This window comes from Flavobacterium sp. FG19 (assembly GCF_057809475.1).
Map to the genome: position 1 here is coordinate 1 of NZ_JBMDKA010000016.1, position 57,671 is coordinate 57,671.

Consider the following 57,671-nt stretch of genomic DNA (forward strand, 5'->3'; position numbering starts at 1 on the left):
CCAAATTTACATTTTATAGATATTTGTAAATTGACTTGGCAAACATAGGAGAAGCGAAATATTTATAGAAATCGTATTATTATCGATAGTAAAGCTCCAGTGGAGCGACATTTCTTTTACAATGACTATATGTTTCGCTCCGCTGGAGCTCTTTTGACCAGGGAAATTGAATTTCTATAAATCTTAAGCTCCGCTGGAACTTGATAAAACGAACTTTTTCGGACAGTCTCTTTGGTACTAAGCCAAAAGTTTTTATGAAAATGATTGCCCTAGCCCCGATGGTCCCGAAGCTTCGGGAGGAATCCTTTTGCTTTTTTCTTTAAAAAGCAAAAGATTGAAACGAATAGCGGGATTAGCTCCTAAAAAAACAGGCATAAAAAAACTCGTTTCAAGTGTGATGAAACGAGTTTTTTATAACAAATCGATAAATGATTATCTTCTTTTATCTTTAATCTTAGCTTTTTTACCAGTAAGTTGTCTGAAGTAGAAAATTCTAGCTCTTCTAACTGCACCTTTTTTGTTCACTTCGATTTTTTGTAAAGCTGGTAAGTTTACCGGGAAGATACGCTCTACTCCAATAGCTCCAGACATTTTACGAATCGTGAAAGTTTCTGTTGTTCCAGAACCTCTTCTTTGGATAACAACTCCTTTGAAGAACTGAGTTCTTGTTTTTTCACCCTCTTTAATTTCGTAGAAAACAGTGATGGTGTCTCCAGCTCCGAAATCAGGGAAATCTTTTTTAGCAACGAATTCGTTTTGAACGAACTTTAATAAATCTGCCATGATAATTTTTATGATTTATAGTTTACTCAGAACAACATTCACGTATCTCGCCAGAGGTTGGTCTAATTCGGGTGCAAATTTAGTTAAAAATTTCAATAAACAAAATCCAAATTTAAATTTTTTAAACTGTTGATAAATTGGGTGTTAGTGGGCAGTCTCAGTGTTCAGTCTCAGTAGTCAGACTCAGTATTTAGTGACAGTGTTCAGACTTATTGTTCTGAAAACTGCGACTGCGACTGAAAACTATTTATCATCAAGCAGGTCCGGGCGTCTGTTTTTAGTATGTTCGTACGCCATATCTTCACGCCATTTTTCAATTTTGGCAAAATGTCCGCTGGTTAAAACCTCAGGAACTTTCCATCCTTTATAATCGGCAGGTCTTGTGTAGATAGGTCCGGAAAGTAAGTTGTCCTGAAAACTATCTGTTAAGGCTGAGGTTTCATCACTTAAAACCCCCGGAATTAAACGAATTAAAGCATCAGATAAAACCAAAGCGCCTAATTCTCCTCCCGAAAGGACATAGTCGCCTATAGAAATTTCTTTAGTGATAAAATGATCCCTTACACGCTGATCAACTCCTTTATAATGTCCGCATAAAATGATTATGTTTTCATACATCGACATTTTGTTGGCCATTTTCTGGTTTAAAGTTTCACCATCAGGAGACATATAAATGATTTCGTCGTATTCGCGCTGACTCTTTAAGTGTGTTATACAATCGTCAATAGGCTGGACCATCATTACCATTCCGGCACCTCCGCCAAACTGATAATCATCTACACTCTTTTGTTTGTTGGTCGTATAATCACGTAAATTATGGAAATGTACTTCCACTAAGCCTTTGTCAATAGCACGTTTCATAATAGAAGCTTCAAACGGGCTTCTTAATAATTCGGGCAAAATCGTTATAATGTCAATTCGCATTTTTTCTTCACTAGTTTGCGGCAAAGATACAAAGTAAAAAATGAAGAATATCATGTATAGTACCTATGAGATAAAAAAGTAAAGAGTGATCATACTGTATTATCTGTATTTTATTCCTGAGAGAATATTTTACGGATCCTAATTTTAAATTACTACTCTTCAAAATGTAATTCTTTCTTTTTTATATATTTGAATTGATCAATAAAATAGCACCTGATTTTATGATCAAAATAATGTTGTGAATTTTAAAGGCCTATGAAAAAAATAATCATCCTTCTGTTGATCGTATTTTGTTCCTGTAACAAAACCAAAGAAAACCCGGTAAAAGCTCAAATTGAAGCGCCTTATTTCAGGGACATCAAACGGAATGATGTTAAATTAGGTAAACCTGCGTATGGGGACTGGCGGTTTTCTCATAAAGAAAACGGACAGACTTTTGAACAGTATGATGCTTCTAAGCATATTGTTCCGGCAGCAGATGCCAACATTATTTACATTAGGCCGATAGGTAATTTTAATGTTTTACAGAAAAAGCAGATTGAACTGACGAAGGAGTATCTGCAATTGTTTTTTCAGCTGAAAACAGAGACTTTAGAACCAATTTCGAATGATATAGTACCCAAAACGGCAAGAAGAATGTTTTATGAAGGTCATGAACAGTTATTAGCAGGTTACCTTTTAGATAGTGTTTTAAAAAAGGAAAAACCATTGAACAGGATTGCTTTAATGGGACTTTCTGAAATGGATTTATATCCTAAACCGGAATGGAATTTTGTTTTTGGACTGGCTTCCTACAGAGAAAAAGTAGGAGTAAGTTCGATGTACAGGTTTCAGGAAGAGGGACTGACCGCAGAGAATTTTAATTTGTGTTTAACGAGATTGCTCAAAACAAGCTCTCATGAGATTGGGCATATGTTTGGGATGCAGCATTGTATTAATGCAGATTGTGTGATGAACGGAACCAACAGCCTGTCTGAAACCGACAGAAGCACCATACGTTTGTGTTCGGTATGCCAGAGAAAACTAAATTCCTGTATTAAATACGATAATGAAAAGAGATTAACGGAACTGGAAGCATTTTTTAAAAGAAATAACCTGATGGAGGAATCTGATTTAATGAAACGGGATCTTTCGGCTATTTAGAAAGAAAGGGAGTACTCAGTGTTTTGACCAATATAGTTTGTCTTCATCTTTATAATCTGATGAAAAAACGGCTGTAATTATTTTGTATTAACATTTAAAACGATAAAGAATGAAAAAGTTAACAATTGCAGCAGCATTGATTTTTTTGCTGACTGCGTGTAATAACCAAAATCAATCAGTAAAAATGGATACAGAAAAAAATGAAAAACTGGTAAAACAATACTTTGAGTATTTTAACAGCCACAACTGGAAAAAAATGGCTGAAATGTATACAGAAACAGCAGATTTTAAAGATCCTTCCCTGGGGCTGGGAATTGTAAAACAATCACGTGAGCAGATTGAAGCTAAATACAAAGAGCTGAATACTGTTTTTCCTGATGTGCACGATGAAATCATTCAGATTTACCCTTCTGGCGAAAAACATATTATAGTAGAGTTTGTTTCTACGGGAACAGCTCCGGATAATTCAAAGTTTAACTTACCTATCTGCACTATTTTTACTATTGAGAACGGATTAATAACTAAAGATTTTACTTATTTTGATAACTTTGAAGAAGAAGAAAATCAAAATAAATAATCCGTGTCAGCGTCAGTTCGAAAAATTTTAGCCATAACGGGCAGTACCAGAAAGAATTCCAGTAATTTTAAAATTTTAAAGTATATTTCAGAACATATAAAACCGGATTTTGAAGTGGAGATATTCGAAGATTTAGAAAATATCCCGCATTTTAATCCGGATCTGGATACCGAAACCCCGCCTGAAGCTGTCGTTAGTTTCAGAAATAAAACAGCAGCGGCAGACGGGGTAATTATCTGTACACCCGAATATGTTTTCAGTCTGCCGGGCAGTTTAAAAAATGCTCTGGAATGGTGTGTTTCGACGACTATTTTTTCGAATAAAGAAACAGGCCTGATTACCGCTTCGGCTTCCGGAGAAATGGGACACGAACAGCTTTTACTGATTATGAAAACACTTGAAGCGCAATTGAACGAAAACACACAGCTGCTGATTCAGGGTATTCGGGGAAAAGTAGATGTTGACGGAAAAATTGCAAATGAAGAAACCGTATTGGAACTTCAAAATTTTATCAGGAGTTTTGAAAACCGGTTTTTAGAGTAGATTTACATTTTAAAATTCAGGTCTTAAAATGGTTACACGAAGAAATTTTATTATGAATACAAGTCTGGCCGCAGCTGCAGTCATGGCTTTACCCTCATTAGCCTTTTCTATGAAGAAAAAAGAAACAGGATTGCAATTGTATACTTTACGGGAAGAACTTCCAAAAAATGTAAAGCAGACTTTGGAGAAAGTCGCCGCTTCAGGTTATACTAATGTCGAAACATACGGATTCTCTATCAAAGATCAGTTCTGGGGTTTGTCTCCCGCAGAACTGAAAAAGATTTTAGACGAAAACCATCTGAAAGCCGTAAGCGGTCATTATAATTTAGGAAGTTATTTATATGACGGAAATACGACAGAATTAACTGCTGCCATTGAAGCGGCCAAGATTTTAAAAAGTGAATTTTTAACGGTTCCCTGGGTTGATGAGCCTTTCAGGAAAAGTGCAGACGATTATAAGATTATAGCAAAGCGTTTGAACCAGGCGGCAGAAATGTGTGCTTCGGCAGGTTTAAAACTGGCTTATCATAATCATGATTTTGAATTTCATCAATATGAAGGACTTACGGGTTATGAGATTCTTTTAAAAGAAACAAATAAAGACCTTGTGTATTTTGAGCTGGATTTGTACTGGGTTGTTTTTTCAGGAAACGATCCGCTGAAACTGTTCAGAGAAAATCCGGGACGTTTTAAATTGTGGCATGTTAAAGATATGGACAGAGCTAATAAAGCACTCAATACTGAAGTGGGATCCGGATTAATAGATTTTAAACCGTATTTTAAAGAAGCAGAACAGGCAGGACTGGTTCATTTTTTTGTCGAACAGGAAAATAACTTCGCCGTAAATTCTTTTGAATCAATTAAGACAAGCTGTGATTTTATTGTAAAACAGCTGCTCTGAAAAGTTTAATTTTGTAAAAAAATAATAATAAAAATTATGCAGAATATCGGGACAAGCAAAGAGTTTATAAAAGGTGATGATATCGAATGGGAATTAGTGGGCGAAGGAATCAAACGCAAAATCCTGGCTTTTGATGAGCGGGTTATGCTGGTAAATGTTCATTTCGAAACAGGCGGAATTGGGGTTTTACATGAACATTATCATTCGCAGGTAACGTATATTGCCAGCGGAAAATTTGATGTTACTATAAATGGAGTTACTGAAACTTTAAAAGAAGGGGATAGTTTTTATATCCCGCCTCATGCTGTTCATGGTGTGGTATGTCTCGAAAGCGGTATGCTGACAGATGTTTTTAGTCCTGCAAGAGAAGATTTTTTGAATTATTAAAAGGTTCAAAAAATAACTATATAAGTGATTATAAGAAGATTTAAGTTTTGCTGATAGAATCTTCAGAACGTTTATCAGTCATCAGTATTGTTTAGTCTAAATCGGTAGTAAATGAACTGATATCACTTAAAGGGCTTACAAAAAACTTGAAAATTTATATATTTTTTAAAGTTTGGATAAAGATTAGAGTGGTATTTTTGCACCATGAATTTATCTAAAACAAATGTCTTGTTCATGGCAGCCTGCACTGGTCTTATAGTTGCAAATCTGTACTACTGCCAGCCCTTAATTGTATTAATAGCCAGCGAATTTAAAATTCCCGAAGCCAGCGCCGGAACGATAACATATCTGACTCAGGCGGGATATGCGATTGGCTTGTTTTTTATGGTGCCCCTGGGCGATAAAATAGAACGTAAAAAACAAATTTTAATGACCACTTTTGCTACTGTAATCGCTTTGCTTATTGCGGCTACAGCCAAAAGCTTTCTGGTTTTGCAGATTGCGTCACTTCTTATCGGGATTACTTCAATTGTACCGCAGCTTATTCTGCCGCTTGCCGCTTCATTAAGTGCACCGGAACAGCGGGGTAAAGTAGTAGGAACCATTATGAGCGGTTTACTGGTCGGAATCCTTCTTTCCAGAACCTTGAGCGGTTTTATTGGAGAAGTGTTAGGCTGGAGATCGATGTTTTTTATAGCCGCCGGAATTTGTCTTTTAATCTTTTTTGTAATTCAGAGTAAATTCCCGGTTAACAAACCTCAGTTTCAGGGAACTTACGGACAGTTAATTCAGTCCTTGTTTACTCTTATTAAAACACAGCCGGTTTTACGGGAAGCCACGGCTATCAATGTTTTTAGTTTTGCACAGTTTGGTGCTTTCTGGACGACAATGGTTTTACTGCTTTCGGGAGAACCATTTCATTTTAACAGTGCTACAATTGGTTTGTTTGGAATTGTGGGAGCTTCCGGAGCTCTGGCAGCACCATTGGTAGGGAAAATAGGCGATAAAGGGAATTCCAGAATTGCGGTAGGTTACGGCTGTTTATTGATATTGATAAGCTTTTTGGTCTTTTATTTTTCGATCGAAAGTGTGATCGGCGTGGCCATTGGAATCGTATTTATTGATATTGGTATTCAGGGCGTGCATATTTCAAACCAGACCAGAGTGTATTCACTTTTACCAGAAGCCAGAAACAGACTCAATACAGTTTTTATGTCGTTTAGCTTTTTAGGAACTGCTGCAGGATCTGCTTACGGATTATTATTATGGAAACTGGGAGGATGGCATGCGGTAACGATTGGCTGTATGGTATTGTCTTCGCTGTCATTACTGGTGTACGGTCTGACTTATAAATCATCCCGAAGAGTCGGGACTAAAAAAGAGAAAGCGCAAATTGATTAAGAAATTAATTTGTAAATTTGCGTTCAATTAAAAAATAACAACAATGGAAAACGGAATATACGCTAAATTCAACACCAGTAAAGGTGCGATTTTGGTAAAGCTTACACATGATTTAACACCTGGAACTGTAGGAAACTTTGTAGCTCTTGCAGAAGGAAATATGGAAAACAAAGTAAAACCTCAGGGACAGAAATTCTACGACGGATTAAACTTTCACAGGGTTATTGCTGATTTTATGATTCAGGGTGGATGTCCTAAAGGAACAGGAACAGGAGATCCGGGATATAAATTTGACGACGAATTTGTACCAAGTTTAAAACACGACCGTCCTGGAGTTTTATCTATGGCAAATTCAGGGCCTGGAACCAATGGTTCTCAGTTCTTTATTACACACGTTCCAACTCCGTGGTTAGACGGAAAACACAGTGTTTTTGGTCATGTTGTAGAAGGACAGGATGTTGTAGATGCTGTTGCTCAAGGTGATGCATTAGAATCTGTAGAAATTATCAGAGTAGGTGAAGAAGCTCAGAAATGGAATGCCATTGAAGCTTTTATTTCTTTAAAAGGTGCCAGAATGAAGAGAGAAGCTGCTTTAAAAGCAGAATCTGAAGCGAAAATGGAGCAGTTAGCTGCCGGTTTTGACAGAACAGAAAGCGGTTTGCGTTACAAAATGATTCAAAAAGGAGAAGGTAAAAAAGCGGAAGCCGGAAAAACAGTTTCAGTTCACTACGAAGGATCTTTAGAAAACGGAAAAGTTTTTGATTCTTCTTACCCGCGTAAAAAACCAATCGAATTTAAATTAGGAATTGGACAGGTTATTGAAGGATGGGACGAAGGTATTGCATTATTACAAGTAGGTGACAAAGCCCGTTTTGTAATCCCGTCTGATTTAGCTTACGGACCTTCTGGTGCAGGAGGGGTTATTCCACCACATGCTACTTTAATTTTTGACGTTGAATTAATGGACGTAAAATAAAAAATACAAACTAATTTAGTTTTGTTTTAAATAGCTATCCCATATGTTTCGGCATATGGGATTTTTTTATATTTACTAAAAAACAAGGCTAAATAATGAAATCAAAGATTTTAACATTCATGACCGCAGCTCTGCTTGTCGCCTGCGGTACACAAAAAACAGCAGTAGCTTCGGCTCCGGAAACAGTTGATCCTGCAAAAGACAGTAAGCCGCCTGTTACTCTGTCACTGGAGCAGGCAGAAGGTAAAACATTGTATGAAAACAACTGTGTAAAGTGTCATAAATTATACGAACCGGAAAAATTTACACAGGAAGAATGGACACCTATTTTGGTAAGAATGCAGAAAAAAGCAAAATTAGATGATGCCAACATGGCTTTAATTACAAAATATATTCATTCGCAGTTGTAAGTCCTGTATAACGAAGAGATAAAAAAAACGATTCAGTAGAACCTATTGAATCGTTTTTCTTTTTCAGTCAGATATAAAAAAACACCTTCACAGAATGAGGTGTTTAAAAAGTTAAGAATGCTGTACGGCCGTGTTGTCTACAGCTACTATTTTTAAGGTTTTAATTCCGGCCGGCAGTTCCCAGTCAACTTCGTCATTTTCTTTAAAACCAATAATGGCAACACTTAAAGGTGCCAGAATCGATATTTTAGATTGTTTTATATCTGCCGATGAAGGTAAAACAATCTGAATTTTCATTTGTTTCCCGGCTTGTACGTCTTCAATGGTTACTAAAGAATTGATTCTTACAACCGAATGATCCAGCTCGCCTTCTTTGCTGATAACGGCGCGGTCCAGTTCCTGCGAAAGCTGATTAGCTTCTTTGGTATTGGTCGAATTTTTACTCTTTAAAATTAATTCTCTTAAAAACTGATAGTCAGTTTTTGTAAATGTGGGTGTTGGTTTCATATCTGTATTGAATTTATTGTTATTAAAATTTGAATGATTTTTCTTCTTTTGTGTTTTTTTAAACGAGTTATTTCCCGGCCTGTGCTTAAAACAGGATTAGGGAATAAAAAAGTTACTTATGAAAAACAAAAAAATATCCGACCCCTTTGATTGTAAGTCAAATAAATAAAATGTTTAAGAGATGTAAATCCTCCGTCTGAAAGAAGAAAATGAAAATAGACGGAGGCCTAATTGATAAAGGCTTTACTATGCGAAATAAATACAGCAGAAAACGGCCTTTTCCTTAAAGAAAACGCCGGCACAGAAACTGTAAATATTGTTATAGTGCTCACAATGAGTAATTTTAGTTTGATTGGCAAAGATAAGCAAACTTTTTTAAAAGCTCCAAATCTTTATTTCCATTTGATGTTACAGCCAATACTCGGCTTCTGAATTTCGTTTAAGGTCCGGTTGTAAATCAGGGCATCAATAGCGTTTCTTAAATCGGTTCCGCTTAACGGAATTCCGTTTCCGGGTCTTGAATCATCCAGCTGTCCTCTGTAAAATAACCGGTTCTGATTGTCGAATAAATAAAAATCGGGTGTACAGGCAGCCTCATAAGCTTTGGCTGTTTCCTGAGTTACATCAAACAAATACGGGAAATCAATTTTATGTCGCAATGCAAATTCTGTCATCATCTCCGGTGCATCTTCGGGATATTTTACAATATCATTGCTTGAAACAGCCACTATCCCTAGTCCCTGAACACGATAATCATTGGCAATCATGACAATTTCATTAATTACATGTAGCACAAACGGACAATGATTGCACATAAAAATGACCAGAGTTCCTTTAGATCCTTTTAAATCCTCAAACGAATAGGTATTGTTTGAATTAGTATCCTTAAGATAAAATTCGGGAGCGATTGTCCCGAGTGGAACCATATTGGAAGAAGTTCGTGCCATTTTACAGAAAATTAGTTTTCAAAAATAACTTTAAAATTCTGTAAATAAAAGAGTACAGGGAAAATTATTAATTCCGGGATTTGAACAGTGTTTATAAACCGCAGATTATACTAATTAGAGGATTATTAATCCTGGTTGATCTTAATTTGAAAGCATCAGTACAATCTGCGGCTGTATTAGTTTAAGAGTTCAGGAATTCCAGCAGGTCTTCGTTTAGTTTGTCCCTTTCGGTATAAAATAAGCCATGCGGAGCGCCTTCATAAACGATATAAGTGTTATGGGCAATAGATTCGGCTGCTTTTTTGGAGGTGAGTTCGATTGGAACATTTTTATCGTCGTTTCCATGAATGATTAAGGTGGGAACTTTAATGTGATGAAGTTCTTCTCTGAAGTCGGTATTATTTAATGATTCGGCACATTGCAATGTCGCCCTTGGAGAAGCGGCAGCACATAAATTTCTGTAATATTCTAATAAAGGAATGCTTAACGGATTGTTGATAATGTTAACACCAAAGAATATTTTAATGAAATTATCCAGAAAACCAATCCTGTCTTCGTTTATTGAAGCCGCTGTAGCAAGACTTTTTTCCTTTGGTCGCCCCTGAGGGTTGTCTTCTGTTTTTAACAGAAAAGGAATGATGGAAGAAAGTAAAACGGCTTTTGAAACGCCTTTTCCTCCATATCGGCTAAAATAACGAACCACTTCGCCGCCGCCCATAGAAAAACCAACCAGTGTAACATCTTCTAATTCCAGCTGTTCGATAATTTCGCTGAGGTCATCTGTAAGCGTATCATAGTCGTATCCGTCCCAGGGCTGCGATGATTTTCCAAAACCACGACGGTCGTAGGCGATAACCCTGTAATTGTTTTTAACGAGGAATTCAAGCTGATATTCCCACATTTCGTTAGAAAGCGGCCAGCCATGAATTAAAATTACAGGTTTTCCTCTGCCGTAATCTTTCACATACAACTTTACATTTTGAGCTGTTTCAATATACTTATCCGTGTTGAACTGCTGCATATCAAAATCTAAATCTTTTAAGGAGGAACGGGAGTTTATTACACTGTTTTCCATTTTGTATATTTTTTACTAATAAGTTTCTAAAAGTGGTGTAGTAAAATTAAACGGAGTATAAAAAAACGGGTTACAGAATTAGTGCTATTCGTTACAAAATTTATAGGTTTGTAAATAAACAATTAAAAGAATGGATTTAACCTGGAATGAATTTGAAAGGACCGACATGCGGATTGGAACTATTATCGGGGTAAATGATTTTCCCGAAGCCAGAAAGCCAGCCTATCAGCTTACGATAGATTTTGGTTCTGAGATAGGTATTCGAAAATCATCGGCACAAATTACAAAACGATATCAAAAAGAAGATTTAATAAACCGTCAGATTGTTGCGGTGGTCAATTTTCCCAGAAAGCAAATTGGGAAATTTATGAGTGAATGTTTGGTTTTAGGCGCAGTAGGAGAGGAAGGAGATGTAGTTTTATTGGCTCCGGATTTTAAAATAGAAAATGGATTAAGAATTGGATAATTTGTTATAGAATAAAAGCAGGTAAAATTTTACCTGCTTTTTATTTTATAATCACCATTTATAAATTTTAATTTGAATCGCGGAAACATATTTCCCTCGACAGTGATTTCATTTAATTGACCTCTTAACTGGATATATTTCCCTTCTAATTCTGTTGCAGATTCTTTGATTCCGTTTGTAATTTGTACATACTCAAACGAAAAAATCTGAGTTCCCTGAGTATTGTTTACTCCTGTAAAAAAAGTATTAGGTTCATCATCTTTCAAATTTGTGCAATTAATGTAGCAATTGCTGTTGAATAAATGTGAAGGCATAATCATTTGTTTTGATTTAAGAAAAAGTACTTTTTTCAGAGCTTCTTTTTGGGTTAGCTTTTTTTCGTTTAAAAGACCGGCTGTTGAATAAATATACATATATCTTACAACTTCTTTCTGAATCTGCATCGAATCGACAGGTTCAGTAATGTCAAGAAGTTTTTTAGCCAAATCCTGAGATTTTTGCCAATTTTGATTTGTAAGATTCTCTAATAAAAGCGTATAATTGGTTTCAAATACATTTTCTTCATTGCTTTGGCAGAAACATAAATTTGTAATTAATAATGCGATTAAAAAGAATTTTTTCATAGAAATGTTCGAAGCTTTATTTTGAAATTATATTTTTAATCAATTTTTGTAAAATTTCCTGTCCCTCTTCCCAATATTTCAAATCAGAATCAGAATTGATGTGTCCTTGCTGGCCGATATTTACAAAATCGCTTCCCCATTGTTCAGCGAAGTACTTTTTTCTTTCGAAAGAAGCATACGGATCATTTTCACTTGCAACAACTACAGATGGAAAAGGTAATTTGTAAAGCGGCATCGGAGAGAAGTTTCTCGTACATTCCGGTGTGTGCTGCGGTGAATCAACATCTGCAGGAGCAACTAAAAAAGCTCCGATAATATTTGGGTTATTGTATTTTTCTGCCCAATGCAAAACCAATGAAACAGCCAGACTGTGTGATACTAAAATGGTTGGCTGCTCTAATTTTAAAATGTTCTCGTTTAAACGTGCGATCCATTCTTCCCGAATAGGTTCATCCCAATTGTCTTGTATAACACGAATTGAGTTTTCGAATTTTTCATGCCAAAAGGTCTGCCAGTGTTTTTCTCCGGAATCGCCGAGTCCAGGTACGATTAATAGTTGTGTTTCCATTGCCGTGGAAGTTTTGATGTTATTTCTTGGTTTGTTTTTCTTTTAAAATTCGGTTTACTTCGTTTACCAGTAAGGGAAAAGCAGGTTCTGTCATTCCGTGGCCGTAACCGTCTAATTCGTATAACTTAGTTTGTGTGTGCCCTGTGAGTTTCATCATTCGGGCCATATAGGCGTTTTCTTCATAGCGGCCTAACATCTCCAGTTCACGGTCACCTGTTATCAATAAAAGCGGCGGAGCATCGGCACGAACGTGGTATAATGGCGCAAAAGCATCAATAGTGGGTTGTTTTTCGGGAATCCCTTTTTCTCTTCTGATTTCAAAATGCGTAATACATTGTCCGCTAAACGGAATCAATCCGGCAATTCGGTTGGCATCAATTCCCTCTTTCTGCAGCCATTTTTTATCCAGTCCAATCATAGAAGCCAGATAGCCTCCGGCAGAATGCCCTGATACAAAAACAGAAGACGGGTCGCCGCCATAACTGCCTATATTGTTAAAAACCCAGCTTACTGCAGCAGCGGCATCTTCAATAGCTTTTTCGGCTTTGGCCTTTGGCGATAATCTGTAGTTGACACCAATAATGGCAAAACCTTTGTTTTTTAAGGCTTCCGGAATTTCTTTATTTCCTCCGGTTAAACCGCCGCCATGAAACCAGACGATCGTAGCAAAACCTTTGGCGTTTTTTGGGTAATAGATGTCCAAAACGCATCTTTCGTTTATATAATTGTCGGATTTGTTAACAGCAGCATTATAATACTGTATGTTAGATTTAGTTTCATATTCTGTTTTCTGGGCAGCTGCTGAAACTGTTATAAAAATAAAGCTTACTAAAAGGAGTATTTTTTTCATGTGGTTATTTTTTTAATTTGTAATTCGGGATCAAAAAATGATCGTCGACTAAAATTATAGAGTTTAGATGTATAAAAAAAGTCCAAAAATGTTAAACATATTGGACTTAAGCTTTTTTAGTAAAGTTATATCAAATTAAATATCGTCAAAATCTATATCAGTAAAACTTGATCGGTGAGTTTCGGCTTTATCAGAACCGTATTCTTTTTTGAAATCTTTTTGGTGTCTTTCAGAAATTACTTCCTCGCCTTTGTGGTTTAAAACGTACGCTGTCATTTCTTCGAGTATTTCGGCAAAAGCATTAAAATCTTCCTTGTATAAATAGATTTTGTGTTTTTTGAAGTGAAAAGAACCGTCTTCTTCAGTAAACTTTTTGCTTTCGGTAATGGTAATATAATAATCGTCAGCTTTAGTAGCTCTTACATCAAAGAAATAAGTTCTTCTTCCTGCTCGTAATACTTTAGAAAAAATCTCTTCTTTTTCTAACATGTCATTTTCTCTCATAATACGTTCTATCATTTTTGGAATTAATAGTACTCAAAAATCATAAAAAATTATCGATTACGCAACAATTAAAGTAATTCTTTTTCCGAAAGTTGTTTTAAATATAACGCTGCATAATAGCCTTCCTGATTTATTAATTGATTATGAGAGCCTTGTTGTATGATTTCACCGTCTTCAAGAATGATAATTTTGTCGGCATTTTTGGCAGAAGAAACCCGATGACTGACAATTATTGTAGTTTTATCTTTACAAAAATCAAATAAATTACTTAAAATAGTTTCTTCGGTCTCAGTGTCAACTGCAGACAAACAATCGTCAAAAAGTAAAATAGCAGGATTTTTAATAAGAGCCCTCGCAATAGATACACGCTGCTTTTGTCCGCCTGAAAGCGTAATTCCTCTTTCTCCTAAAATAGTATCGTATTGTTTGTTAAAAGCCGTTATATTGTCGTGAACCACAGCTTTTTTAGCGGCTTCGGTTACTTCTTCATCTGAAGCATTCTGATTTCCGAATTTAATATTGTTTTTAATCGTATCGGAGAATAAAAAGGCATCCTGAGGAACTATACCAATGCTGTTTCGTAAATCATTTAAGTTTAACGTGCTGATTTCATTTTTATCAATTGTTATTTTTCCATCGTTAACATCATACAAACGGGCAATAAGGGATAAAATAGTAGATTTTCCTGAACCTGTTTTTCCCAGAATCGCAAGAGTTTCTCCTTTTTTTACCGTGAATGAAACCTTTTTCAGGGCTTCAATATTAGTATCTTCATAAGTATAACTTACATTGTCAAAAGTAATTTCACCTTGTATATCTGACGGTTCAGGATTATTATTTTTAATTTCCGGTTCAATTTTCAGGAATTCGTTTAAACGTTTCTGAGAGGCTTCGGCTTCCTGAACCATAGACGAAACCCATCCCAGAGAAGCAACGGGCCATGTCAGCATATTAACATATAAAATAAATTCAGCGATCGTTCCAATATTCGGGATGGTTCCGTTAATATACATAACACCTCCAAAATAAATCACAACCAGATTACTGATTCCGATAAGGGCAATCATTAGAGGACCAAACAAGGACTGAACTTTGGCTAGTTCCAGACTTTTGCGTTTACTCTCGTCAGAAAGATCAATCATATTGTTCTGATGCTGGTTTTCTAACGAATATGCTTTTATAACCCTGATTCCCGAAAAAATTTCCTGGGTAAAACTGGATACTTTGGATAAATACTGCTGGAAAGTGGTGCTGCGTTTGTTAATTTCAGAACTCAGTTTAAAAATACAGTAAGACAAAACAGGCAGCGGCAGTATTGTATATAAGGTAAGCAGCGGCGAAACATTATACATATATAGTATAACAATCGCAAAACGGATAAAGGTATTGATCGTATACATAACGGCGGGCCCGACATACATACGTACTTTTGAAACGTCTTCGCTTATACGGTTCATTAAATCGCCCGTACGGTTCTGTTTATAGAAATTCTGAGAAAGGATTTCGTATTGTTTAAAGACCTCATTTTTTAAATCAAACTCGATATGGCGTGACATTACAATTAAAGTCTGGCGCATTAAAAAAGTCAAAAAACCTCCCACAATTGCACTTCCTACGATTAATAGAATATTGTGAATAAGGTCCTGCTGGTAAAAATTGACAATGATAGAAGATTTTCGGTCTGCTTCTGATAATTTTAAAAATTTTTCAATTATGTCAAACGAATGGCTTACCAGTTTTGGCGTAAATAAAAAGAATATTTGTGCGATTATAGTGATTAAAATTCCAAGGGAAAAACTGTATTTATATTTGATAAAATATTTGTTTAAATAGCTTAATTCTTTCATTTTTTTAAGAAATTCGATATTGAATTGATTTAAATTTATGAATTATAATTAATTAAAATTATAATAAATTGCAATTTAATCAAAACAATTATATTGTAAAATTGTTATTTTAAAGATAAAAAATTAGCACATGTGTATTTTTTGTTTATGTTTGGATTGTCTTTTTGACGAATTCGTAATTTCTAAACAAATTAAAACTAACACTATGAATGCAGCTTTCGCAACTGGAAAGGAACTTCAAAAAATGGACCCTGTTTTTGGTCAGTTATCTTTTGACGATCACGAACAAATTGTATTTTGCAATGACAAAGATACAGGTTTAAAAGCAATTATTGGTATTCATAATTCGGTTATGGGACCAGCTTTGGGCGGGACAAGAATGTGGAATTATAATACAGAATGGGAAGCCTTAAACGATGTTTTGCGTCTCTCAAGAGGTATGACTTATAAATCAGCGATTACCGGTTTGAATATTGGAGGCGGTAAAGCAGTTATTATTGGAGATGCCAAAACACAAAAAACGCCTGAATTAATGCGTAAGTTTGGTGAGTTTGTTCATTCTTTAAGCGGAAGATATATTACAGCAGAAGATGTTGGAATGGAAACTAAAGATATGGACACTGTAAGAGATGTAACGCCCTATGTTACCGGAATTTCTGAAGAAAGAGGAGGTTCAGGAAATCCTTCACCGGTTACTGCTTACGGAGTTTATTTAGGAATGAAGGCAGCTGCCAAAAGTCAGTTTGGATCTGATGTTTTAGAAGGTAAAAAAGTTTTGGTTCAGGGAATCGGGCACGTAGGAGAAACTCTGGTAGAGTACCTGACTAAAGAAGGAGCTAAAGTAACGATTACGGATATTAACGAAGAAAAGTTATATCAGACAGCAGCCAAATACAATGCAGAAATTTATACGGGTGAAGATTTGTACACTGCCGATGTTGATATTTATGCGCCATGTGCTATGGGAGCAACCATTAATGATACTACTGTTGATAAAATAAAAGCGAAAGTGATTGCCGGTGCAGCTAATAACCAATTGGCAGATGAAAATGTTCACGGTGCAAGACTGCAGGAAAGAGGCATTTTATATGCTCCTGATTTTCTTATTAATGCCGGAGGAATTATCAATGTTTATGCAGAATTAGAGCATTATGGTAAAGCTGAAATTATGGCTAAAACCGAAAACATCTACAATACTACTTTAGAAATTATTGATTACGCGGTAAAAAACGGAATCACAACACATAAAGCAGCGCTTACGATTGCTCAAAATCGTATCGATGCGAGAAAACTGGAAAAAGCTGCTGTTAAGTAGTATTCAGTCTCAGTTTACAGTCTCAGTCTCAGTTTTCAGTTTTATCTGGAGACTGAGATTTTTTTATTTGTACAACAGTTAATTAGTGAATATAAGATAATAATGAAACCGAATACTTTCACTGCGGCTTTATTGTTTATATGACAAGTGATGACAGAACAGCGTGACTGATAACTACAACTGATAACTACAACTGATAACTACAACTGATAACTACAACTGAATACTGCGACTGAATACTGAACACTGAGAACTGCGACCGAAAACTAACAACTATAACTAATTGCTAAAAAAACGGTTTTTTTATTGTTTAAATTTTAAAATACGCCTTAAAAGTTATACTTTTGCAGACTAATTTTTAAATGTTCTTACGAGGTGGTAAATAGAAGACACATACGCATTAAAGTAATGCAATCCATTTATGCAATGCACCAGAGCGGTTCTGATAATCTGGAAAAAGAAGAAAAGTTTCTTTTTTACAGTATTGATAATATTCAGGACTTATATCTTATAATGCTTTCTTCATTGATTGAAATTTGTAAAAAAGAAGCTGTTTTTCTACATCTGTCAAGCAAAAAACACCTTGCGACTCCGGCAGAACGTAACCCGAACGAGAAGTTCATCAAAAATAAAATCTTTCAGCTTCTGGCCGAAAGTAATTCCCTAAGTATTGCTTTAGAAAACCGTAAGATCAACAACTGGTCTTTAAACGACGATTATATCATTTTGCTTCTAAATGATATTAAAGCAAGTGATATCTATAAAAAATACATGAGCAATAATGTAAACACTTTTGAAGAAGACAAACAGTTTGTGGCTGATTTGTTCTCTGAGGTTATTGTTCCGAATGAAAAATTATATGAGTATCTGGAGGATGATAAATTAACCTGGGTTGATGATATTCCGGTGGTAAATACTCATATTATTAAACAGTTAAAAGCAATTAAAACAGAAGATCCGGACGAATTTAGAGTTCCTAAATTGTACAAAGATGTAGAGGATAAAGACTTTGCTAAAGATTTGTTTAGAAGAACGGTTTTAAACGAAGCGGTTTTAGCTAAAGAATACGATGATAAAACACCTAACTGGGACAGCGAAAGGATTGCCGAAATCGATACGATTATCCTGAAAATGGCAATCTGCGAATTCCTGAAATTTCCTTCAATCCCGGTAAAAGTAACTCTTAACGAATATTTAGAAATTGCAAAAGAGTATTCTACTCCAAAAAGTAGTATTTTTATCAACGGAATTTTAGATAACCTTGTAAAAGAACTGGAAGCCAGCAAAAAGATGGTGAAAGTGGGAAGAGGGTTAATGTAATTTTTTTTAATAAATTCCAATTTTTAAATTCCAAATAGAAAGTATTATATAAATCAAAAACAAATTAAATCATGGGACAATTAGGTCAATTTGCACCATTCCTTTTAATGTTTGTGGTAATCTATTTCTTTATGATCAGACCACAGCAGAAAAGAGCAAAAAACGAAAAAGAATTTGAAAGCAGCCTGAAAGTAGGCGACAAAATAGTTACTAAAAGTGGTTTCCACGGTAAAATTGCTGAATTAGCAGAAACTACCGTTGTAATTGAAACAATGTCCGGAAAGTTAAAATTAGAGCGTTCTGCTATTTCTATGGAAATGAGTGCTGCTTTGAATGCTAAAAAAGCATAATTTTTTTTTAAATTACAATATTTGAAATCCCAAATTCCAAATAGGAGTTTGGGATTTTTTTGTACTCATTTTTGTCATTTCGAACGAAGAGAGAAATCTTCGCAAGTAAAGCAGTTCTACAAAGATTTTAAATTCATTTTATAAAAACATAGCCCGTGGTTGAAACCACGGGCTGTGTTTAGAAAGATGATGCATTTTCTATTAAAAAAAAACTTTGTCAAAGTTTAAAACTTCTTCAAAAGTTTAGTTTCGTATTAGTTTGGAATTTGGAATTTTTTATATTGGAATTTCCAAATCCTAACGGTATTTGTCATTCAGTCCCACATTTGCTAAAATCATCGGAACCACTTTCTCAATTCTGGTGAGTTTGGTTTTTTCCTGTTTAGCTGATTCGATATATTCTAAAAACTCATATTGTTTGTAAGGCTTGAAATTCTCAAAAGCCTCTTTTAGAGCAGGATTTTGTTCCATTTCTTTATTAAGCAGTTCTGAAATGATGGTTTCTTTTTTGGAAGGTTTGATGACTTTTCCCTGCTTTTCGTTTTCAATCGCTTCGTGAACGTATTCTAAAATATCTTTTTCGTTTATTTCTTCTTTTGATTTAAAACGCCATTGACGCAGTGATTTTGTTACTTCTTCCTGCGCATTGATTAGTTTTTTCTTTTCGTCTTTTAAGAAAACACCATTGTAAAACCAAATGGTAAAATAATCTTTAAAACCGCCCAGACCAATGACATTTTTTTTATTGAAAACATACACAGGAGCTCCCCATTTTACAGTTTCAATTAATTCAGTTTTTTCAATAATTGATTTAAGAAGCAGAATTTCTTCTTCCCACTGATTCATTTTGTCCCAAACGTGTTTTTTGTCAGACATTGTAATGATTATTTTCTTTTTTTAGTTTTTTCAGGTACATCAAAAATTCCCGGAATTGCAGTCAGTTCAGCAATTTTTACAATTACATCCGTTGCTTTCTGAATACTTTCAGCCGGCACATATTCGTATTTTCCATGAAAATTATGTCCGCCCGCAAAAATATTTGGGCATGGTAATCCCATAAAAGACAGCTGGGATCCGTCTGTTCCGCCTCGTATTGGTTTGATAATCGGCTTTATGTTTAGTTCGCGCATTGCTTTTTCAGCAATATCGACTATATGTTTCACCGGAAGTACTTTTTCTTTCATATTGTAATACTGGTCTTTAATTTCAGCAATTACAATATCTTCTCCGAATTTCTTCGCGAATTTTTTATTGAACTTTTTAGCAATTCTGGTAATCAGTTCTTTTCGTTTTTCGAATTTTTTCTTGTTATGGTCACGGATAATTAATTCTAAAACGGTTTCTTCAATGCTTCCTTTAATATGATGAACATGAAAAAAACCTTCATAACCTCTTGTTTCCTGAGGTGTTTCTCCTTTTGGAAGTTCGTTGATAAACTCGTTTGCCAAAAGCACCGAGTTGATCATTTTTCCTTTGGCATAACCGGGATGAACACTTTTACCTTTAAAAGTAATTTTGGCTCCGGCAGCATTAAAATTTTCATATTCTAATTCGCCAATCTGGCTTCCGTCCATCGTATAAGCCCATTGAGCGCCAAATTTTTCAACATCAAAATGATGCGCCCCGCGGCCGATTTCTTCATCAGGAGTAAAACCAATCCTGATTTTTCCGTGTTTGATTTCCGGATGCTGGATCAAGTATTCCATTGCCGAAACAATTTCTGTAATTCCGGCTTTATCATCGGCACCTAATAATGTAGTACCATCTGTGGTAATAATGGTTTGTCCTTTGTATAATAACAGATCTTTAAAATAATCAGGAGAAAGAATGATGTTTTTTTCAGCATTTAAAACAATGTCTTTTCCGTCGTAATTTTCGATAATCTGAGGTTTTACATTTGCTCCGCTGAAATCCGGAGAAGTATCAAAATGGGAAATAAAACCAATTGTAGGTACCTCATGTTCAACATTAGAGGGCAGAGTTGCCATGATATAGGCTTTGTTGTCTATAGTTATGTCTGCCAAACCAATTGCTTTTAGTTCTTCGACTAATTTATTAGCAAGATTCCATTGTTTTTCTGTACTTGGGGTTGTTTGCGAATTTGGATCCGATTCAGTGTCAATTGTTACATAACTGATAAAACGATCTATGATATGTTGCATTTCTTTTTATTTTTAGCAAATATAGACATTTTTTTTAGCTGGCATATTCTGTGGATTTATCTTCAAAAAATAAAAAAAGGATTCTGTTTGGAGAATCCTTTTACTGCTGTATTTTAGAGCTAAATGCTTTTGACACATCTAAAACCGAGATGGTTGGCTGCTGATCTGATTTCGCCTTTTCCTCTGGTTCCTACCATATAGCGGGTACAGTACTGATCTGTACACAGAAAAGACCCGCCTCTGTGAACACGTTTGATTTGTGTCGGATCGTTAGGATCATAATAGGCATTTGGACCCTGAGGATTTCGGGCTGTTTTTCCGCTTTCACTTAAGGATTTATAATAATCGGTACTATACCAGTCATTTGTCCATTCCCATACATTTCCGGCTACGTCATACAAACCATAAGCATTTGGCGGATATTGTGCTACGGGAGCAATACCTTTAAAGCCATCTTCTCCGGTATCTCCGTCTTTAATAGGAAAGTGCCCCTGATAAATATTAGCCTGAAATTTTCCGTTTGGTTTTAAGACATTCCCCCAGGCATAAATTTCTCCGGTTTTGCCGCCTCTGGCTGCAAATTCCCATTCTGCTTCAGTAGGAAGTCTTTTTCCAGCCCATTTGGCGTAAGCTGCTGCATCTTCATAAGTAATATGGACAACGGGATATTTTTCTTTTCCTTTTATCGAACTTTGAGGGCCCAGCGGATGTTTCCAGTCTGTTCCGCCTACATATGACCACCACTGCAAAAAGTTATTTAAGTTAACCGCCGATGGAGTAGGTGTAAATATTACCGATCCTGTAATTAAATCCTCTTCAGCAGCCGTTGGAAATTCTTCCTTTGTAGGTTTTTGCTCTGCAACTGTTATGTAGCCTGTTGCTTTTACGAATTTTTCATATTCTTCGTTTGTCACTTCGGTAGCATCCATATAAAAACCGTCAACATAAACGCGATGAACGGGGGCGGCATCTTTTGTAACTCCTTTCAGGCTGCACAAACTTTCGTCTTCGACATTGCTTCCCATGGAGAATTCTCCTCCCGGAATCCATACCATTCCTTTTGGAGCTTTGCCTGCGGGTTTGTTTTTGTTTTCTATAGTAGGTTTAAAAGCAGATGCTTCAGAAGCGTTTGGAATTTCATAGCAATCCATAGCCGTGTCTGTTGCTTTTTCTTTTGGAGCAATTAATCTGGTTACGCCATAAGTGATTGAAATAATAGATACGGTTAATATTGCGAAAAGCCAAAAGGTTTTATTTTTCATTGTAATGATTTTTAGCAGGTAATGGTGGTTAATAGCGAGGTAAAAGTATAAAAAATAACTTTTATTAGTATAGTAATTTTATAGAATTAATAAAATTAACTTTCTTTTTCTACCTGAACAACTTCATATTTATCTTTACCGTCAATTTTTACGGGCTGATAATAGGTTTCCCCAAATTTTACATATTTGGCATCCCCTATAGTTACTTCTTCACCGCCTTCAGGTAAATTCTCAACTATAGTTCCGGCTGTTGGAGCAACAACGGTATATTTTCCGCCGTCTTTTTCATAATAAGTTCCTCCGTAATAATAATTATTGACTGTTCCGGTATTAACTGTTTCGGCTCCTCCAGGAATATTATTAACTGTACCGCCTACAGGTGCAGGAACTGCAGTATAGCCGCCACTGGTAGAGGTATACCAAACTCCCTGATCGTAATGATACTGCGTACTTTCGACGCTGACAACAATTGCCGTAACAGCCAGAGTCGCCACAAAGAATCCCCATGGATGCCATACAGGTCCCCAATAAAAAGGGACATAAGGACGAGGATAATACGGATGATAGCAGTTGTATCGGTAACCGCCATATACATAAGGCGGGCGTACATAAGGTCTTGGGCCGGGTCTGACAACTGTGTTTCGGTTATTGCGAACATGTACGCTGTTATTGACGTTAATATTCACGTTATTTCGGTTTCGGTTAACTGTGTTACCACTAATATTGGTATTTCTGTTTCCGGTTCTGTTTCTGTTTACCGTATTGGAATTTCGGTTATTATTATTTGTCACCGCCGGTCTTGCCGATTTGTTGTTAGAATTAGCAGGTCGGGTCACTTTAGTTCCGGATCCGTTAGAACCTGGTCTTGTCACGGCTGGTTTATTTGCGGCTGGTCTGGATGCTGCCGGTCTTGACTGGTGAGCGGGTCTTGCCTGTCCGCCGCCTGTCCTGTGAGCTGCGCCTCCGCCTGCACGGCGTTGTGCTAAACTGTCAATAGAAATCAAACAAAAGGATGTCGCCAGGCATATCAAGGTCACTTTTCGTATTGTTTTTTTTATATTTTTCATTTTCAGGATTTTAGGTCAGTTAAAGTTATTAAAAAAAAGACTTTCTATTTTAAAAACAGAAGCTTATTTTGTTGAATTACAGTGAAATATCCCATTGGATTCTAAAACGCCATCCTTGTTCTAACGGAAGTGTTTTATCCTGAAAACTGAAATAACTGAATTCAGAAGTCAGTTTGTTTTTATGTCCTTTGAAAAACCAGTTGAAAGCTATAGTAGTTTCATCCTGTAAGTTTTGCCGTAAACTATTGTCAGGTCTGTAAGCGGCATGTCTCGCCGCCATTTCGAGATGTTTCGGCCACCAGTGAAAAACATGATGAAAAAAATAGCCAGCCTGAACATAATAACCTTTCATTACGGTCATATCATTATTATTGTATTTATCAATAATTTCTTTGGTATGCCATTCGCTCTGCCAGGAAAAACCGCGATACATAAAAGCAGTTTCCAGATTCCATTGATTCACTCTGTACTGACCAGGCAAACCATCTTCAAAACCGTCTAAAGAACCTCCTCCGGCTTGAGAAAAACGTGTGTAAGGGCTTCTGTTGGTTATGGCAGAAAAAGCTATAATTGGTGTTGGTTTTTCATGAAATTCTAAATCACAGCCTTCAAAATCAAGAAATCTTCCGAGAAAATTCCATTGGGCTCTTCCAAAATACATAAGATTATTATCGTCATTAGACGTGCTTCCGCGTCCGGTTCCGGTTAAAGCAGCAAACCAATAATTAAAATCGGCAATACCTTTTCCTTTTAAATGACCGTAAACTTCAGCTCCTAATTGTCTGTCAACCGTAAAAGGTCTGTTGATAAGAGATCTTTCTACCATTTGCTGTTCACCACTGCTGATAAAGCGTTCCCGGGTAAATTCTGTTTTCCATTGTCCGACTTTAAAACTCAGCCAATCCCATTTTTCGATCATTAGTCTAAAATCAAGTAAATTGGATTGACTTAATTCATATTCCCAATAATATTTCAGCCAGGGTTCAAAAGCATGACCGCCAATTTTTAATCTGGCACGGTTTATTTTGAAAGTAGTTTTGGCATCCTGACTGTAATCGTCATAAGTGAGAGGATCAGTATCGTAAGGTGTAGAAAAACGAAATTGTAATCTGCTGTGCAATTGAAATAGAAATTTATCGTCTTTCGTTCGCAGTTCAAAACCTTTGTCTCCGTATCGGACAGTCATTACCTTTGAAGTGTCTTTTTCTTCTTGTGAAATTCCTTTTAAACCCATAAAAAAGATTCCGGTGCAAAGAAAGATTTTCAACGTATGTATTTTGTTTTTTTTGCTAAACATAGGCATACAGATTGTATAGTTTTATTTGATTCTAAAATCTTATTTTCCTCCGAAGTTTTTGGCTATTCCTAAACCAATTCCCCAGCTATCGTAAGCATTCCATTTAAAATCATAACTGACAGTACCAAAAATTTCCCAGTCTTTTGGCAGTTCATAGCCATATTCTACACCGGCACGGGTAAGAAAGAAATCTTCTTCTTTGGCAAATTCGCCTCCAAAACCTAATAGAAAACTCCAATGCTCATTTGGTTTATAGATTCCCATTAAAGCAGGAGCAATGGGATAACTTCGTTCTACTGTTTCTTTGTCTTCTCCGCCGGCAAGATTTTTTTCAACTTTAAATTTTTCGATAATAAAATCGGTATGAAATCCTATTGCCCAATTTTTATGAAACTGAAAAGTATAATCAAGACCCCACGCGGGAAGGCTCAAAACTTCCCGGTTCCCTTCGTCATCACGGCCTTCAAAAACATGCATATGATTTATAGAAAGTCCGATTTGATGATGCGGATGGAAGCTTTTTTCTTCACTTTCCTGAGCTGTAATCCCGGAGAAACAGCTTAAATAGAAAAAGGGCAAGAGAAGATGGGGGCTTTTTCTAAAATTGCTGGTAATTCTTGTTTTCGTTTCACTCTGCATAGCGTGTTAATTTTGAAATGAAAAAACAATAACAAGTTTTTAAATCACTCAAAATTATACAATAAAGAAAATAAAGGGTCTTTGGATAAGGCAGGAACTGGTTTCATATTATAATTTGCAACATGAAAAAGTAGTTTTTTGAACATGGTTCTAAAAAAAGAACTGTTTTTGCTTTCGTATTGTTTTAAAGAAATTTTGAAGAATCGAACAAAATTCAAATTATTTGTTTCTGGAAAAGCACACCTTTTTAAACTATAATATTTAAATTTGCATCCGAAAAAAAAACAACACACACTCATGTATAAATTGATAATTCGCCCGATACTTTTTTGGTTTGATCCTGAAGAAGTGCATTACTTTACTTTTTCATTTGTTAAATTTATTTCCAAAATCCCGGGAGTTTCATCAATTATAAGAGCGATCTACGAAGTAAAAGACAGTCGTTTAGAAAGAGAAGTTTTTGGAATTAAATTCAAAAATCCGGTTGGATTAGCCGCAGGATTTGATAAAGATGCCAAACTCTATAAAGAACTTTCTGATTTTGGTTTTGGGTTTATTGAGATTGGAACAGTAACACCGGTAGGTCAGGAAGGAAACCCTAAAAAGCGTTTATTCCGTTTAAAAGAAGATCAGGCGATTATTAACCGAATGGGGTTTAATAACGGCGGAGTTCTGGAAGCGGTAGAACGTTTAAAAAAGAATTCAGGAGTTTTGATTGGCGGAAATATTGGAAAAAACAAAGTAACGCCAAACGAAAATGCAGTAGATGATTATATTATTTGTTTTGATACATTGTTTGATCATGTAGATTATTTTGTGGTGAATGTGAGTTCTCCTAACACACCAAATTTAAGAGCGCTTCAGGATAAAGAACCTTTAACAGCTTTATTGCAGACTTTGCAGAACAGAAATGTTGAAAAGCAAAAAACAAGCACTCACAAAGTAAAACCAATTCTTTTAAAAATTGCTCCGGATCTTACCGATGAGCAGTTACTGGATATTATTGATATTGTAAAAACAACGCAGATAGCAGGTGTCATTGCGACGAATACTACTATTTCAAGAGACGGACTTCAGTCCGGAAATCAGTCTGAAACCGGAGGATTATCCGGAAGACCTCTAACTAAACGTTCTACAGAAGTAATCCGTTTTCTTTCTGAAAAAAGCAATAAAGCTTTCCCGATTATTGGAGTGGGAGGAATTCATTCTGCCGAGGATGCCATCGAAAAACTAAATGCGGGAGCAAGTCTGGTGCAATTATATACAGGTTTTATCTACGAAGGCCCGGCTTTGATAAAAGCGATCAATAAAAAAGTTTTAAGGCAGTTGTAACAAAAGCAGCTGAACGGCTAATCCGGTCAGAACAGCAATTCCGAAACTGATTAAAGTACCAATTAAAACATATTCGGTCAGTTTTCGGTCCTTGGCTTCTTTTAAATCCCCAAATCTGAAAATAGATTTGGCGGCCAGCAGAAATCCAATGGCTTCAAAATGCCCGGTTAAAATAAATCCGAAAACAAATAAGCGTTCTAAAATACCAATATAATTTCCGGCAGCTATCAGAGAATTATCCTGATGGCTGTTCTGGCTTTCTGGCGCCCATATTGAAATGATGATTTTGATAAGGATTGAAGCAGGTTTCGTGATCAGTAAAATTCCGGTAATCAGTATCCAGAAACTATTATCAAGCCAGAAGGCAGGAATGCTTTTATTTTCATACCACAATACAACACCCATTATAAGTAAGGCATGTGCGGCCTGATCAGCGATAAACCAGCTGCGTTTTGTTTTCTTTTTCTGGAAATTAAGTTTGGTTAAATCGATTATACCGTGTGTTACGGCAATGAAAACAGCATAAGGAATAAAACGTATTTCTGCGGCAAGAAGAGCAGCCAAAAGTCCATGGAGTACAATATGAACATACAGATAAATACTTTTGTACTTTTTTCTTTCTTTATCAGCGACCCATGAATTGGGCTGCCAGATAAAATCACCTAATAAATGTGCCAGAAACAGTTTTATAAATAAAATCATGGAATATGGAGTTGTTTTATTTGTGTTCTAAAATAACGATCTAAATTCATGACCAGGTCAAATTGTGCCCGCTTTTGCCTGCGGCTCACAGCAGCCTGATTAATACCTAATTTTTGTCCCAGTTCTTCCTGTGAAAGCGATGGGTTTTCTATGGCTGCTGTTACAAACCCTGCCGATTGTACCAGCCAGCTGTCCATAAAAGTCAAAGCCAGCTGAAGCATCAAATTCAGTTTTTCATCAAAAACAGGATCTGCTGTCCGCAGTGCCAGTGTTACCTTTTGCTTTTTTAAAGTTTCAAATTGTTCGCCTGAATTAATGAATGCAGTTCCATTGCTTTCAGAAATTTTTTCGGCATTATGTGTTTTACTGCCAAAACCAATACTCATTCGTGCATCAGACTTTACGGCTCTTAAACGGGCTTTAATTAAAACAGCTGCTAGTAAAGCCTCTTCCGGATTCGGGATTTCGATTTGAAATTCGTCTCCACGGTAAATCTCCCAGTCGTGCGGGGTTTTACCAAGTGTACTGAGGATTTTTTTCAAATCTTCGACCCAATGTTTTGACTCATGCTGTCTTGAACCAATAATGTCTCCTGTAATTACGCTGGTCATATCTCTCAAATATAATTAAAAAATAATCAAAATTGTATTACAAATATAAGGAATAATTTTGTGTATTACGTATTTTGGTAATAATTAAATATATTACATTTTTTGGTAATTTTTTGAGCTATTACGATTTTAGGTAATACCTATGAAAGAAGTTGTTTTAAAATATATTGTCAGGTTTTGAAATTAAACAGGTTTATTCTGCTGATCAGGTAAAAAATACAAATTGAAGAAAGACTTAATTTTTATTTCTTTAAAAAAGAAACTAACTTAGCTACTACAAAAGAGTACGCTTTGAATAAAGAGATCAAGATTATCGAATGTCCAAGGGATGCCATGCAGGGTATCAAAACTTTTATTCCCACCAAAAATAAAGTTACCTATATACAGGCTTTACTTCGTGTAGGGTTTGATACTATTGACTTTGGAAGTTTTGTGTCGCCAAAGGCTATTCCGCAGATGCAGGATACCGCTGAGGTTCTGGCACAGTTAGATTTATCGCAAACCAGCAGTAAATTACTTTCGATCATTGCCAATACACAGGGAGCTGCTCAGGCCTCAGAGCATGAGGCTATTCAGTATCTGGGTTTTCCTTTTTCGATATCCGAAAATTTTCAGATGCGTAATACCCATAAAACAATTGCTGAATCTTTAGTAACCCTTGACCAGATTCTTGAAATAGCAGACCAAAAAAAGAAAGAGGTAGTAACGTATCTCTCAATGGGTTTTGGAAATCCGTACGGAGATCCGTGGAATGTTGAGATTGTGGCTGAATGGACTGAAAAACTGGCAGGAATGGGCGTAAAAATCTTATCTCTTTCAGATACGGTAGGAAGTTCTACGCCTGAAGTTATTACCTATCTGTTCTCGAATTTGATTCCGAAGTACCCTGAAATCGAGTTTGGGGCTCATCTGCATACCACACCCAACAGCTGGTTCGAAAAAATCGATGCAGCGGCAAAAGCGGGCTGTACTCGTTTTGACGGAGCGATTCAGGGATTTGGCGGCTGTCCGATGGCAACAGATAAACTAACGGGAAATATGCCTACAGAAAAACTGGTTTCCTATTTTACAGCCAATAAAAAAGTGACAGGACTGAATTCTTTGAGTTTTGAAAGTGCTTATAATGAAGCTTCGAAATTGTTTGGGAAATTTCATTGACAGCTAGTTGAGATAATTTATTTGTCAGGGCAATATTTAATAAAGAAAAACGTTACAAATTTTTTAACTTATGTGCCATGAAAAATCATTTACTTAAAATCTTTCCCCTGTTTTGTTTCATCGTTTTATTTCTTTCCTGTTCGAGTAATTTAGATTTTGACCAGGCAGATGATTTTAAGTTAGAACCCGTTTTTGTGGCCAACCTCGCTTATTTCGATATTTCAGCCGATCAGATTGAAGATGACGGGCAGGGATATCAGATTCCGCCTGATGTGGAAGAGTTTGATGTTTTTAAAAACAAATTTTTTACCGATCATCTTATTAAGGCAGAATTCAGTTTTGAAATTAATAATACGATAAACAGGGCTTTTGAAATTGAGATGATCCTTTTGGATATCGACAATCAGCCTTTGGAAACCATTTCTTTACAAGTTCCCCAATATACCGGAGGCTCCAATATTATCAAATACCCCGCAGAAATTTTTGAAGGCGAACGTCTCGATTTACTGAAAAGAACAATGAAGGTTGAGTTCGTTGTAACAGCAGCAGCCAATTCAGGATCAGAAGCTCTTTCAGGAAATTTAAAACTGAAATCAGGTGCCACCGTTTATATGAGAGTACAATGAAAAAGGCCGTTCTGATTTTAATGCTGACCGGACAGTTTTTCTCTTTTGCTCAAAATAAACCTGTCCTTTATAATTTTACAGCTGTTCCTCAGGCATCACTGGTTAATCCGGGTGCTGATGTTTCTTATAAATATTATTTTGGTGTTCCCCTTTTATCGGGTGTTTCAGTTAATATGGGATCAAGCAGTTTCTCTGCTTATGATTTGTTTGCTGATAACGGTGTTGATTTTAATGATAAAGTCCGAAATATAATCGCCCAGTCTGGTGCCAGAGATAAAACTCAGGTCAACCAGCAGCTGGAGATATTTTCCGGAGGATTCAGGACAGGAGGAAAGGAAAGCCAGTCTTACGTTTCGTTTGGGGCTTATCAGGAATTTGATTTCTTGATGTACTTTCCTAAAGACATTGCCACTCTGGCTGTTGACGGAAATCAGAATTACATAGGGAAACGTTTCAGTTTGTCTGATTTAAATCTACGGGCTGAAGTGCTTTCGGTTTTTCATGTAGGATTTCATAAAAAAGTAAGCAAAAAACTGGTTTTGGGCGGACGTGCTAAAATCTATTCCAGTGGTGCCAATGCTGTTACAACCAAAAATTCAGGATACATTTATACAGGTCAGGACACAGGGACTAATATGTATACACAAATAATTGACTCTAATTTAGAGCTTAAAACTTCCGGTATCGGCAAATTCACAAAGGATGAATACGAAGGAAGTATTCCAAAAGATATTGCCCATAATACTTTTTTTAACGGAAGTTTAGGTCTGGGCTTTGATGCCGGACTAACGTATTATTTTAAAGATAATCTGCAGTTTACAGCCAGTATACTGGATGTTGGTTTTATCAGGCAGTCAAAAGATATTGAAACTTTAACTTATAAAGGGATTTACCGTTATGATGGTGTGAACCCAAAATTTGACACCGCCAATGAACCTGAAAATGTCTTTGATGAATTTGACAAGGCAATTCCAAGAGATACACTTTATAATAAGTATACTACCTGGCGTCCGGTAAAATTTAATGCTTCACTGGAGTATGCCTTTGGAGAGTACAGATATAACGGAGAATGTAACTGTAAAGTTCCGGATCAGAAAAGGTATTTAAATGCCGTTGGAGCGCAGTTGTTTGTTATGACTATGCCAAAAGGGCCTTATGCAGCATTGACTGCTTTTTACAGACGCAGTATTTTTGAAAAGCTGGATGTAAAAGCGACCTATACAATTGATCCTTATTCTTATACCAATGTAGGTTTAGGGTTTTCGGGAACACTGGGTAAAGTAAATATGTATGCTTTGGTCAATAATGTTTTTGAATACAGGGATATTACAAAGGCCAATAGTCTTGCTTTTCAGTTCGGGTTTAATTTTGTTTTTCAGAATCCCAGAGAATAAAAAAATGAATTCCAAAATTTAAAAAACAAATTCCAATTTTAAGTTGAATTCTGATAAAACTAAGAAGAATATTTTTTTAATGGCATGCTGAAATTTCAGTATTTGAAATAGGATTTGGAGTTTAAAATTGAAATTTCAATTCATAAGGTTTTTCCTGTAAAGTTAAATTTATGAATAAGTTAGTAGTCAAGTTAGCAATTAATTCACTATATTTGCACGCAATTCAACTAGAAATTGCACCATGATAGCACACAACTCCAAGATTATCGGCGAAGGTTTAACTTACGACGATGTATTATTAGTACCTAACTACTCGAATGTGCTTCCCCGCGAAGTGAGTATCAAATCAAAATTCTCAAAAAACATAACCTTAAACGTTCCAATTGTATCTGCTGCTATGGATACAGTAACCGAAAGTGCAATGGCAATCGCTATGGCGCAGGAGGGAGGAATTGGTGTTTTACATAAAAATATGACCATTGAGCAGCAGGCTGCAAAGGTTAGAAAAGTAAAGCGTGCAGAAGCCGGAATGATTATCGATCCGGTAACTTTACCAATGACGTCTACTATCGCAGACGCTAAAAATGCGATGAAAGAATTCGGAATCGGCGGTATTCCAATTGTTGACGAAAACAAAATCCTTAAAGGAATTGTAACTAACCGTGACTTGCGTTTCGAAAAAAACGGGGCAAGACCTATTGCAGAAGTAATGACAAGCTCCAATCTGGTTACCGTTGCAGAAGGAACTTCACTAGAACAGGCCGAAGTAGTATTACAAGGTCATAAAATCGAAAAATTACCGGTTGTAAATGCTAAAAACGAATTAGTTGGTTTAATTACGTTTAGAGATATTACGAAACTGACTCAAAAGCCAATCGCTAATAAAGATTCTTTTGGACGTTTGAGAGTGGCTGCTGCTATTGGAGTGACCGGAGACGCTGTTGTAAGAGCTGAAGCTTTAGTCAATGCAGGAGTAGATGCCATTATTATCGATACAGCACACGGACATACAGAAGGTGTGGTAAATACTTTAAAAGAAGTAAAAGCAAAATTTCCTCAAATAGATGTGATAGTTGGAAACATTGCAACTCCGGAAGCTGCTAAATATTTAGTAGAAAACGGGGCTGACGGTGTAAAAGTGGGAATCGGACCTGGTTCTATCTGTACTACACGTATTGTTGCAGGTGTTGGTTTTCCTCAATTCTCAGCAGTTTTAGAAGTTGCGGCAGCGATCAAAGGAACAGGAATTCCTGTAATTGCCGATGGTGGAATTCGTTATACAGGAGATATTCCTAAAGCAATCGCTGCAGGTGCTGACTGTGTAATGTTAGGTTCGTTATTAGCCGGAACAAAAGAATCGCCGGGAGAAACAATTATTTTCGAAGGAAGAAAATTCAAATCTTATCGTGGAATGGGATCTGTTGAAGCAATGCAGACAGGTTCTAAAGATCGTTATTTCCAGGATGTTGAAGATGACGTTAAGAAATTAGTTCCGGAAGGAATTGTAGGGCGTGTTCCTTATAAAGGAGAATTAAACGAAAGTATGCTTCAGTTTATTGGAGGTCTTCGTGCCGGAATGGGATATTGCGGTTCCAAAGATATTCCAACTTTACAGGAGACAGGACGTTTTGTGAGAATCACATCAAGCGGAATCACGGAAAGTCATCCTCATAACGTAACCATTACAAAAGAAGCTCCAAATTATTCGAGATAATTTTTAGTTTTAAGTATATCAAAAAGGCATAAGATTTAGTTTCTTATGCCTTTTTTTGATTTGATATTTTATCAGACTTGAAGTCTAATCCGTTTTTATCTAATTCGGTCTGAAGCTTAGGAATTGAGGAAGAACCAATGCCATGCCAGCTTAGAATTTCAGTTTTTGTATATTGTGATAAATCAGATACTGTTTGGATATTTTTATTTTCTAAAGCCCGTCTTGCAGGAGCAGATAGTACAGATAAAAGTCCTGAGTCCGGTTTTCGTTCATTTTCACAAATTGGGCATACAGGACAATCACTGGTTTTATAATATTGATGTCCGTTTTTACAAGTCCTTAGATTTTTTGAATTAGATTCCATCTGCAAAAATTAAAAATCTAAATTTAAAAATATTTTTAGATAGAATCAGAATTTTCAGTTTCTCTTAGTTTTTGATTCTCTAAAATCTTCGTAATGAAAGGTTTTACTTTGTTTTCAATTTCACTTTCAGAGATGTTCAGTGCTTTTGGATCAGAGGCCAGCTGCAGCCATGGTTTTGGACCGTCAAAATTATAACTTCCAAAGACTACGACCGGAGTTCCCTTAACTTTTACATTTTCTTTGTCTTTTAAAATCCATTCATCGGCAAATGTGTAAAGAAATTTAGCATCCTTTTCTAATAATCTTAAGCAGGAATGTGAAGCCGGATATCCCGGTAATTCATATTGGTGGAAACCTACTCCGAGTTTGTTTTCGATGTTGAAATTCCATTTTAATTCCCATTCGTCATTAAATGTACTGGTTGTTTTTTCGGCTTTCCAGTTGGTAAAAAACAATCCGGTTGGCGTAGGGTCTTTTTTTCTTCCCATATTGGTTGGTCCGGTTCTGACTAACTCACCATTTTCGTAAGCGGCAAAAGTCTGTGTAGGATAAGAAAAAATAATGATTTTAGAGACTTCTTGTAAAGCTGATACATGCAGTGGAAAAGGAAGATAATACACCAAATCTCCACTAAAATCTTTTGGAATCACCACCGAATCCAGTTTTTTAAGATTGGCTTTATCGGTTCGGTTTACTGCGTATATAATATTCATTTTACTGCTGTCTGCTTCATTAGTTTTCAGCCATTCTTTGGTTTGGGTAAACTGGTATGAAACGGCCGATGCAGGTTTTTTATACTCAATTGTTTTTTTAGGCTTTTCGGCTGTGTTCTCTGTCAGGTTTATAGTATCGCTTTTTTTGCAGGAAACCATTAAAAACAATACTACTATTAGTAAGATATTTGCTGTATAATATAACTTTTTCATAACTCATATTTTTTTATGAAAATAAAGTTATAAAGAGATAGCCCGAAAAGGTTACATAATTTTTCGAATAGTTTGCTGGATTTTCATTTAAATGATAACCTTTATTTCCTGCAAGCCATCTAGTAATAATTTAAACAGATCGAGTAATTGCTTTAAAAATTCTAAATTCTGAACTTGTCCATCAGTATAGCATGAAAGCTCAAATTCGTTTTCTGGAAGTTTTTGTTCCCAGATTCCTTTTTGATCTGAAATTTGGAGATTAATCTTTTTTTGAGATAAAATAAGAGTTCGAAGTTCTTTGTTTTATAATAATGTTTTGGTTTTTAAGGTATCATTACTTTTAATGATAAATGCTTTGTCAAAATCCGGATAACCGATTTCAATATCCTGGGCACCAAACCATTTTTCAATTTTCCTGATGAATCCTTCGTGGTAAATTTCAAACCTGAAATTATTTTGTAAAGCAATGGGAACAACAATTCTTGTCATTTCAGAACTGTATTTTCCCGACCAAAGGGTATAATTGTCAAAAATAATTTTCCATTCTTTATATTCGATTTCAACAGAATCTGAATGCCATGAATAGCCTTTTTTGAAAGTTCCGTTAGTATTTACTGCAAATTTTTCCCAAAAGTCCATTTTTATTTCTGTTGAATTAATTTCAAAGTATATTCTAATTGTGTATCTCTATTTTTTATAAAATCTTCAAAAGTCTGTTTCACTTCATGATCTGGAATAATTCCCCTGCCAAAAATCTGGTTTGCTTTTTCAGGAACATCCTGATCCAGATTCACGATTGAAAACTGGGTTTTAATTTTAGTATTGGGCAGTTCGTATTCAATAGGAGTGTGGCCGTTGTGTCCAAAATAGCCGCCCATAGTTTCTTCGCCAATAACAACTGCATTAGTATTTCCTGCGACCAAAGAAGCAAAAAGAGAACCAGCCGAAGCAATTCTTGGGCTTATTAATAGGTAAACCTGTCCTTTAAAGCTATTAATATCCGGCTGTAATAACGGATTAAATTTTTCATCCTGAAAATAACAATTGTTTTTTATTTTAGGAAATTCTTCTTTTAATTCCTCCTCAAAATCATTTTTTTCTTCCTGTTTTTTCTGTGGGTCAGTCTCTTCATAAACTAAATATTCTGAAAAAGGAATTTCCTGAAAACTTATAAAGGCCGAAGCATTTTCCCGATACGGTTTTTGAGTAAGATAAGAAAAAGTAACAATGTCGTTGGGATCTGTTCCGCCGCCGTTGTTTCTTACATCCACGATTAAATTCTTTATTTGGCTATTTTGAGAAAGATACTGAAAACAGCTGTCCAGGTATTTTTTATACGCCAAATGCTCTTTGTGTTTGGCATTTCGGCCAATGACAAAAGTGTGAACAGAAAGTAAAGCGGTATTGCTGGAAATTACTTTAAAAGAATATTTGTCTTTTGCACGATTGTATTGTAAACTGTCAATTGGAAGAGAATGACGTTTTTTAAAATTCTCTTTTCGTGTTTCATTTGAAACCGCAGAAATAGTTTTTTTAAGTTTTTTGGTCTGATTCGGAAGTGAATATTCTACTGTAAATTTCTTTTGTTGCCCGTATTCTAGTTCGAAATATTTACCAAGCGAGCCGTTAATTCCGATTGATTTACCTGTTATATTGTAACCGTCAGTTGTGTAATATTTAGAGAGAGAAGACAGTAGTTTTTTGGTTTTAATTCCATTTATACTCAGGATTTGAGAACCCAAAGGAATTTCGTTGTTTTGAAAATTAACAATCAGTTTATTTTCAATTAGTTTAACAGGATAAGGAAAGAAAATATTTCCTGATGAATATTGTTTTTCAAAATCATCAGGAAGTGTAGTGTCATTATGCAGGCTTCCTTCAAAGTCGGTTATTTGAAGGATTATTTTATAGAAATCTATTAATTCTTTAGGCTTGTTTAATTGTGCAAATGCCCAAGAATAAATGCTGTCAATCTGTTGTTTGGTTCGGTATTTATAAAGTCCGGAATTGGCTTTTTCTCTTATTTCTTTAAAAATAGTAAGATCTTGTTTTAGTTTTTCGACCTGTATTTTTTCATTTTGTGAAAACAAAAGGAACGGAAAAAACAGAAAAAGTAAAATTTTAAATTTGAGCATTTCATAGTTTTTTTTAGCACTTAAAAATACTCAAAAAACTATATCAAACCTTTAATTTTTGCATGCTGTAATAACAAAATGGTTTTAGCATCGGTAATTTCGCCGGATTCAATCATAGCATAAGCTTTATCAAAAGTATATTCAAGGACTTCAATATTTTCCTGTTCAGCATCAAGTCCGCCGCCTTCGCTTACTTTCATGCTTTCGTCGTATTCGCCGACAAAAAGATACAGGATTTCGGTTACGGCACCTGGTGACATATAGGTTTCCAGTACTTTCTCCACTTTAGAAATACGATAACCGGTTTCTTCTTCGGTCTCCCGAATGATTGCCGTTTCGGGATTGTCTTTGTCCAGAAGGCCTGCACAAACTTCAATCATCATTCCGTCTTTGTTGCCATTAAGGAAAGTAGGTAAACGAAACTGACGTGTTAAAACAACTGTTTTTTTAGTAGAATTGTAGAGTAAAATCCCGGCACCATTTCCACGGTCATAAACTTCACGCATGTGGATTTCAGATACACCATTTTCTTTCTGGTAATCAAAAGTAACCCGGTTTAAGATATACCAGTTATCGGATAATAGTTTGGTTTCTTTGATTTCAACTTTTGGATTTTTCATCGATGAAATAATTGGTATAAAAAAACGCTCTGATGATCAGAGCGTTTAAATGTATTATTTTGTTATTGTTTGTTTTCTGTCTGGTCCAACCGATACAATTTTGATTGGCACTTCGATTTCTTTTTCAATAAACTCAATATATTCTTTTAGCTCAACTGGCAGTTGATCATAAGACGTCAATCCAGTTAAATCTTGTTTCCATCCTTTAAATTCTTTGTAAACCGGCGTAACATTTTCCGGTTCGATGTTGTAAGGGAAGTGAGAAATGTTTTGTCCTTTGTAGTTGTACTCTGTACAAACTTTTAGAGTTTCAAATCCGGAAAGAACGTCACCTTTCATCATCATTAATTGTGTAACTCCGTTAACCTGAACCGCATATTTTAAAGCTACTAAGTCTAACCATCCGCAGCGTCTTTGTCTTCCTGTTACCGAACCAAATTCGTTACCAACTCTTGCCATTGTAGCACCCACTTCGTCAAAAAGCTCTGTTGGAAAAGGCCCGCTTCCTACACGGGTAACGTATGCTTTGAAAATTCCATACACTTCTTTGATTTTGTTAGGAGCAATTCCTAAACCTGTACAAGCTCCTGCCGCAGTGGTGTTAGATGAAGTAACGAAAGGATAGGTTCCAAAATCAACATCTAATAAAGATCCCTGAGCTCCTTCACAAAGAATAGATTTACCTGCTTTCTGAGCCTGGTGCATGTATTCTTCACTGTCGATAAAATCTAATTTTTTCAATTCTTCAATAGCTTCGAAGAATTCTTTTTCAAGTTCAGCTAGATTGTACTGGATAGCAACATCATGGAAAGCGATCATAGCTTCATGTTTGTCAGCTAAAGCTCTGTAGCGTTCTTTGAAATCTTCTAATTCAATATCTCCGACACGTAAACCGTTTCTTCCGGTTTTGTCCATATAAGTTGGCCCGATTCCTTTAAGAGTAGAACCAATTTTTGCTTTTCCTTTCGATGCTTCAGAAGCAGCGTCAAGTAAACGGTGTGTTGGTAAAATTAAATGTGCTTTTCTTGAAATAATTAATTTCTTTTTGATATCCAGATTGAATTTTTCTAAACCTTCAATTTCTTTTTGAAAAACTACAGGATCAATTACAACTCCATTTCCGATGATGTTTACTGAATCTTTGTGAAAAATCCCAGAAGGAATAGTTCTTAATACGTGCTTAATTCCGTCAAATTCTAGTGTATGTCCTGCATTTGGTCCTCCCTGAAAACGTGCAATAATATCATAATTTGAGGTAAGAACGTCAACAATTTTTCCTTTACCTTCATCTCCCCATTGTAATCCTAGTAATAAATCTACGGTCATTCTGTTTTTAATTTGCGTTGGGACAATTCAATTTATCCCACTGATTATGTAGTTAATTTTCTTTTTTAATTTTTTGAAATGTCTAAATGTTCAGACTATTATTTTTGTTTTTTGTTTCCGTAGAAATAAAGTGAGTGATTGGTGATTTCAATATCAAATATTTCTTCGATTGTTTTTTTGATGGTCTGAATTCTTGGGTCACAAAATTCAATCACTTCTCCTGAATCTGTCATGATAATGTGATCGTGTTGTTTATCGAAATAAGATTTTTCGTAATAAGCCTGATTTTGTCCAAATTGATGTTTTCTAACCAATGCGCAGTCTAACAATAACTCAATCGTGTTGTAAAGCGTAGCCCTGCTCACACGATAGTTTTTGTTTTTCATTTTGATGTATAGGTTTTCTATGTCAAAATGCTCCTCGCTATCGTAAATTTCCTGAAGTATAGCATAACGCTCAGGAGTTTTGCGATGCCCTTTTTGTTCAAGATACAGTGTAAAAACATTTTTTACAATTTCTTGATTCTTAGTGTTGTCAGTTGAAATAAGTGTCATATCCGGCAAAGATAATTTTTTATTTTTAATGAATAAAAGTTTCGGGTTTAAAGTTTCGTTACAAAATTCTTATAGTTTCCCTAAAAAGTTAGGTTCTGTACTCTCTTGTAACTTTATCAACACCGTCAATTTTCTTAATGGCGTTGATCATTTTCTTTAAAATAGTATTGTTTTGAACGATCACTGCAATCTGTCCGTGAAAAATTCCCGCATCAGTACTCAAAGAAATACTCTGGATATTAACGCTCATATTGTTGGAAATAACACGGGTTAATTGATTGGTAAGTCCTAAAACATCCATTCCTGTAATATTGATAATGGCCTTGAATTCTTCCTGTGAAGAATCGATCCATTTGGCGCTCATGATTCGGTAGGCATAGTTGGACTGCATCCCGATGGCGTTAGGACAATCTTTTTTATGTACCTTAATACCTTCATTAATGGTTACAAAACCAAACACATCATCACCCGGAATCGGGTTACAGCACTGCGAAAGTTTGTAATCCAGTTTGTCATGCTCTGTTCCAAAAACCAGCATATCATAATTACTGCTGATAACGGGTTTGTGAATATCTTCGGCTGCGGTGTCTTTATTTCGTTTAATTTTATTTTTGAAGAAATTAATAAACGAATTGCTTTTCTGTGCCGCATAATCTTTTAACTGCTGGTTTTCGATAGCACCGATTCCAACACGGTAAAATAAGTCTAAACTGGTTTTTAACTTGAAGAAATTAACTAATTCGTTTGTAACCTGTTCGTTAAGCGTGATTTTTAAATGTTTTAATTTACGGGTAAGTAATTCTTTTCCTTCCTCGCCAATTTTTTTAGTGTTCTCGTTAAGAACGTTTTTAATCTTATTTTTTGCTCTTGAAGTGGTTACATAGTCCAGCCAGTTTACTGTTGGTTTTTGGTTTGGAGACGTAATTATTTCAACCTGATCACCGCTTTTTAATTCGTGGTTTAAAGGAACTAAACGTCCGTTGACACGGGTTCCTCTGGTTTTGATTCCAATTTCGGAGTGGATACTGAAGGCAAAATCAAGCGAAGTGGCTCCTTTTGGCAGTGATTTGATTTCTCCTTTTGGCGTAAAGACAAAGATTTCTTTAGAATATAAATTCATTTTGAAATCTTCAACAAAATCTACGGCATTGGTTTCCGGATTTTCAAGAGCTTCACGAAGCAGGTTCAGCCACGTATCTAGGCCGCTTTCTTCACTGGCTCCATTTTTATATTTGTAATGTGCGGCATATCCTTTTTCAGCAATTTCGTCCATACGTTCGCTTCGAACCTGAACTTCGACCCAGCGCCCTTTTGGTCCCATAACAGTAATGTGAAGGGCTTCATAACCAGTTGATTTTGGAGATGAAATCCAGTCACGTAAACGGCTCGGGCTCGGTCTGTAATGATCGGTTACGATAGAATATATTTTCCAGGCAATGAATTTTTCGTCATGCGGATCTGATTTATACACAATCCGAAGTGCAAATTTGTCGTAGACTTCATCAAAGCTTACGTTTTGTGCCCGCATTTTACGACGAATCGAATAAATAGATTTTGGACGTCCTTTTATGATGTAGTCAATATTTTCAGCGTCTAAAGATTTTTTCAGAACATCTGAAATATCTTTGATGTAAGCATCCTGCTGTTCTTTGGTTTCCCTGATTTTGCTTACGATATCATCGTAAACGGCAGGTTCGGTATATTTTAAGCCCAAATCTTCCAGTTTGGTTTTGATATTGTAAAGTCCCAAACGGTGAGCAAGAGGCGCATAAATGTATAAAGTTTCAGAAGCAATTTTGGTTTGTTTGTATTCTGCCATCGAATCCATAGTCTGCATGTTATGAAGACGATCGGCAAGTTTGATCAAAATTACCCGTACGTCATCATTCAGGGTCAGAATCATCTTTCTGAAATTCTCTGCCTGCATTGAAGCATTTAAGTCTTTTTGAACTAAAGAGATTTTCGTAAGGCCTTCTACTAATTGTGCTACTTTTGGATTAAATAAGCGTTCAATGTCTTCAACCGTAATGGGAGTATCTTCTACAACATCGTGCAGTAAAGCCGCAGCGATAGAGGTCGCTCCCAGACCAATTTCTGAAGCAACAATTTTTGCCACTGCAATAGGATGAAAAATATAAGCTTCTCCAGACTTACGTCTCTGTTCTTTGTGTGCATCAACAGCAACATCAAATGCTTTCCGAATTAATTTTTTGTCAGTTGGGCTTAAAGTCTGGTAACTTATTCGAAGTAATTCCTTGTATTCCTGCGCAATAGCTTTGTTCTCTTTTTCAATATCTATTTCTGTCATAACGGCATAGTTCAAGTACTAAAAATACATATTAGTGCTGAGATACGCAAAAAAACAACTCCAATTATGAATTAAATTTAAATCATTTTCTGCTGAAAGAGCAAACGTTTTTACAAGACCTGTTTTTTATGAGAAATTAGAGTGTTTTTTATGATTTTTGATATTTAATTTCAGTTAAAAAGGCGTTTATTGCCATTTTGCCTGAATTGAACCTAATGTTTCTAAATAAGCTTCAGGCATTCTGTCTTTTAAACTGTCAATTTGTTCTTCCGAAAGTTTATTGAGTGTTTCATTATCCCGGCTGGCAAGCTTAAATGTCTCTCTAAATAGTATAGGCTGAATTTTATTAATCCAGTTGTATTCAAAATTGTTTAGTGCTGCTTCTAAAATAAAAGAACAGTTTGTATCGCTATTGATTTCCTGAATTCCAATTTTTCCGGAAGTATACATTCCAAATAGGGCACTATGAGCCAAAACATCATTAAGATTAAATTCTATTATAATCTTTTTGTTTTTTGCTACTAATGTAAGCAGTACAGAATTAGTAATTTTTAAGTATTGAAGTATTGAGGTAGAATCATTTTGATTTTGATCCTCTGAGATGAATGCTCTTAGTAATTCCGGGTAATCTTTAGCTTTTAATACAATTAACGGAAATTTTTTTTCGTCATCGTTTAATTTTGCCACATGTACTTCAACAATAGAAGCATAAGGAGTTTTTCCAAAAACGGCAGAAAGTCTGTCAAATAATTTCATTTAGATAAAAATTAGAAAAGAATTACAATAGTAAATTAGTGTCCTAAAGTATTATTTTTTTTTAATTCTTTACGGAATAAAATGAGGATTTTTAACTAAAAACCGCGCTGTCTTTTCGCTTCAAAAATTAAAATAGCAGCAGCGACAGAAACATTCATGCTGTCAATTTCGCCCTGCATAGGGATAATGATATTCTGTGAAGCTTCGTCACGCCATTGCTGTGTTAAACCAGTAGCTTCTGTACCTACCACCAAAGCGGTTGGAGTGGTAAAGTTTTGGGTATGGTAGGAAGTTGAATTTTGTAAAGTAGCACTGTAGAAATTAATCTTTTTTTCTTTTAAAAAGGCAATAATTTCTTCTGTTGTTCCGGTTGCAATCTGATTAGTAAAAAGACATCCAACGCTGGAACGCACAATATTTGGATTGTATAAATCACTTTTTGGATTGGCGATTAAAACAGCGTCCAGATTGGCAGCATCTGCAGTACGTAAAACGGCTCCAATATTTCCCGGTTTTTCTAAAGATTCAACAACCAGAATTAATGGATTATCCGATAATTTTAAGTCCGATAATTTTAAAGATTTGGTTTTGGCTACGGCCAGAATACCTTCAGTAGTATCGCGATAAGCCAGTTTTTGATAGACTTCTCTATTGATTTCAATCAGCTGAAATGAGTTTTGAATTAGTTTGCTGATTTCGTTTTCAGTGACTAATTCAGGTAAAAATAAAACCGTTTCTATTTCGTAACCCCCTTTTATGGCCAATGAAATTTCACGTTGTCCTTCAATCAAAAATGTTCCGGTTTGTTTTCTGGCTTTGGCTTTTTCCTGTAACAAGACCAGTGATTTTATAAACGGATTCTGAACGGAAGTGATTTGTTTCATTTTTTTAAGGCTCAAAGTTGCAAAGCTGCAAAGGTACAGAGTTTTTTTCTTCCTGCAATTTTTTTAAAACCCTGCAGGTACAACAAGAAAGTTTCTTTGCCGCAAATTATACTAATCCTATCTTCATGAAAATATTTGTAATTCACGGCGTAAAGATTAAAAAATTATTTCTCAAAAACTTCTTTAATCTCAGTTTCAACGGGATGATTGGTTTTGAAATCATATCCCATCAGTTTGGCTAAAGTCTGCGCAAACTGCTTTTGATAGAATTGTGATACTGTTTTGATTTCTCCTTTTGGGGCGATTTCAGGTCCCATGGCAGCGAACCAGATTTGTGAAGCTCCTTCTACATCAGCTCCGTGATCTGTCCATTTTGCTTTTATTTTATCGCCTCGTCCGTGGTCTGTGGTTATAAAAAGAGTGGTTTTGTTTTTATACTGCGGGTCATTTTGAACAAAATTCCAGATTTCCTGAATCCATTTATCTACCTGGTTTGCAGCGTCCAGATACGAGCGGTATTGTGCATGATGCGCCCATTCGTCGGTTTCTCCATAAGCGATATACAGTACTTTGGGCTTTTTGTTTTTGAGTTCATCTAATGCCTGATAATGTGTGAAAACATCCAGACATTCATCCATATGAAAAGGTTTGAACGAATTGTCACGCATTTCATTTAATAATTGTTGAGCAGCCGTAGGTTTGTTTCCGCCGACTTTATCAAAAGCAGAAATTACCGGAAAACCGCTTCTTTCTTCGTTTAGAATTCGGTCAAAAGCATCCCAGGCACCAAATGCTGCGGTTTTACCTTTTAGTTTTGACTGTTGGTTTAGAAATTCTAAAACATTTACGTTTGGATTGGGTTTGTAGCCATTTGAGTTTACCTGAAGATCTACGTTTCCGGTCATGATTTCACTGTAACCCGGATAACTAAACCAATACGGATTAGCAGTATCGACTTTGTTTCCTAAATCACGATTGCCGTAAATCTGCCCTTTTGTAACGATCTCCGACCAGAAAAAAGGCATTATTTTTTGACGTGATACTTCGGGATTTTCGCCTGAATATTTTTTATAGATATAGATGCTGTCTCCCTGATTGAATTTTTTATCATTGGCAATTGCCGGATCTAATCCCTTAAAAACTTCCTGCCATCTAAAACCGTCAGTAGTAATGATAATAATGTTTTCAGTTTTTTGTGCTGAAGTTAAAAAACTGATCAAAAGCAGCAGCGTTAAAAATAGTCTCTTCATTTTTTTATCTTAAAAATTAAAAAATCTAAAGTTATTTATTAAAATCCTTTTTGATAGTTAATTAGTTTTAAGAAATGAATAATTTTTACTCTTATTAGTTTTGCTGAAAGTTAATTATTTTTTGTTTTTAAGTATTTAACTGCTTCTTCGAGTGTCCTGTCTTTATTTTTTAAATAGTCATCCAGAGCAGGTATGATTTCTATGTCTGGTTTTATCCCGTAGCCTACAAATTCCCTTCCGTCCGGATAAGTATCTTTTTTAGTGCAGACTCTGGCATATCCGCCTCCGGGCAAATCAAACAAAAAGGGCTGTCCTGTGCTTCCAAATGATTTTTCGCCCATTTTAATCATGTGTTTTTGATTATCGGCAAAAATTAAGAAATCTTCTGCTGCAGAAGCTGTGTTATGACTCACTAAAATTACGGTTGGAACTACAATTCTTCTGGCATTTAATTGAATTGTGGTTGGATTGTATTCTAAATCAAAATAGAATTGATCATGATAAGACAAATAGGCTTTTTTCTTCCACGGAACGTTTATAGTATCCTTAGCATCTATATATTTTCCCCATGCTTTGTAAACAGGAAGATGGTCTCTGGTTTTTAGCCGTGATCCATAAAGAATAGTATCGTTTGTAAGGTATTGTAATATCTCTGTTCCAACGTTTGTACTGCCGCCGCCATTATTGCGTAAATCGACTATTAATGATTTGGCTTTGTATAATTCGGGAAGTTTAGTAACAAACAAACTATCTATTTTTTCATCACTGAATGAATTTAGCGAAATATAAGCAGTTTCTTTATTTACCCATTTAAAATCGAAAAGTTTTTTCTCAGCTTCGGCGGGAAAAACTTCTTTTTCCTCCGTTTTTTTATGCGTTAATGCCAGTTCAATTATTTTTTTGTTTGGCTTTTTTATTTTAACTGTAAAAGTTTCGCCTTCAAGGCCTTTTAATAAGTTCGAAATACTTCTGTCTTGCAGTATATAATCTGTAGATGAGGAGATGTAGGGAGAAACATTCTCATCAATAAACTTTTGAGTGGGTTTGCCATTAACTTCAATGATTTCACTTCCAGCCGGAATTTCATCTTTTTTGCTAAGATTTGTTCGAACGATTATGGCTTTGTTTTCAATGTTTTTGATGAAAATTTTGTAGTCACCAAACATTGCAGTCATAGGTTCAATACTTTTTGGATAATAAATATTGGTATGTCCGTCTTTTAATAAAGCACAAAATTTTTCAAGTTCACGATAGTATTCATAATCGTTGGCAGTATTTTGAACAACAGTAATAAGTTCTTTGTATCGATTATCCCAGATCGTTCTGTCGACTTTGTCAAGATAAACAAAGTTGTAATTGACTTCCTGCCAGAATTTTGAAAGTCCGTAAACTTTATCGCTTGGGGTTAAGGTATTTGGGATTTGCCCAAAAAAAGTTACCGTAAAAAGTAAGAAAACGGCCGTAAAGGTTTGTTTCATTTTTGATTGATGATTTTTGATTGATGCAGGAAATAAATGTTTTACAAAATCCCTCTTGCTTTAATTTCCAGATATTTATTAATGGCATCCAAAGTAAGATTTTCCGGCTGCGTTAAAACAGAATGTATTCCGTATTTCTTTAGTTCATTAACGATTAAACGTTTTTCGAACATAAATTTTTCGGCGATTACTTTATCGTACACTTCCTGAATCGTATTGGTTTTTTGATTGATGATACTGTTTAGTTCGGTATTCTGAAAGAAAACCACCACCAGTAAATGGCTTTTTGCAATTCCTTTTAAATACGGTAACTGTCTGTTTAGGCCGTCCATGGTTTCAAAATTGGTATACAGGATAATCAAACTTCTCTGGTTGATGTTTTTTTTGATATCGGCATACAATCTGCTGTAGTCACTTTCAAAAAAATCGGTTTTGATATTGTACAAAGTTTCCAGGATTTTCTGCATCTGTGAACCTCTTCTTTCTGCAAAAACACGATTTTCTACTTTTTTGGAGAAAGCAAAAAGCCCGGCTTTATCCTGTTTTTTCAAAATGACATTTGACAAAACCAAAGTGGAATTGATAGCATAATCCAGTAAGCTCAATCCGTCAAAAGGCATCTGCATAACACGTCCTTTGTCGATAGCCATATAAACCGACTGTGATTTTTCGTCCTGAAACTGATTGACCATCAGCGCATTTTTTTTGGCTGTGGCTTTCCAGTTCAGGGTGCGAAGGTCATCGCCCTGCACATATTCTTTGATTTGCTCAAATTCCATGGTATGGCCAATTCGGCGAATTTTCTTAATTCCGTATTGATACAGATTATTTGAAAAAGCCAGTAAATCGTATTTTCTGAGCTGAATATAGGAAGGGTAAGTAGGAACCATCTGGTCCTGTCCAAAAGTAAACCGTCTTGAAATAAGCCGTAACGGAGAAGAAACATACATATTTAAACTTCCAAAATGATATTCGCCTCTTTCCGTTGGACGCAGGTCGTAGCCAAATTCTTTTTGTTCGGAAGCTTTTACGTTTTTTACCATTTTAAAATCCCGAACCTGAAACTGAAACGGAATCTCGTCAATTATTTTTATTAAAATCGGAAAAGTATAAAAATTCTTGATCTGAATGTTTACAGGATTCAGATCTCCGTTTGAAAGTTTTTCGGGCGTGATTCTTTGGGCTTCAATACCGTTTTTCGAAACATACAGAATAAGGATATCGAGACCTAAAAAGGTGCATAGAATTAAAATAAGAAACCAGACGGCATTATACAGAACCGGAAAAACAAAGGCGCAGACAAATAATCCTATAATGCCCAGAAGCACATAGAAAAAGAAATTATTGAGATATAGACTTTTTAGCAATTTCAAGTTTTCTTATTTTTATATTTTACTAATAAATTTTAGTGCAGGTATCAAAATCAAAACCTTATATTCAGTCGCAGTTTTCAGTTTTTAGTCACAGTACTGAGTGCTGATTAATAAATTAAAACTGTGACTGAACACTGAGACTGAATACTGATAACTATCTCGGAATTTCTACAGTTTCAATGATTTGTTTGATAATTTCAGAGCTGGTAAGTCCTTCCATTTCGCGTTCGGGAGTTACAATCACACGGTGTTGTAAAACCGGAATGGCAGCTTCTTTAATATCTTCCGGTGTAACAAAATCGCGTCCGCGAATGGCGGCGAAACCTTTTGAAGCATTCAGAATCGCAATAGAAGCGCGGGGAGAAGCTCCTAAATATAAAAAGGCATTTTCTCTTGTATTGATTACGATTCGGGCGATATATTCTAATAAGTTCTGCTCTACTCTGATCTGTTTGATCAACCCCTGATACTGGTTTATTTCTGCTGAAGAAAGAATAGTTTTGATGGCTTCTAATTTGCCATGATCCTGTAACAAATGTTCTCTTTGGATAATCAGGATTTCTTCATTTAGTTTTGGGTAATCGATGGTGATTTTAAACAGAAAACGGTCTAATTGCGCCTCTGGCAAACGATACGTTCCTTCCTGCTCAATAGGGTTTTGCGTAGCAATAACCAAAAACGGAGCGTCTAGTTTATAGGCAGATCCGTCAATAGTAATCTGACGTTCTTCCATAACTTCAAAAAGGGCAGCCTGGGTTTTAGCCGGAGCACGGTTAATCTCATCAATTAAAATCAGATTAGAGAAAATAGGGCCTTTTTTAAATTCAAATTCAGAATTTTTCAGATTAAAAACAGAGGTTCCTAAAATATCTGAGGGCATTAAATCCGGCGTAAACTGGATTCGGCTGAAACCAATATGCAGCGTTTTGGCCAGTAGTTTTGCGGTTATTGTTTTGGCAACTCCGGGAACCCCTTCGAGCAATACGTGTCCGTTTGACAAAATAGCAACCAAAAGCTGATCGACCATTTTTTGCTGTCCGACAATTACGGTTTCAATTTCTTTTTTGATCGTATTTACATGATCTAAAAGCGGAGTTAGGTTGATTCTAGTTTCAAAATTCACATTTTCGTTTGTGATTTCTGTTTCTGGTGTTGTATTATCGTCCATGCTGACTCTGTTTTTCTAATTGTGTTTTTATATATTTTTTTTAGTGTAAAATCTTTTCTATGGCATTGTTAATCCGGATCAGATCTTCTTCGATTCCGGCATGATAGCTGTTTCGGCGTTCATTAATTAAAAAGACAAGTTCCTGTATGTCTTTTTCGTCTTTGCCGGTTTTATGCTGCAGTTTTTTGATGAATTCTTCATCCAGCTTTGTGGTGTCAATTAAATATTCTGTACGGATTCGTTCTAAGAAATAAATGATTTTTTTATCAATTATATTCTGATGGTCACCTTCCTGATAATATAAATTTCCAATGGTTTTCGTGAAATCGATCGTTAAATTGGACAATGGCTGAATAATAGGCACAATTCGCTGTTTTCGCTTCGCATTAAATACAATAAAGATCAGGATACCAATTAAAGAAAGGTATAAAGCCCATTCCAGGGCCGGCTGGCTTAAAATATAACGCAGCGGCGATGAGGAAATACTCTCATCATTCTGCAGTTTGGTATACCAGAAAATATCCCCTTTCGGAATATAGGACAACAGGTTTTCGGTGTATTGGTAACGGTCCTTTTTTAACAGATTATAATTGGTAAATGCCACAGGGTAGAGGTGCAGAAAGAAATATCCGTTTTTATAGGGAACCTTTATAAAATTGATATTTTTTTCGCCTTTTGGATTTCCCTGATACCCCAAAACGGTTGTATTAAGCGTATCTATTCTCGAGAAATAATCGGCAATATCACCAGTTGATTTGTATGTTTTCCGACCCAGGTTTTTATTGGCCAGCCAGACAACTGCATCAGCCGTTGGACGGAAATTAGAGTTGTATTCCACTTTTAAACTGTCCAGTAAAAGCCCCGGGAAATTGTTCATGCTTAAAAAAGCATTATTTCCGTGTGATACAAAATACATAATCTCTTTCATTGACTGGTCATCAATGTTATTTTTAGGAGAAATATTGATAAATGTTCCTTTTACGGTGTAGTTTTCTGCTAAGGAATCACTATCGTATTTTGAATCCAGGAATTCGTATGGTGTTATGGTAGAAATTCTTTCGACTTTCTGCTTTTTAAAGATACCGGCAATTTCATGATCAAAAACATATAAGCCAAAAGGAATCTTGTCATTGACAGAATAAGTAGGGCGCCAGTCAACCGGTTTTGGTTTATTGCGGTCTGAAACCAGAATCAGGACGAAAATAAAAACCAGTACACCAATGTATATTTTGATATTCTTATTCATTAACTAAAGGTTTTTATAGCATTCTTAAATCGGTTCTGAGTCTTGCTGAAAGTAGTTTCATCGATCTCAAATTCGCCGTACCAGATATAATTATACAGGTAAGACAAATAGGTAAACTCTTCTCTGTGAGCTGGTTTTTGAAGTTCGTACAGATAATCTGAATTTGTTTTTTCGATATCCCATTCAATATAATTATTCTGAGCCATCATTTTTAAAAGCCAAAGGTAATAGTATCGGATTACAGTACGTTTTTCTCCGGCTTCAAGGCTTTCTTTGATTAATTTTTCAAAATCCAGCAGGTGGATGTTTTTTTCAATATCAGAATAGTGAATCGTTCTTTTATGGGCATTTTTACCAAAAATCCACTGTCCTTCTTTGTTGATTATGGCTTTTACAATCATATAAATAACCAGAACAATGACCAGCACAACTACAATCCTTACGATTATAGTCACAATGTTTAACGAAGTTTCTGTTGTACCTATTGAGAACAAGCGTCTTAAAATACCGGCAAACCAGCTTTTAATGCGGTCCCAAAGACTTTTTTCAGGAGCTTTATGTTCATAAACAAAATCAGAATCGTTATATTTTTTCTGATAATCCTTTGCAAAAGTTTTGGAGGTAACTGAATCGGAATCAATCTGTATGTCTTTTTCAGTATATTTTACCAAAGAAATTTTGGGAGGATCTTCGGTGGGCAAAGAATCCTGCGCAATGGAAATAGTGCAGAAAAAAAGAAACGCTAAAATAAATGACAATCTATTCATTACTGGTTGAATTAATTCGGTTGGGCTTAGATTTTCTGAATTTTTCGGTGTACAATAAAAGGATAAACCAGATAATAAAAGGAAATGATTCCTAAAGTTAACAATATTATAAAACTGCTTAGCCAGTTGGGCATATCGACAGAATATCTGGTAATAAAACCTTCCAGAAATCCGGCACTGATCGTAAAAGGAAAGGTGCTTAAGAAGATTTTAAAACTGTTTTTAAAACCAATTTTAAAAGAATTGATTCTTGAAAAAGTTTTAGGAAACAGGATAGAAGCGCCCAGTATAAGTCCGGCAGCTGTTTCAATCACAATGGCAAAAATTTCCATAGAGCCGTGAATCCAGATCCCGCGTACACTCTGCCAAAACACGCCGTGTTCATAGAAAAAATACTGAAATGATCCCAGCATTATACCATTATACATGGCTACTAAAAAGGTGCCAAATCCGGCAAATATTCCATACATATAACATTTTGCCCCCACATACAGGTTGTTTACCGTAATACCTACAAAACTGCCCCAGTTTGAACCCGAGCCGTAAACAGCCATAGGGTTTCCTTTTTTGATGTTTTCCAGAGTCATATTGACGTATTCGTCACTTAAAATCAGACGGGTAAAATTTTGATCGTAACGAGCGGAAACAACACCAATAGCTACTGTTACAAAAAAAAGCACGAAAGAATATAGAAGGTATCTTTTATACTGGTATAAAAGCAGCGGAACTTCCGTTCTGAAAAATTCAGCTATTCTGTTTTTTTCAGTTCTTTTGGTTTTGTAAATTTTTTGATAAATCTGCGAAGCCAGATGATTTAAGTATACAACCGTCTTACTTTTAGGGTAATACGTTTGAGCATACGAAAGGTCATTCATTAATTGAATGTACAAATTAGCTAATTCGTCAGGATTTTTCTTAGCTTTACCGAAAATAGCTAGCTCAAATTCCAGCCATTTTTGTTTATTTTGTTTTATAAAGGCAACTTCTCTCATTGAGGGCTAAAATATGAAATATGTCAGAATTATCTATTAACACGACGCAAAATGTTAAAATAAATTTTATTGCTGCTTCTGTGGGCGAACGACTAGGTGCTTATTTTATTGATCTGGCAATAAAACTATCGTATATATTTGTTATTGTTTGGGTGTTTTTTTACTGGATCGATATTGACCGGATGATGGTGAATATGGACACCTGGTCGAGAGGAACGGTAATCCTTATATTGTTTTTTCCGCTGATAATTTACTCCATAACTCTGGAAAGTATATTTGAAGGCCAGTCTTTTGGAAAGAAACTGGTGAAAATAAAAGTGGTCAAAATAGATGGTTATCAGGCAGGTTTTGGCGATTATTTAATTCGATGGTTTTTCAGGATTATAGATTTTAGTCTGTTTAACGGTATCATCGGGCTTATTGCTGTGGCTTCCAGTAAAAAATCGCAGCGACTGGGTGATATGGCAGCCGGAACAGCTGTTATTACGTTAAAAAATAAGATTAATATCAGCCATACTATTCTCGAAGATATTGGCGAATCGTATGTTCCGACTTATCCTCTGGTGATCAAATTGTCCGATAACGATATGAGGATTATTAAGGAAACGTATCAAAATGCGATGCGAAAAAATGATCATGAAATCATTTATAAGTTAGTAGCTAAAATAGAAAGTGTTACCGGAATTAAAAACCAGTCCGGAAACAATAGTGATTTTATAAGGGTCGTTCTAAAAGACTATAATTTTTACACCCAGAATATGTAGGGTTTTAAAACAGATAACTTTGCTGATTTGAACTTTTGAACCTCAAAAAATAAATGTTTCACTTATTAGATATTATTGGTACAATGGCATTTGCCATGTCAGGAGCCTTAACGGCAATGCATAAAAAGCTGGATCCGTTTGGGGTTTTTATCATTGCTTTTGTGACGGCAGTGGGCGGCGGTACGCTCCGCGATGTTTTAATTGGTCGTACTCCGGTAGGCTGGATGATGAATCTGCAGTATGTGTATGTCATTATTTTAGGTTTTTTTCTGGCCATTATTTTCAGAAAGAAATTTGACAAATTAAGAACTTCCCTGTTTCTTTTTGATACTATCGGACTTGGTGTTTTTACTTTAATTGGCCTTGAAAGAGGGATTTTAACCGGACTTCACCCTGTAATCTGTGTCGCCTTAGGAACTATGACAGCTTGTTTTGGAGGAGTCATCCGGGATATATTGTGTAATGAAATCCCAACCATTTTCAGAAAAGAAATCTACGCCACGATCTGCATTTTTGGCGGGATCTTATTTTTTGGACTGAAGAAATTAAACATGGAAGATGATGTATTGTACCTTGTAACCTCTGTGGTTATAATCTCGATCCGTTTACTTGCCGTGAAATACAAATGGTACTTGCGGGCTTTTGAACATAAATAGAATTTAGATAAATATATTAATCACAGATTAAAGGGATTAAAAAGATTTTTGACAATCATTGAAGCGATAAAAATCTGCGGCAGAAAATGAAAAGCTTTACTGTAAAAAAATACGATCAAAACGATTACAAAATTTGGAATGACTTTATTGGGCAGGCCAAAAATGCAACGTTTTTATTTCATCGTGATTTTATGGAATATCATAAAGACCGTTTTGAAGATTTTTCACTTTTAATTTTTGAAGACGAAAAACTGCGGGCGGTTCTGCCTGCCAATAAACAGGGAAACACAGTTTATTCACATCAGGGATTAACTTACGGCGGTTTGATTTATAAAGAAGAAACCAGGCAGGTTGCGGTAATTGAAATTTTTAAGGAGCTCTTAGTATTTTTGAATAAGAACGATTTGAAAAAATTATATTTCAAAACCATTCCGTCAATTTATCATCATAAACCATCCGAAGAAATTTTGTATGCTTTATTTCTGGCAGATGCAAAACTAATTCGAAGGGATTCGCTTTCGGTTATCGATTTATCTCGGGAAAAATCAGTTTCAAAAATTAGAAAAAGAGCCGTAAAAAAAGCAATTTCAAACCAACTTGTCATTAAAGAAGAAGCCAATTTTGAATTGTTCTGGAATGAAATCCTGATTCCGAATTTAGAGAAAAGACATCAGGCAAAACCAGTTCATTCGATAGAAGAAATGAACCATCTGCGATCTCTTTTTCCGGAGAACATTCATCAGTTTAATGTTTATTATGAAGATGAAATTGTAGGGGGAACTACTATTTTTGAGACCGAAACCACAGCACATTGTCAGTATATTTCCAGAAATCCTGAAAAGGAAAATTGGGGAGGTCTGGACTTTTTGTTTGATTTCTTAATTCATAAAAGGTTCAGCAGCAAAAGGTTTTTTGATTTTGGAATTTCAAATGAAAGTCAGGGCAGAAGCATCAACCAAGGGCTGACGTACTGGAAGGAAAGTTTTGGGGCCAGTACAGTGGTGCATGACTTTTATGAAGTGGAAACTTCTAATTATAGTAAGTTAAATGGTATTTTTGTCTAAAAACCAAAAGCAATGATTTCATTTCTTGATCTAAAAAAAATAAACCAACCGTACGAAACCGCCTTTCAGGAAAAACTGAAAATGGTTTTAGACAACGGCTGGTATATTTTGGGAAAAGAAGTGGAAACTTTTGAAAAGGCTTTCGCAGAGTATTGCCAGGCTGATTATAGTATTGGAGTCGGCAATGGTTTGGATGCTCTGGTTTTAATTTTTAAAGGGTATATCGAACTCGGAAAACTTAAAAAAGGAGATGAGGTTATTGTGCCTGCGAATACTTTTATTGCGAGTATTCTGGCCATTTTACAAGCCGGTTTGATTCCGGTTTTGGCAGAACCAAAATTACAAACCTATAACATCAATCCCGATTCAATTCCCGAAAAAATCACATCCAGAACAAAAGCTGTTTTAGCGGTTCATTTATACGGACAACTCGCCGAAATGGATAAAATACACGAAATAGCGGCAGCTCATAATCTGGTTGTAATAGAAGACGCAGCACAATCGCACGGAGCATTGACAAATGATCAATCCCAAACTCCGGGTTCCAAATCCCGGAAAAATATATCATCAGCGGCTGCTTATAGTTTTTATCCCGGTAAAAATCTGGGCTGTCTGGGCGATGGAGGGGCTGTTACGACTAATGATTCCGAATTGGCAAAAGTGCTGTATTCTCTGCGGAACTATGGTTCAGACAAAAAATACCATAATGAATATAGTGGCGTAAATTCCAGATTAGACGAATTACAGGCTGCTTTTTTAAATTTGAAACTGCCCAATCTGGATGCTGATAATAAAAAAAGAAGAGCAATTGCGAAACGTTATTTGTCGGAAATTAAAAATGAGAAGATTGAACTTCCTTTCTGGGATTCTTCTGATAACCATGTTTTCCATCTGTTTGTTATTCGAACTAAAAACAGGGATCATTTACAGCAGTATTTAACTGAAAATAATATCCAAACGGTTATTCATTATCCTGTTCCGCCGCATAAACAAAAAGCGTTTCCTGAATGGAATAGTTTGTCATTTCCTGTTACAGAGCAGATTCACAATGAAGTTTTGAGCCTGCCGATGAGTCCGGTTTTAGAAAATGCAGAAATTGATTATATTGTTGAGGTTTTAAACCGATATTAATTTTGAGGAATTACAATGGCAAGATTAAAATCAGCTTTAAAAAGAATCGTTCCGGAAATCCTGTGGATTTCACTTATAAGGTTTTATAATTTTACAAATCTCCGTGCCCTGTATGATGGATATCAAATTAATAGAGCACCTAAAATCCATCAGAAAGCCCTTGAAATGGTCAGAAAAAAAGAAAAGGTAAAAGCTGCTTTTTTTTTAATTCATGAATCGGTTTGGAAGTATGACGTGTTATTTGATTTAATGCTGTCTCATCCCAGATTTGAACCTGTAATTTTTGTCTGTCCGGCTGTAAATTTAGGGAAAGAAAACATGCTTTTTGAGATGAATAAGTCTTTTGAAGCATTTCAAAAAAGAGGTTATGATGTAATTAAAACCTACAATGCTATAACAGGGGAATTTCTGGATGTAAAAAAAACTTTTACCCCGGACATTGTTTTTTTTACCAACCCATACGAAGGCCTGCAGGATCATCGCTATTACATTAAGGAGTTCTCAAAAACGCTGACCTGTTACGTACCTTATGCGGTTATGACCACAAATTATGAGGCGTTTTACAATTTGAATTTTCACAATCTGGTCTGGCGAATTTTTTCGGAAACACCTATTCATAAAAAAATTGCGGAAGAAAAACAAAGGAACAAAGGCAGGAATAATGTGGTAACAGGATATCCGGGATTTGACCGGCTTTTAATTACTAAAAAGCCTGATAGTGAGGTTTGGAAAAATAAAAATCCAGCCTTAAAGAGAATAATCTGGGCCCCTCACCATTCCATGCATGAACTTAATAAAGTATCTAATTTTTTAGAATATTTTGATGTTTTTTTAAAGTTGGCTGAGACTTATAAGAATCAATTACAGATCGCTTTTAAACCGCATCCCTTCTTAAGAAGTAAATTAGAAAAAGAGGCAGAATGGGGAAAAGAAAGAACAGCACTTTATTATGATAAGTGGAGTGATTTGGAAAACGGCCAATACGAAAATTCAGACTATACGGATTTGTTTTTAACCTCAGATGCCCTTATTCATGACTGCGGTTCGTTTATGGCAGAATATCTTATTACAGGAAAACCTGCTCTTTTTATGGTAAGAGATGAGGCGGTTATGAAAGAATGGAGTGCGTTTGGAGAAAAAGCTGCTGCAGTACATTATCAGTCAAGAACTGAAAAAGAAGTAACAGATTTTATTGAGAACGTTGTACTTAAAGGAAACGACCGGATGCGGGAAGAACGAAATAGTTTTGCAGCGAATAATTTAATACAAAAGAACCATTTAACGGCATCTGAAAACATTATGAATTATCTGGAAAATCAGATTTTTGAATAATTTTGAATCAATAAAAACAATACATGAACATAGCTGTCATATTAGCAGGAGGTACAGGAATACGATTAGAAAAATCGCTGCCTAAACAATTTTTTAAAGTTGCCGGAAAGATGGTTATTGAGCATGCTGTTGATGCCTTCGAGAAAAATGAATTCATTGATGAAATTGCTATTGTGATTAACAGTCATTACCTTTTTATGATTGAGGATATGATTATTAAAAACGGATGGAAGAAGGTAAAAAAGGTCTTAATTGGAGGAGAAGAACGCTATCAGTCCAGTTATGCAGCGGTTAAAGCTTATGAGGAATCAAAAGAGGCAAACTTAATTTTTCATGATGCCGCACGGCCTTTGGTGAGTCAGCGGATTATTAATGATGTGGTAAAAGCAATGACTCACTATAATGCGGTGGATGTTGCGATCAATTCGGCAGATACTATTATAGCAGTTGAAAATGATATTATAAAAGAAATTCCGGAGCGGATAAAAATGCGAAGAGGGCAGACACCGCAGGGATTCAAACAGGAGATTATTGCCAAAGCCTATGCGCTGGCCTTAGAAGATAAAAATTTTAAAGTAACAGATGATTGCGGAGTTGTAAAGAAGTATCTGCCTGAAGAGGCCATTTATGTTGTAAAGGGAGAAGAAGTGAATATGAAACTCACCTATCCCGAAGATACTTATTTACTGGATAAATTGTTTCAGTTACGTTCTGTTGAAATTCAGAATATTGTACTAAAACAAGAAGATTTGTCGGACAAGGTTTTGGTTGTTTTTGGAGGTTCTTACGGAATAGGAAAAAGTATTGTGGATTTGGGAAGGTTAAACGGAATTCGGGTTCACAGTTTTTCCAGAAGTGAAAACAATATCGATATTTCAAATATTCAGGATGTTCAGGATGCTTTAGAAAAAGTATATCAGTCAGAACATAAAATTGATTTTGTTATCAATACAGCAGGAGTATTGTTTAAAGAACCGCTGGAGACCACAAAATACGAGGATATTTTACATTCCATAAATGTTAATTATACAGGAATGGTAAATGTGGCTCTGGCTTCACTTCCTTATTTAAAAAAATCAAAAGGACATATTTTGTTTTTTACTTCAAGTTCCTATACAAGAGGCAGGGCATTTTATAGTATTTATTCTTCAGGTAAAGCGGCAGCGGTTAATTTTGTTCAGGCCGTTTCGCAAGAATGGGAAACATTGGATATAAAAATAAATTGCATCAATCCGGAACGTACGCTGACTCCAATGCGGATAAAAAATTTTGGTAATGAACCTGAAGATACTTTATTAAAACCGGAGACTGTTGCTTTGCGCTGTATTCAGACTTTATTGTCGGGTTATACAGGACAAGTAATAGATGTAAGACTCTAAAGCAGTAAAAAAATGCAGAATACTTCCCTTAAATCAATAGCGGTAAAAGGAGTCTTTTGGTCGGCAGTTGATAAATTTGCCGGTCAGGCAGGGCAATTTATTGTGAGTGTTGTTCTTGCCCGGATTCTGCTGCCGGAGGATTTTGGGTTAATAGGAATGCTGGCTGTTTTTATCGCTTTGTCGCAGACTTTTATTGAAAGCGGCCTGGGGACAGGATTAATTCAGCGGCAGGACAGGACAGATCTTGATTTTTCGACGGTATTTGTATTTAACTTAGTGGTAAGTGGTCTTTTTTACGTAATGTTATTTTTTACGGCACCATTTATCTCTGTTTTTTTTAATCAGCCGGAATTAACAAGTTTGCTGCGCGTATTAGGCATAAGCCTGTTTTTGAGTGCTGCATCCATAGTACAGAAAACCAAATTAGCAATTGCTGTTGATTTCAAATCGATTGCTAAAAGCAATGTGACAGCTGTATTTACAGGAGGAGTATTTGGTGTTATAGCCGCCTTAAACGGATATGGAGTTTGGGCATTAGTGATTCAAAGCCTCACAGGTGCATTAGCTTCATCCGTTTCTTTGTGGTTTTTAAGCAGCTGGGTTCCCTCATTTTCATTTTCACGAAAATCGTTTGACTCTTTGTTTAAATATGGATCCAGATTATTGGCGGCGGGTTTGTATGCCCAATTGTTGAATAATGTGTATAATATTTGTTTAGGGAAATTTTATCCAACAGCATCATTAGGTTATTACACCAGAGCTAAAAGTTTTGCCGATTTATCAGCAGGAACAATTGTTAGTATTATCCAGCAGGCAA

The 57,671-nt window shown here is 35.7% G+C and carries 59 protein-coding genes (1 of these 59 running past the window's edge); 24 read left to right on the plus strand and 35 right to left on the minus strand.

What is annotated here, in order from left to right; translation table 11 throughout:
* Positions 1 to 432 precede the first annotated feature (432 nt).
* Together rplS and trmD are read right to left on the minus strand one after the other, a co-directional pair.
* On the minus strand, positions 433 to 783 hold the full coding sequence (rplS, locus tag ACODST_RS16205; protein ID WP_488933145.1) for a 50S ribosomal protein L19: 351 nt from the start codon (positions 781 to 783) through the stop codon (positions 433 to 435).
* Positions 784 to 1,026: 243 nt separating this feature from the next.
* Complete coding sequence (trmD, locus tag ACODST_RS16210) at positions 1,027 to 1,707, minus strand: tRNA (guanosine(37)-N1)-methyltransferase TrmD (RefSeq protein ID WP_488933146.1); 681 nt, start codon at positions 1,705 to 1,707, stop codon at positions 1,027 to 1,029.
* 255 nt (positions 1,708 to 1,962) lie between these two features.
* On the opposite strand from trmD, the gene ACODST_RS16215 reads away from it, so the two are divergent.
* The 8 genes from ACODST_RS16215 to ACODST_RS16250 all read left to right on the plus strand — a co-directional run bounded on the left by ACODST_RS16215 (position 1,963) and on the right by ACODST_RS16250 (position 8,045).
* Entirely contained in the window at positions 1,963 to 2,850 is an 888-nt protein-coding gene (locus ACODST_RS16215; RefSeq protein ID WP_488933147.1) for an archaemetzincin, read from the plus strand.
* A gap of 109 nt (positions 2,851 to 2,959) precedes the next feature.
* Complete coding sequence (locus ACODST_RS16220) at positions 2,960 to 3,427, plus strand: nuclear transport factor 2 family protein (RefSeq protein ID WP_488933148.1); 468 nt, start codon at positions 2,960 to 2,962, stop codon at positions 3,425 to 3,427.
* 3 nt (positions 3,428 to 3,430) lie between these two features.
* A complete protein-coding gene (locus tag ACODST_RS16225) occupies positions 3,431 to 3,970 on the plus strand; it encodes an NADPH-dependent FMN reductase (protein ID WP_488933149.1) in 540 nt (179 codons plus the stop codon).
* A 28-nt stretch (positions 3,971 to 3,998) separates the two neighbouring features.
* Complete coding sequence (locus ACODST_RS16230) at positions 3,999 to 4,871, plus strand: sugar phosphate isomerase/epimerase family protein (RefSeq protein ID WP_488933150.1); 873 nt, start codon at positions 3,999 to 4,001, stop codon at positions 4,869 to 4,871.
* 36 nt (positions 4,872 to 4,907) lie between these two features.
* Positions 4,908 to 5,258, plus strand: coding sequence for a cupin domain-containing protein (locus tag ACODST_RS16235; protein ID WP_488933151.1), 351 nt, complete (start codon positions 4,908 to 4,910; stop codon positions 5,256 to 5,258).
* 234 nt (positions 5,259 to 5,492) lie between these two features.
* Positions 5,493 to 6,659, plus strand: coding sequence for an MFS transporter (locus ACODST_RS16240; RefSeq protein WP_488933152.1), 1,167 nt, complete (start codon positions 5,493 to 5,495; stop codon positions 6,657 to 6,659).
* A gap of 43 nt (positions 6,660 to 6,702) precedes the next feature.
* Positions 6,703 to 7,635, plus strand: a complete 933-nt coding sequence (locus ACODST_RS16245) for a peptidylprolyl isomerase (RefSeq protein WP_488933153.1) — start codon at positions 6,703 to 6,705, stop codon at positions 7,633 to 7,635.
* A 95-nt stretch (positions 7,636 to 7,730) separates the two neighbouring features.
* Entirely contained in the window at positions 7,731 to 8,045 is a 315-nt protein-coding gene (locus ACODST_RS16250; protein ID WP_488933154.1) for a cytochrome c, read from the plus strand.
* A 111-nt stretch (positions 8,046 to 8,156) separates the two neighbouring features.
* On the opposite strand, the gene ACODST_RS16255 is transcribed toward ACODST_RS16250, so the two are convergent.
* The 3 genes from ACODST_RS16255 to ACODST_RS16265 all read right to left on the minus strand — a co-directional run bounded on the left by ACODST_RS16255 (position 8,157) and on the right by ACODST_RS16265 (position 10,574).
* Complete coding sequence (locus tag ACODST_RS16255) at positions 8,157 to 8,552, minus strand: GreA/GreB family elongation factor (protein ID WP_488933155.1); 396 nt, start codon at positions 8,550 to 8,552, stop codon at positions 8,157 to 8,159.
* Positions 8,553 to 8,944: 392 nt separating this feature from the next.
* Positions 8,945 to 9,499: a thioredoxin family protein gene (locus ACODST_RS16260; RefSeq protein ID WP_488933156.1), complete on the minus strand. Its 555-nt coding sequence runs from the start codon at positions 9,497 to 9,499 to the stop codon at positions 8,945 to 8,947.
* A 181-nt stretch (positions 9,500 to 9,680) separates the two neighbouring features.
* Positions 9,681 to 10,574: an alpha/beta fold hydrolase gene (locus tag ACODST_RS16265; protein WP_488933157.1), complete on the minus strand. Its 894-nt coding sequence runs from the start codon at positions 10,572 to 10,574 to the stop codon at positions 9,681 to 9,683.
* 130 nt (positions 10,575 to 10,704) lie between these two features.
* On the opposite strand from ACODST_RS16265, the gene ACODST_RS16270 reads away from it, so the two are divergent.
* Positions 10,705 to 11,040 (plus strand): tRNA-binding protein, encoded by a 336-nt coding sequence (locus ACODST_RS16270; protein WP_488933158.1) that lies wholly within the window; start codon positions 10,705 to 10,707, stop codon positions 11,038 to 11,040.
* 29 nt (positions 11,041 to 11,069) lie between these two features.
* On the opposite strand, the gene ACODST_RS16275 is transcribed toward ACODST_RS16270, so the two are convergent.
* The 5 genes from ACODST_RS16275 to ACODST_RS16295 form a co-directional block, all read right to left on the minus strand.
* A complete protein-coding gene (locus ACODST_RS16275) occupies positions 11,070 to 11,663 on the minus strand; it encodes a hypothetical protein (protein WP_488933159.1) in 594 nt (197 codons plus the stop codon).
* Between the two features lie 16 nt (positions 11,664 to 11,679).
* Positions 11,680 to 12,231 (minus strand): RBBP9/YdeN family alpha/beta hydrolase, encoded by a 552-nt coding sequence (locus ACODST_RS16280; protein ID WP_488933160.1) that lies wholly within the window; start codon positions 12,229 to 12,231, stop codon positions 11,680 to 11,682.
* Positions 12,232 to 12,250: 19 nt separating this feature from the next.
* On the minus strand, positions 12,251 to 13,081 hold the full coding sequence (locus ACODST_RS16285; RefSeq protein WP_488933161.1) for an alpha/beta hydrolase: 831 nt from the start codon (positions 13,079 to 13,081) through the stop codon (positions 12,251 to 12,253).
* Between the two features lie 135 nt (positions 13,082 to 13,216).
* Positions 13,217 to 13,585 carry a PUR family DNA/RNA-binding protein gene (locus ACODST_RS16290; protein ID WP_488933270.1) on the minus strand — a complete coding sequence of 123 codons (369 nt, stop codon included), beginning with the start codon at positions 13,583 to 13,585 and terminating at the stop codon, positions 13,217 to 13,219.
* 68 nt (positions 13,586 to 13,653) lie between these two features.
* On the minus strand, positions 13,654 to 15,432 hold the full coding sequence (locus tag ACODST_RS16295) for an ABC transporter ATP-binding protein (protein WP_488933162.1): 1,779 nt from the start codon (positions 15,430 to 15,432) through the stop codon (positions 13,654 to 13,656).
* Between the two features lie 205 nt (positions 15,433 to 15,637).
* Between ACODST_RS16295 and ACODST_RS16300 the strand changes: the two genes are divergently transcribed.
* From ACODST_RS16300 to yajC, 3 genes are all read left to right on the plus strand, one after another.
* Positions 15,638 to 16,747, plus strand: a complete 1,110-nt coding sequence (locus ACODST_RS16300; protein ID WP_488933163.1) for a Glu/Leu/Phe/Val family dehydrogenase — start codon at positions 15,638 to 15,640, stop codon at positions 16,745 to 16,747.
* Between the two features lie 408 nt (positions 16,748 to 17,155).
* Positions 17,156 to 18,067: a transcription antitermination factor NusB gene (nusB, locus tag ACODST_RS16305; RefSeq protein ID WP_488933164.1), complete on the plus strand. Its 912-nt coding sequence runs from the start codon at positions 17,156 to 17,158 to the stop codon at positions 18,065 to 18,067.
* 71 nt (positions 18,068 to 18,138) lie between these two features.
* Entirely contained in the window at positions 18,139 to 18,417 is a 279-nt protein-coding gene (yajC, locus tag ACODST_RS16310) for a preprotein translocase subunit YajC (RefSeq protein ID WP_163409688.1), read from the plus strand.
* A 297-nt stretch (positions 18,418 to 18,714) separates the two neighbouring features.
* On the opposite strand, the gene ACODST_RS16315 is transcribed toward yajC, so the two are convergent.
* The 6 genes from ACODST_RS16315 to ACODST_RS16340 form a co-directional block, all read right to left on the minus strand.
* Complete coding sequence (locus ACODST_RS16315; RefSeq protein WP_488933165.1) at positions 18,715 to 19,293, minus strand: YdeI/OmpD-associated family protein; 579 nt, start codon at positions 19,291 to 19,293, stop codon at positions 18,715 to 18,717.
* Positions 19,294 to 19,301: 8 nt separating this feature from the next.
* A complete protein-coding gene (gene pepT, locus ACODST_RS16320; protein ID WP_488933166.1) occupies positions 19,302 to 20,579 on the minus strand; it encodes a peptidase T in 1,278 nt (425 codons plus the stop codon).
* A gap of 119 nt (positions 20,580 to 20,698) precedes the next feature.
* Entirely contained in the window at positions 20,699 to 21,841 is a 1,143-nt protein-coding gene (locus tag ACODST_RS16325; protein ID WP_488933167.1) for a formylglycine-generating enzyme family protein, read from the minus strand.
* A gap of 95 nt (positions 21,842 to 21,936) precedes the next feature.
* Complete coding sequence (locus ACODST_RS16330) at positions 21,937 to 22,908, minus strand: DUF6515 family protein (RefSeq protein ID WP_488933168.1); 972 nt, start codon at positions 22,906 to 22,908, stop codon at positions 21,937 to 21,939.
* A gap of 76 nt (positions 22,909 to 22,984) precedes the next feature.
* Complete coding sequence (locus tag ACODST_RS16335) at positions 22,985 to 24,142, minus strand: OprO/OprP family phosphate-selective porin (RefSeq protein WP_488933169.1); 1,158 nt, start codon at positions 24,140 to 24,142, stop codon at positions 22,985 to 22,987.
* Between the two features lie 102 nt (positions 24,143 to 24,244).
* Positions 24,245 to 24,844, minus strand: a complete 600-nt coding sequence (locus ACODST_RS16340) for a hypothetical protein (RefSeq protein ID WP_488933170.1) — start codon at positions 24,842 to 24,844, stop codon at positions 24,245 to 24,247.
* 297 nt (positions 24,845 to 25,141) lie between these two features.
* On the opposite strand from ACODST_RS16340, the gene ACODST_RS16345 reads away from it, so the two are divergent.
* Positions 25,142 to 26,176: a quinone-dependent dihydroorotate dehydrogenase gene (locus ACODST_RS16345; RefSeq protein ID WP_488933171.1), complete on the plus strand. Its 1,035-nt coding sequence runs from the start codon at positions 25,142 to 25,144 to the stop codon at positions 26,174 to 26,176.
* Here ACODST_RS16345 and ACODST_RS16350 read toward each other — a convergent pair.
* Both ACODST_RS16350 and ACODST_RS16355 read right to left on the minus strand, forming a co-directional pair.
* Positions 26,162 to 26,878, minus strand: a complete 717-nt coding sequence (locus ACODST_RS16350; RefSeq protein WP_488933172.1) for a DUF3307 domain-containing protein — start codon at positions 26,876 to 26,878, stop codon at positions 26,162 to 26,164. The two genes, ACODST_RS16345 and ACODST_RS16350, sit on opposite strands and share 15 nt — an antisense overlap.
* Positions 26,875 to 27,489 (minus strand): hypothetical protein, encoded by a 615-nt coding sequence (locus ACODST_RS16355; protein WP_488933173.1) that lies wholly within the window; start codon positions 27,487 to 27,489, stop codon positions 26,875 to 26,877. The genes ACODST_RS16350 and ACODST_RS16355 overlap by 4 nt, the downstream gene beginning before the upstream one ends.
* A gap of 291 nt (positions 27,490 to 27,780) precedes the next feature.
* Between ACODST_RS16355 and ACODST_RS16360 the strand changes: the two genes are divergently transcribed.
* The 4 genes from ACODST_RS16360 to guaB all read left to right on the plus strand — a co-directional run bounded on the left by ACODST_RS16360 (position 27,781) and on the right by guaB (position 32,381).
* Entirely contained in the window at positions 27,781 to 28,647 is an 867-nt protein-coding gene (locus tag ACODST_RS16360; protein ID WP_488933174.1) for a hydroxymethylglutaryl-CoA lyase, read from the plus strand.
* 77 nt (positions 28,648 to 28,724) lie between these two features.
* Positions 28,725 to 29,273, plus strand: a complete 549-nt coding sequence (locus tag ACODST_RS16365) for a hypothetical protein (protein ID WP_488933175.1) — start codon at positions 28,725 to 28,727, stop codon at positions 29,271 to 29,273.
* Positions 29,270 to 30,667: a DUF5723 family protein gene (locus ACODST_RS16370; RefSeq protein WP_488933176.1), complete on the plus strand. Its 1,398-nt coding sequence runs from the start codon at positions 29,270 to 29,272 to the stop codon at positions 30,665 to 30,667. The genes ACODST_RS16365 and ACODST_RS16370 overlap by 4 nt, the downstream gene beginning before the upstream one ends.
* A gap of 241 nt (positions 30,668 to 30,908) precedes the next feature.
* Entirely contained in the window at positions 30,909 to 32,381 is a 1,473-nt protein-coding gene (gene guaB / locus ACODST_RS16375; RefSeq protein WP_488933177.1) for an IMP dehydrogenase, read from the plus strand.
* A gap of 43 nt (positions 32,382 to 32,424) precedes the next feature.
* Here the strand turns inward: guaB and ACODST_RS16380 are convergent, their stop codons facing one another.
* From ACODST_RS16380 to ACODST_RS16460, 17 genes are all read right to left on the minus strand, one after another.
* Positions 32,425 to 32,745 carry an RNA polymerase alpha subunit C-terminal domain-containing protein gene (locus ACODST_RS16380; protein WP_488933178.1) on the minus strand — a complete coding sequence of 107 codons (321 nt, stop codon included), beginning with the start codon at positions 32,743 to 32,745 and terminating at the stop codon, positions 32,425 to 32,427.
* A 35-nt stretch (positions 32,746 to 32,780) separates the two neighbouring features.
* Positions 32,781 to 33,671 carry a L,D-transpeptidase gene (locus ACODST_RS16385; RefSeq protein WP_488933179.1) on the minus strand — a complete coding sequence of 297 codons (891 nt, stop codon included), beginning with the start codon at positions 33,669 to 33,671 and terminating at the stop codon, positions 32,781 to 32,783.
* 303 nt (positions 33,672 to 33,974) lie between these two features.
* Positions 33,975 to 34,310 carry a hypothetical protein gene (locus ACODST_RS16390; RefSeq protein ID WP_488933180.1) on the minus strand — a complete coding sequence of 112 codons (336 nt, stop codon included), beginning with the start codon at positions 34,308 to 34,310 and terminating at the stop codon, positions 33,975 to 33,977.
* Between the two features lie 2 nt (positions 34,311 to 34,312).
* Positions 34,313 to 35,806, minus strand: coding sequence for a S41 family peptidase (locus tag ACODST_RS16395; protein ID WP_488933181.1), 1,494 nt, complete (start codon positions 35,804 to 35,806; stop codon positions 34,313 to 34,315).
* A 38-nt stretch (positions 35,807 to 35,844) separates the two neighbouring features.
* Entirely contained in the window at positions 35,845 to 36,426 is a 582-nt protein-coding gene (locus tag ACODST_RS16400) for an NUDIX domain-containing protein (protein WP_488933182.1), read from the minus strand.
* A gap of 54 nt (positions 36,427 to 36,480) precedes the next feature.
* Positions 36,481 to 37,752: an adenylosuccinate synthase gene (locus tag ACODST_RS16405; RefSeq protein WP_488933183.1), complete on the minus strand. Its 1,272-nt coding sequence runs from the start codon at positions 37,750 to 37,752 to the stop codon at positions 36,481 to 36,483.
* 98 nt (positions 37,753 to 37,850) lie between these two features.
* Positions 37,851 to 38,306: a Fur family transcriptional regulator gene (locus ACODST_RS16410; RefSeq protein ID WP_488933184.1), complete on the minus strand. Its 456-nt coding sequence runs from the start codon at positions 38,304 to 38,306 to the stop codon at positions 37,851 to 37,853.
* Positions 38,307 to 38,394: 88 nt separating this feature from the next.
* Positions 38,395 to 40,614, minus strand: coding sequence for a RelA/SpoT family protein (locus ACODST_RS16415; RefSeq protein ID WP_488933185.1), 2,220 nt, complete (start codon positions 40,612 to 40,614; stop codon positions 38,395 to 38,397).
* A gap of 186 nt (positions 40,615 to 40,800) precedes the next feature.
* A complete protein-coding gene (locus tag ACODST_RS16420; protein WP_488933186.1) occupies positions 40,801 to 41,370 on the minus strand; it encodes a hypothetical protein in 570 nt (189 codons plus the stop codon).
* A 95-nt stretch (positions 41,371 to 41,465) separates the two neighbouring features.
* Positions 41,466 to 42,254 (minus strand): TrmH family RNA methyltransferase, encoded by a 789-nt coding sequence (locus ACODST_RS16425; protein ID WP_488933187.1) that lies wholly within the window; start codon positions 42,252 to 42,254, stop codon positions 41,466 to 41,468.
* A 164-nt stretch (positions 42,255 to 42,418) separates the two neighbouring features.
* Positions 42,419 to 43,504, minus strand: a complete 1,086-nt coding sequence (locus tag ACODST_RS16430) for a sulfatase-like hydrolase/transferase (protein ID WP_488933188.1) — start codon at positions 43,502 to 43,504, stop codon at positions 42,419 to 42,421.
* A 110-nt stretch (positions 43,505 to 43,614) separates the two neighbouring features.
* Positions 43,615 to 44,982: a S41 family peptidase gene (locus ACODST_RS16435; protein ID WP_488933189.1), complete on the minus strand. Its 1,368-nt coding sequence runs from the start codon at positions 44,980 to 44,982 to the stop codon at positions 43,615 to 43,617.
* 41 nt (positions 44,983 to 45,023) lie between these two features.
* Complete coding sequence (locus ACODST_RS16440; RefSeq protein WP_488933190.1) at positions 45,024 to 46,355, minus strand: DUF58 domain-containing protein; 1,332 nt, start codon at positions 46,353 to 46,355, stop codon at positions 45,024 to 45,026.
* A gap of 154 nt (positions 46,356 to 46,509) precedes the next feature.
* Complete coding sequence (locus ACODST_RS16445) at positions 46,510 to 47,523, minus strand: AAA family ATPase (RefSeq protein WP_488933191.1); 1,014 nt, start codon at positions 47,521 to 47,523, stop codon at positions 46,510 to 46,512.
* A gap of 40 nt (positions 47,524 to 47,563) precedes the next feature.
* A complete protein-coding gene (locus ACODST_RS16450; RefSeq protein WP_488933192.1) occupies positions 47,564 to 48,769 on the minus strand; it encodes a DUF4350 domain-containing protein in 1,206 nt (401 codons plus the stop codon).
* Positions 48,769 to 49,536, minus strand: coding sequence for a DUF4129 domain-containing protein (locus ACODST_RS16455; RefSeq protein ID WP_488933193.1), 768 nt, complete (start codon positions 49,534 to 49,536; stop codon positions 48,769 to 48,771). Before ACODST_RS16455 ends, ACODST_RS16450 begins: the two co-directional genes overlap by 1 nt.
* Positions 49,537 to 49,562: 26 nt before the next feature.
* Positions 49,563 to 50,528 carry a stage II sporulation protein M gene (locus ACODST_RS16460; RefSeq protein ID WP_488933194.1) on the minus strand — a complete coding sequence of 322 codons (966 nt, stop codon included), beginning with the start codon at positions 50,526 to 50,528 and terminating at the stop codon, positions 49,563 to 49,565.
* 20 nt (positions 50,529 to 50,548) lie between these two features.
* Between ACODST_RS16460 and ACODST_RS16465 the strand changes: the two genes are divergently transcribed.
* From ACODST_RS16465 to ACODST_RS16495, 7 genes are all read left to right on the plus strand, one after another.
* Entirely contained in the window at positions 50,549 to 51,292 is a 744-nt protein-coding gene (locus ACODST_RS16465; RefSeq protein WP_488933195.1) for an RDD family protein, read from the plus strand.
* A 53-nt stretch (positions 51,293 to 51,345) separates the two neighbouring features.
* Positions 51,346 to 51,948 (plus strand): trimeric intracellular cation channel family protein, encoded by a 603-nt coding sequence (locus ACODST_RS16470; protein WP_488933196.1) that lies wholly within the window; start codon positions 51,346 to 51,348, stop codon positions 51,946 to 51,948.
* Positions 51,949 to 52,034: 86 nt separating this feature from the next.
* A complete protein-coding gene (locus ACODST_RS16475; protein WP_488933197.1) occupies positions 52,035 to 53,012 on the plus strand; it encodes a GNAT family N-acetyltransferase in 978 nt (325 codons plus the stop codon).
* Positions 53,013 to 53,024: 12 nt separating this feature from the next.
* On the plus strand, positions 53,025 to 54,143 hold the full coding sequence (locus ACODST_RS16480; protein ID WP_488933198.1) for a DegT/DnrJ/EryC1/StrS family aminotransferase: 1,119 nt from the start codon (positions 53,025 to 53,027) through the stop codon (positions 54,141 to 54,143).
* A 15-nt stretch (positions 54,144 to 54,158) separates the two neighbouring features.
* Positions 54,159 to 55,475, plus strand: coding sequence for a CDP-glycerol glycerophosphotransferase family protein (locus tag ACODST_RS16485; protein ID WP_488933199.1), 1,317 nt, complete (start codon positions 54,159 to 54,161; stop codon positions 55,473 to 55,475).
* Positions 55,476 to 55,498: 23 nt separating this feature from the next.
* Positions 55,499 to 56,854, plus strand: a complete 1,356-nt coding sequence (locus tag ACODST_RS16490) for a bifunctional cytidylyltransferase/SDR family oxidoreductase (protein WP_488933200.1) — start codon at positions 55,499 to 55,501, stop codon at positions 56,852 to 56,854.
* Between the two features lie 12 nt (positions 56,855 to 56,866).
* A protein-coding gene (locus ACODST_RS16495) for a lipopolysaccharide biosynthesis protein (protein ID WP_488933201.1) crosses the window boundary here: on the plus strand, positions 56,867 to 57,671 show its 5' portion. It continues 638 nt past the right edge of the window; the window shows 805 of its 1,443 coding nt (coding positions 1–805); the start codon lies at positions 56,867 to 56,869; the stop codon falls past the right edge of the window.

Coding starts and splice junctions, on each gene's coding strand:
- ACODST_RS16315 (WP_488933165.1), bottom strand. CDS start 19,293: ATGTCTGACAAAAAACACGTTTGGGACAAAATGAATCAGTGGGAAGAA.
- ACODST_RS16230 (WP_488933150.1), top strand. CDS start 3,999: ATGGTTACACGAAGAAATTTTATTATGAATACAAGTCTGGCCGCAGCT.
- ACODST_RS16245 (WP_488933153.1), top strand. CDS start 6,703: ATGGAAAACGGAATATACGCTAAATTCAACACCAGTAAAGGTGCGATT.
- ACODST_RS16395 (WP_488933181.1), bottom strand. CDS start 35,806: ATGCTCAAATTTAAAATTTTACTTTTTCTGTTTTTTCCGTTCCTTTTG.
- ACODST_RS16290 (WP_488933270.1), bottom strand. CDS start 13,585: ATGAGAGAAAATGACATGTTAGAAAAAGAAGAGATTTTTTCTAAAGTA.
- guaB (WP_488933177.1), top strand. CDS start 30,909: ATGATAGCACACAACTCCAAGATTATCGGCGAAGGTTTAACTTACGAC.
- ACODST_RS16275 (WP_488933159.1), bottom strand. CDS start 11,663: ATGAAAAAATTCTTTTTAATCGCATTATTAATTACAAATTTATGTTTC.
- ACODST_RS16220 (WP_488933148.1), top strand. CDS start 2,960: ATGAAAAAGTTAACAATTGCAGCAGCATTGATTTTTTTGCTGACTGCG.
- ACODST_RS16255 (WP_488933155.1), bottom strand. CDS start 8,552: ATGAAACCAACACCCACATTTACAAAAACTGACTATCAGTTTTTAAGA.
- ACODST_RS16350 (WP_488933172.1), bottom strand. CDS start 26,878: ATGATTTTATTTATAAAACTGTTTCTGGCACATTTATTAGGTGATTTT.
- ACODST_RS16215 (WP_488933147.1), top strand. CDS start 1,963: ATGAAAAAAATAATCATCCTTCTGTTGATCGTATTTTGTTCCTGTAAC.
- ACODST_RS16355 (WP_488933173.1), bottom strand. CDS start 27,489: ATGACCAGCGTAATTACAGGAGACATTATTGGTTCAAGACAGCATGAG.
- ACODST_RS16465 (WP_488933195.1), top strand. CDS start 50,549: ATGTCAGAATTATCTATTAACACGACGCAAAATGTTAAAATAAATTTT.
- ACODST_RS16265 (WP_488933157.1), bottom strand. CDS start 10,574: ATGGAAAACAGTGTAATAAACTCCCGTTCCTCCTTAAAAGATTTAGAT.
- ACODST_RS16415 (WP_488933185.1), bottom strand. CDS start 40,614: ATGACAGAAATAGATATTGAAAAAGAGAACAAAGCTATTGCGCAGGAA.
- ACODST_RS16260 (WP_488933156.1), bottom strand. CDS start 9,499: ATGGCACGAACTTCTTCCAATATGGTTCCACTCGGGACAATCGCTCCC.
- ACODST_RS16240 (WP_488933152.1), top strand. CDS start 5,493: ATGGCAGCCTGCACTGGTCTTATAGTTGCAAATCTGTACTACTGCCAG.
- rplS (WP_488933145.1), bottom strand. CDS start 783: ATGGCAGATTTATTAAAGTTCGTTCAAAACGAATTCGTTGCTAAAAAA.
- ACODST_RS16390 (WP_488933180.1), bottom strand. CDS start 34,310: ATGGACTTTTGGGAAAAATTTGCAGTAAATACTAACGGAACTTTCAAA.
- ACODST_RS16270 (WP_488933158.1), top strand. CDS start 10,705: ATGGATTTAACCTGGAATGAATTTGAAAGGACCGACATGCGGATTGGA.
- ACODST_RS16295 (WP_488933162.1), bottom strand. CDS start 15,432: ATGAAAGAATTAAGCTATTTAAACAAATATTTTATCAAATATAAATAC.
- ACODST_RS16330 (WP_488933168.1), bottom strand. CDS start 22,908: ATGAAAAATATAAAAAAAACAATACGAAAAGTGACCTTGATATGCCTG.
- ACODST_RS16480 (WP_488933198.1), top strand. CDS start 53,025: ATGATTTCATTTCTTGATCTAAAAAAAATAAACCAACCGTACGAAACC.
- ACODST_RS16430 (WP_488933188.1), bottom strand. CDS start 43,504: ATGAAGAGACTATTTTTAACGCTGCTGCTTTTGATCAGTTTTTTAACT.
- ACODST_RS16460 (WP_488933194.1), bottom strand. CDS start 50,528: ATGAGAGAAGTTGCCTTTATAAAACAAAATAAACAAAAATGGCTGGAA.
- ACODST_RS16445 (WP_488933191.1), bottom strand. CDS start 47,523: ATGGACGATAATACAACACCAGAAACAGAAATCACAAACGAAAATGTG.
- ACODST_RS16250 (WP_488933154.1), top strand. CDS start 7,731: ATGAAATCAAAGATTTTAACATTCATGACCGCAGCTCTGCTTGTCGCC.
- ACODST_RS16280 (WP_488933160.1), bottom strand. CDS start 12,231: ATGGAAACACAACTATTAATCGTACCTGGACTCGGCGATTCCGGAGAA.
- ACODST_RS16435 (WP_488933189.1), bottom strand. CDS start 44,982: ATGAAACAAACCTTTACGGCCGTTTTCTTACTTTTTACGGTAACTTTT.
- ACODST_RS16300 (WP_488933163.1), top strand. CDS start 15,638: ATGAATGCAGCTTTCGCAACTGGAAAGGAACTTCAAAAAATGGACCCT.
- ACODST_RS16470 (WP_488933196.1), top strand. CDS start 51,346: ATGTTTCACTTATTAGATATTATTGGTACAATGGCATTTGCCATGTCA.
- ACODST_RS16370 (WP_488933176.1), top strand. CDS start 29,270: ATGAAAAAGGCCGTTCTGATTTTAATGCTGACCGGACAGTTTTTCTCT.
- trmD (WP_488933146.1), bottom strand. CDS start 1,707: ATGCGAATTGACATTATAACGATTTTGCCCGAATTATTAAGAAGCCCG.
- nusB (WP_488933164.1), top strand. CDS start 17,156: ATGCAATCCATTTATGCAATGCACCAGAGCGGTTCTGATAATCTGGAA.
- ACODST_RS16420 (WP_488933186.1), bottom strand. CDS start 41,370: ATGAAATTATTTGACAGACTTTCTGCCGTTTTTGGAAAAACTCCTTAT.
- pepT (WP_488933166.1), bottom strand. CDS start 20,579: ATGCAACATATCATAGATCGTTTTATCAGTTATGTAACAATTGACACT.
- ACODST_RS16365 (WP_488933175.1), top strand. CDS start 28,725: ATGAAAAATCATTTACTTAAAATCTTTCCCCTGTTTTGTTTCATCGTT.
- ACODST_RS16405 (WP_488933183.1), bottom strand. CDS start 37,752: ATGACCGTAGATTTATTACTAGGATTACAATGGGGAGATGAAGGTAAA.
- yajC (WP_163409688.1), top strand. CDS start 18,139: ATGGGACAATTAGGTCAATTTGCACCATTCCTTTTAATGTTTGTGGTA.
- ACODST_RS16410 (WP_488933184.1), bottom strand. CDS start 38,306: ATGACACTTATTTCAACTGACAACACTAAGAATCAAGAAATTGTAAAA.
- ACODST_RS16490 (WP_488933200.1), top strand. CDS start 55,499: ATGAACATAGCTGTCATATTAGCAGGAGGTACAGGAATACGATTAGAA.
- ACODST_RS16400 (WP_488933182.1), bottom strand. CDS start 36,426: ATGAAAAATCCAAAAGTTGAAATCAAAGAAACCAAACTATTATCCGAT.
- ACODST_RS16285 (WP_488933161.1), bottom strand. CDS start 13,081: ATGAAAAAAATACTCCTTTTAGTAAGCTTTATTTTTATAACAGTTTCA.
- ACODST_RS16475 (WP_488933197.1), top strand. CDS start 52,035: ATGAAAAGCTTTACTGTAAAAAAATACGATCAAAACGATTACAAAATT.
- ACODST_RS16455 (WP_488933193.1), bottom strand. CDS start 49,536: ATGAATAGATTGTCATTTATTTTAGCGTTTCTTTTTTTCTGCACTATT.
- ACODST_RS16325 (WP_488933167.1), bottom strand. CDS start 21,841: ATGAAAAATAAAACCTTTTGGCTTTTCGCAATATTAACCGTATCTATT.
- ACODST_RS16385 (WP_488933179.1), bottom strand. CDS start 33,671: ATGAAAAAGTTATATTATACAGCAAATATCTTACTAATAGTAGTATTG.
- ACODST_RS16450 (WP_488933192.1), bottom strand. CDS start 48,769: ATGAATAAGAATATCAAAATATACATTGGTGTACTGGTTTTTATTTTC.
- ACODST_RS16425 (WP_488933187.1), bottom strand. CDS start 42,254: ATGAAACAAATCACTTCCGTTCAGAATCCGTTTATAAAATCACTGGTC.
- ACODST_RS16235 (WP_488933151.1), top strand. CDS start 4,908: ATGCAGAATATCGGGACAAGCAAAGAGTTTATAAAAGGTGATGATATC.
- ACODST_RS16345 (WP_488933171.1), top strand. CDS start 25,142: ATGTATAAATTGATAATTCGCCCGATACTTTTTTGGTTTGATCCTGAA.
- ACODST_RS16335 (WP_488933169.1), bottom strand. CDS start 24,142: ATGGGTTTAAAAGGAATTTCACAAGAAGAAAAAGACACTTCAAAGGTA.
- ACODST_RS16485 (WP_488933199.1), top strand. CDS start 54,159: ATGGCAAGATTAAAATCAGCTTTAAAAAGAATCGTTCCGGAAATCCTG.
- ACODST_RS16340 (WP_488933170.1), bottom strand. CDS start 24,844: ATGCAGAGTGAAACGAAAACAAGAATTACCAGCAATTTTAGAAAAAGC.
- ACODST_RS16380 (WP_488933178.1), bottom strand. CDS start 32,745: ATGGAATCTAATTCAAAAAATCTAAGGACTTGTAAAAACGGACATCAA.